Here is a 47,140-nt window from a genome sequence, read left to right on the forward strand (position 1 = left end):
CGTCGGATACGCGGCGCCTCGTCGGTCGTTGCACAATCGTAACCTTGGCCGGTGGGCGCGGCTCTGGGAGGACGCCGCGAATCCCGGCCAGGGCGAATGGTTAGACTAGGGGAAGCTCTCCGCGCGGCGGCATCCAGGCCAACTCCCCCAGGACGGAAACGTAGCAAGGGTAACCAGGCTCTGCCGGGTGCGCGGAGAGTCTTACTTTTATCCGGCACCTCGCCTGCGCCGCTCCCGGGCTCGCGCCTAGGCTGAACACGTGGCGCAGAGCATCTTCATCACCTCGGCAGAAGGTCACTCCGGAAAGTCCACCATCGCCCTGGGCGTGCTCGATGCACTGAGTCATGCCACACCGCGCGTTGGTGTGTTCCGAGCCATCGCTCGGTCGACTGTCGAACCCGACTACGTGCTCGAGATGCTTCTCGCCCACGACGGTGTCGACCTTCCCTACGAGGACTGCATCGGGGTGACATACGACGAGGTGCGCGCGGACCCCGACGCCGCCCTCGGCAAGATCGTGGAGCGCTACAAGGCAGTCGAGGCGCAGTGTGACGCTGTCGTGATCGTGGGGAGCGACTATACGGATGTCGGATCCCCCGCGGAACTCGGCTACAACGCCCGCATCGCGGCGAACCTCGGCGCGCCGGTTCTGCTCGTCATGAGTGGTCGGACCGGCGAAGCGGAAAAGCTCGGGTCGTCGCCCGCGCGCACTCCTGAGGAGATCGGGCAGATCACCGCCCTCGCGTTGGCGGAGCTCGCGCATGGCCGGGCAGGGCTGCTCGCGGTGGTCGTCAACCGTGCCGAACCGGATCGCATCGACGATGTCGTCGGGACGGTGCGCGAGCTCGTCGATCACGCGCGCGAGCCCGAGCACGTGGCATCCGACGGTGTCGTGCCGGTGTGGGCGATCCCCGAGGACACGTTCCTCGTGGCCCCCACGATGCGCGAAGTCATGGCGGCGATCGATGGAACCCTGATCAAGGGTGACGCGGAACTTCTCTCACGCGAGGTCCTCGGTGTCGTGATCGCGGGGATGTCGATGGTCAATGTGCTTCCGCGGCTGAGCGAAAGCTCCATCGTCATGATCCCGGCCGACCGCACCGAAGTACTGCTGGCGACGCTGCTTGCTCACTCCTCGGGCACGTTCCCCTCGATCTCAGGCATCCTGCTCAACGGACCCTTCCCCCTGCCGGAGCAGATCGACAGGCTGATGGATGGCGTCGCCTCGAACCTCCCGGTCATCGCAACCGACGAGGGCACATTCGAGACCGCCGTCAAGGTCATCAACACGCGCGGGCGTTTCGCGGCGGCATCCCAGCGGCGCTATGACACGGCACTGTCGATGTTCGAGCAGCACGTCGACACCGCGGTTCTGAGCAGATCGCTGGGTCTTGCCCGCTCGACAGTGGTCACCCCGCTCATGTTCGAGTACCAGCTGGTGGAGCGGTCCCGCTCGGATCGGCGCCGGATCGTTCTGCCCGAGGGAAGCGACGATCGTGTCATCCGTGCCGCGGCCACAGTTCTTGCGCGCGGCATCGCGGACCTCGTGATCCTTGGCGATGAGGGTGAGATCCGGACGCGGGCTGCGGAGCTCGGCGTCGACCTGTCTGCGGCGCAAATCATCAGCCCCTTCGACCCCGCCTACGTCGAGCAGTTCGCGCAGGAGTACGCGCGCTTGCGGGCCCACAAGGGGATCTCGCTCGATCAGGCAGCCGACACCGTAACCGACGTGTCCTACTTCGGGACGCTGATGGTCCACCTCGGCCTGGCCGATGGCATGGTCTCGGGGGCCGCGCACACGACGGCCCACACGATCCGTCCGGCGTTCGAGATCATCAAGACCAAGCCGGGTGTGTCTGTCGTCTCGAGCGTTTTCCTGATGGCTCTGGCCGACCGGGTGCTTGTCTACGGCGACTGCGCCGTGATTCCCGACCCCACAGCCGAGCAACTCGCTGACATCGCAATCTCGTCTGCAGCGACAGCCTCCCAATTCGGGATCGACCCCCGCGTCGCGATGCTGTCGTACTCGACAGGGGAGTCGGGGTCGGGGGCGGATGTCGAGAAGGTGCGCGCAGCAACCGCCTTCGTTCGCGACCGGGCACCAGAGCTGCTCGTCGAGGGTCCCATCCAGTACGACGCAGCGGCCGACGCGGCAGTTGCCGCAGCGAAGATGCCCGGATCCCAGGTCGCCGGTCGAGCCACGGTGTTCGTCTTCCCCGACCTCAACACGGGGAACAACACCTATAAGGCAGTTCAGCGCTCAGCAGGTGCCGTCGCGATCGGACCCGTGCTGCAGGGCCTGAACAAGCCCATCAACGATCTGTCGCGCGGCGCCCTCGTCGACGACATCGTCAACACCATCGCGATCACCGCGATTCAGGCTCAAGCGGATGCCGACACCCCGGCTCCGGCATCCACTGAGAAGGAAGGGACCACCGCATGAGCGTCGTCCTCGTCGTCAACAGCGGTTCGTCGTCATTCAAGTACCAGCTGATCGACATGGACAACGAAGCGGTGCTCGCCTCGGGCCTCGTGGAGCGGATCGGCCAAGACAACGGTCACTCGCGCCACACCGTTACTGCGGCGGACTTTGCCGCTGACGAGCCAGCGCCGACCTTCGTGAGCGCGACCTCCGAGCGCGATCTGCCGATTCCCGACCACACCGCAGGCTTCCAGGTGATGCTCGATGCCTTCGCGGCGCAGGGTCCGTCCCTGGACGCGAACCCGCCGGTGGCGGTCGGGCACCGCGTCGTGCACGGTGGGGCGCGCTTCTTCGAGCCGACGCTGGTCACCCCGCTCGTGCTCATCAATATCGAAGACCTCTCGGTCCTCGCGCCCCTCCACAACCCGGGGGCGGTCCAGGGCATCCGTGCTGCGCAGGAAGCTTTCGACGCGATTCCCCACGTCGCCGTCTTCGACACCGCGTTCCACCAAACGCTTGCCCCCGCCGCCTACACGTATGCGATCGACCGCGAACTTGCCGAGCAGCATCGCCTGCGCCGGTACGGGTTCCACGGCACCTCGCACAAGTTCGTGAGCGAAGCAGCAGCGGCCTTCCTCGGCCGTCCGCTCGGAGACCTCAAGCAGATCGTGTTCCATCTCGGGAACGGGGCTTCGGTCACCGCGATCGATGGCGGTCGGTCGGTGGACACCTCCATGGGGCTCACGCCGTTGGAGGGCCTGGTCATGGGCACCCGCTCGGGCGACGTTGACCCGGCCATCGTCTTCCAGCTCGCGCGGCGCGCAGGTTTGTCCATCGACGACCTCGACGACCTGCTCAACAAGCGTTCGGGGCTGCTCGGGCTTGCGGGAGCCTCCGACATGCGCGACATCGAACAGCGTTATGAGGATGGTGATGAGGCTGCGACACTCGCCTTCGATGTCTACATCCATCGCCTCCGCACCTACGCCGGTGCGTATCTCGCGCAGCTCGGCGGTGTGGATGTCATCTCCTTCACCGCCGGCGTCGGTGAAAACTCGCCCATCATTCGTGCGGCAGCCCTCGAAACCCTCGGCTTTGCGGGAGTGGAGATCGACCCGGAGCGCAACGAGCGGCGGGAGCGCGGCATCCGTCGTATCTCGACCGACGCCTCGGCGGTGAGCGTCCTGGTCGTACCGACCAATGAAGAACTCGAGATCGCTCGGCAAACTCTCGGCGTCGCGCAGGGCTGAGCGCCCGCAAACCAGCATTGCGGCAGGGTCGAACTACTACGCTTGCACCACGGCGTCAGCCGTACCCGACCTGTTGCCATGGCTCGCGCCAACGCTTTCGACATCGCCACCCGCCGGGAGGATTCCTGTGGCCGACGCTCTTCCCGATCTCACCGCCTACGACGCGGTGCTCTTCGATCTGGACGGGGTACTGACACCGACCGCCGAGGTGCACATGCACGCGTGGCAGTCGATGTTCCAGGAGCTCTTCGCGGCGTGGAACATCACGCCCGAGTACACCGAGCGCGACTACTTCGAGCACCTCGACGGCAAGAAGCGCTACGACGGAGTCGCGAGTCTCCTGTGGAGCCGTGATGTCGAAGTGCCCTGGGGCGACCCGAGCGATTCCCCTGAGCTCGACACCGTCTGCGGCATCGGCAACCGCAAGAACGCCGTCTTCGAGAGCGTGCTGCGAAGCGAAGGAATCGCGCCGTATCCGGGCTCGCTCGCGCTACTGGAGGTGCTGCGGGATGCCGGTACCCGGATCGCGGTGGTCTCGAGTTCCAAGAACGCCCGGGAAGTGCTCACGGCCGCCGGGATCATCGATCGCTTCGAGGTGATCATGGACGGCGTCATCGCCGAACGGGACGGGCTGGCCTCCAAGCCAGCCCCCGACGTGTTCGTCGAGGCAGCTGCCATGCTCGGCGTCGAGCCGGCATCCAGCGCGGCTGTCGAAGACGCCCTGTCAGGTGTCCGCTCTGCGGCTGCTGGCGGATTCGCGCTCGTGGTCGGCGTTGACCGTGGCGTCGGAGCCGAGATTCTGCGCGACGCTGGCGCACACGTGGTGGTCTCCGACCTGGCCGAGTTTCTCGACGGCAACGGTGCCGGCATCCCGACTGCTGCTCTCGCACCCGAACCGGAGGAGTCCGCGTGATCGATCGTGATCGCTATCCCATCGACCCATGGCGGCTCATCGAGACGAGCTATTCGCATGACGAGGTCGGGGTATCCGAGACGCTGTTCGCTGTCGGCAACGGCTACCTGGGCTTGCGCGGCAACAGTCCGGAGGGTCGCTTCGCACACGAGCACGGCACCTTCATCAACGGCTTCCACGAAGTGTTCCCGATCCGGCACGCCGAGCAGGCGTACGGGTTCGCCGAGGTCGGCCAGACGATCATCAACGCCCCCGATGCCAAGATCATGCGGGTCTACGTCGATGACGAGCCGCTGTCGCTCGACATCGCCGATGTGCGCGAGTACGAGCGCGTCCTCGACATGCGTGACGGCGTCATGCGTCGCCGGATTCTCTGGGTCACGCCCTCGGGCAAAGAGGTTCTGATCGAAGACGAACGGCTGGTGTCGTTCGAGGAGAAGCACCTCGCGATCCTGCGCCAGACCGTCACGGTCCTCAACGCTGATGCCCCCGTCACGATCAGCTGTCAGATCATCAACCGGCAAGACGGCGAGGATGTCTACGGCGGCACTCCCGTCGCGCCCAAGAAGGCGGGCTTCGATCCTCGCCGGGCCGAGCGAATCCACCAGCGCGTGCTCCAACCAGAGGAGTACTGGCAGGACGGGGCGCGATCGGCCCTCGCTTACAAGGCCACCGAATCGGAGATGACGATCGCGGTCGTCGCCGACCACATCATCACCACCGACAACGAGTACGACCCGCGGCGCCTGATCGAACCTGACATCGCCAAGAACGTCTTCCGGGTACGGGCGAAGGCCGGCGTGCCGGTCACCGTCACCAAGCTCGTGAGCTACCACACCTCGCGCGGTGTCCCCGCCCGGGAACTTGTCGATCGGTGTCGGAGGACCCTCGATCGCGCCGAGGCCGAGGGCGTCGACGCCTTCTTCAGGGGCCAGCGCGAATGGCTGGATGCGTTCTGGGAACGCTCGGACGTACGGATCGGTGGCCACGACGACCTGCAGCAGGCGACACGCTGGTGCCTCTTCCAGCTCGCCCAGGCTGCAGCACGGGCCGACGGGCTCGGCGTGCCCGCGAAGGGTGTCTCGGGGTCGGGATACTCGGGCCACTACTTTTGGGACACCGAGATCTATGTCCTGCCGTTCCTGGCGTACACGACGCCGCAATGGGCGCGCAACGCGTTGCGGATGCGGTACCTGATGCTTCCCGCCGCGCGCAGGCGCGCGCGCCAGCTCAACGAGGCCGGCGTGCTGTTTCCCTGGCGCACGATCAACGGTGAAGAGGCCTCGGCCTACTACGCCGCTGGCACCGCGCAGTACCACATCAACGCCGACGTGAGTTTTGCCCTCGCGAAGTACGTGCGGGCAACCGGTGACACCGAGTTCCTCTACCGCGAGGGCGTCGACATCGCCGTCGAGACAGCTCGGATGTGGGCGAGTCTCGGCTTCTGGCGCGAGACGGAACTCGACTCCGAGCGCTCCTTCCACATCCACGGTGTGACGGGGCCCGACGAGTACACGACAGTCGTCAACGACAACCTCTTCACAAACGTGATGGCCCGCTTCAACCTGCGGTTCGCTGCCCACACGCTGCGTGACATGGCCCTGGACGCTCCGGAGGAATACCGCCTCATGGTGGATCGCCTGGGCCTGGGCGAGCACGAGATCGAGGCGTGGGAAGCTGCGGCCGAGGCGATGAACATTCCGTTCAGCGATGCCTTCGGCATCCACCCGCAAGATGCGGTCTTCCTCGAGAAAGAAGTCTGGGACCTCGAGAACACCTCGCCCGACCAGCGGCCTCTGCTGCTGCACTTCCACCCGCTCGTGATCTACCGGTACCAGGTGCTGAAGCAGGCGGATGTCGTGCTGGCCCTGTACTTGCAGGGCAATCACTTCACCGCTGAAGAGAAGCTCGCCGACTTCGAGTACTACGACCCGCTGACCACGGGGGATTCGACGCTGTCGGCGGTCGTTCAGGCGATCCTCGCGGCGGAGGTCGGCTACCAGGACCTCGCCCTGAAGTACTTCCTCGAGTCGATCTACGTCGATCTCGGCGACCTGCACCACAACGCGGCGGACGGCGTCCACGTCGCGTCGGCGGGCGGCGTCTGGACCGCGCTGGTGAGTGGATTCGGCGGTATGCGCGACCACTTCGGCGAGCTGAGCTTCGACCCCCGGCTTCCTGCCGACTGGCCCGAGCTCTCGTTCACTCTGCACTGGCAGGCCACGCGGCTTCAGGTCACGATCGCCCGAGACCGCATGTGGATCGCTGCGGGGCCGGGGGAGGCCGTGGAGTTCTCGGTGCGGGGCGCACGATACGTCGTCGAGCCCGAGCAGGAGTTGATGATTCCGCTTGCCGACCAGGGCCCGGTGATTCCCGGGCGGCCCTCGATTCGCCAGTTCGCGGATGTCACCCGCGACGACGGGTCGCTGCTGTCGGCATCCGTGCCGGTCGTCACGACCTCGATCCCGATCGTGGGGTCGCCGGAGACGTTCGAGAGCGTGCCGGAGCAGCTGCCGCAGGCCGCTGACCCGATGTCGTGACCACGCCCTAGGCTGGATGAATGACCACTGCCCTGTACCGCCGGTATCGCCCCGAGGCGTTCGGCGAGATGATCGGGCAGAGTCAGGTCACTGAGCCGCTCATGACCGCGCTGCGGGGCGACCGCGTCGGGCACGCCTACCTGTTCTCTGGGCCTCGCGGGTGCGGCAAGACGACCTCTGCGCGCATCCTCGCGCGGTGCCTGAACTGTGCCCAGGGGCCGACCGACACACCCTGTGGCACGTGCGACAGTTGCATCGAGCTCGGCCGCGGTGGTGGGGGATCGCTGGATGTCGTCGAGATCGACGCCGCCAGCCACAACGGTGTCGATGATGCTCGTGATCTGCGTGAGCGTGCCGTCTTCGCACCCGCACGCGACCGGTTCAAGATCTTCATCCTCGACGAGGCGCACATGGTGACGCCGCAGGGATTCAATGCCCTGCTCAAGCTTGTCGAAGAGCCTCCCGACCACGTGAAGTTCATCTTCGCGACGACCGAGCCCGAAAAGGTCATCGGCACGATCCGGTCGCGCACGCACCATTACCCGTTCCGGCTCGTTCCGCCGGCGGCGATGCTCGAGTATGTGGGCACACTCTGCGAGAGCGAGGGCGTCGTCGTCGATCCCGGTGTGCTCCCCCTGGTCGTGCGTGCTGGCGGTGGGTCGCCGCGAGACACGCTCTCCCTGCTCGACCAGCTCATCGCGGGCTCGGAAGGCGCAGTCACCTACGAGCGCGCGGTTGCTCTCCTCGGCTACACGCACGCCGAGCTTCTCGACGAGATCGTCGACGCGCTCGCGGCATCCGACGCTGCTGGGGTCTTTGCGGCTGTGGATCGTGTCGTGCAGACCGGCCAAGACCCACGCCGGTTCGTCGACGACCTGCTCGAGCGCCTGCGTGACCTCATCGTCGTCGCCGCGACCGGAGACGGTGCTGCAGCAGTGCTGCGCGGTGCCTCACCCGAAGACCTGCAGCGGATGTCGGCGCAGGCCGACCGGTTCGGCGCTCAACGGCTCTCGCGCACCGCCGATGTCGTGGTCGCCGCGCTCGACGAGATGACCGGCGCCACCTCGCCGCGGCTGCAGCTCGAGCTCATGTGCGCGCGCGTTCTGGCGCTGGCAACCGCAGGATCGGTTGCTCCAGCGCCGGCCGCTGCCGCGGCGCCCTCGGCAGCAGCCCCCGCTCCGGCCACGCCCGCTCCGGCACCGGCTGCTGCAGCGCCCGCTCCCGCTCCGCCGGCTGCGGTGCCTACTCCGGCCCCTGAAGCGAGCGCTCCGGAAGCCAGCGCCCCCGCCGCGCCGCCCGCGCCACCGACCGAGCCGGTGACGCTCGACGTTGTGCGGGAGCGGTGGGAAGCCGTGCTCGGCGCGCTGGAGGGCATCAGTCGATCGTCGTGGTTGCTGGTGTCGGTCGCGAGTGTTGCCGACTTCTCCGGCGACGTGCTCACCCTCACGTTCGCCAACGCCTCCGACGTTGCCAAGTTCAAGCATCTTCTTGCCGGCGCAGGACCCAGCGAGGATCTTCGGACTGCGATCAAGCAGGTACTTGGCATCCGGGTGAAGTACCTCGCCAAGCATGACCCCGCAGCCGGTTCCGCGGATTCGGCCGGCCCGTCAGATGAGGGACCCTCCGGTGGGTCGGGCCCTGCCGGGCCGACGCCTGCGCCCAAACCTCGCGGGGGAGCGACAGCCGCAGCCGCGGCTCCCGCCGTGACGGACTGGGCGGTTGCTCCGATCCCCTCCTCCGCTGAGGCACCGACCGCCGTCCTTGCCCCGTCTCTCGCCGTCGACGACGAGCCTGAGGATGCGCCGGTCGGTGTCGCTACGTACGTTCCCGCTCCCCGCGAGGGCGACGTGATGGCAGCCGACGAACCACTCCCCGGCGACGATGACGTCAGCGACGTTGTCGATCTGGATGTCGCTCTCGACCAGGCGCCGGTGATCGCACAGCGGATCGCGCGCGCGCCCGACGGGGCACAGCGCTACGGAGAGGCTGTCGTTCGCCAGTTGCTGGATGCGCGCTTCATCCGCGAAGAGCCGCACGCGTCGCCGACGAGGTTCGGCTGAACATGTACGACGGCATCGTCCAAGACCTGATCGACGAGTTCGGTCGGCTTCCCGGTATCGGTCCGAAGTCGGCCCAGCGGATCGCTTTCCACATCCTGCAGACTCCGTCATTTGACGTGTCGCGCCTGTCGCAACTGCTCGCCGAGGTGCGCGAGAAGGTTCGGTTCTGTGAGATCTGCGGCAACGTGTCCGAGCAGGATCGCTGTAGCATCTGCCGCGACCCGCGCCGTAACCAGACACTGATCTGCGTGGTCGAGGATGCCAAGGATGTCGCGGCCATTGAGCGTACACGCGAGTTCCGTGGGCTGTACCACGTCCTCGGCGGCGCGATCAGCCCGATCGCGGGTGTCGGCCCCGATGACCTGCGCATTACGCCGCTCATGCAGCGCCTGGCCGACGGCACCGTTCAGGAAGTCATCCTTGCCACGAACCCCAACCTCGAAGGTGAGGCCACCGCGACCTATCTGTCGCGCCTGCTGACCTCCCTGCAGATCACGGTGACCAGGCTTGCCTCGGGACTGCCGGTGGGTGGCGACCTCGAATACGCCGACGAGGTCACCCTTGGGCGTGCATTCGAGGGCCGCCGCTCGGTCTAGCCTTGCAGCCCCGCCGCCCATGACCTGGTCGGCATGCGCGGCTCCGTAGAATGGGACGCTGGGTTCGGCATCCGAGCCTGTCATCCCGGGAGTTGCATGTGGCGCTGATCGTCCAGAAGTACGGCGGGTCGTCGGTCGCCGACGCCGAGAGCATCAAGCGCGTCGCCAAACGGATCGTCGATACACGTCGTGCCGGTCACGACGTGGTCGTCGCGGTGAGCGCGATGGGAGACACGACCGACGAGCTTCTCGACCTCGCGGGTCAGGTTGCACCGATTCCTGCGCCCCGGGAACTCGACATGTTGCTCTCCAGTGGTGAGCGGATCTCGATGGCGTTGCTGGCAATGGCGATCTCATCGATGGGTTTCGAGGCGCGCTCGTTCACCGGCAGCCAGGCGGGGATGATCACGGATGCCACGCACGGCGCCGCCCGCATTGTCGATGTCACCCCCATTCGACTCCGCGAGGCTCTTGATGAGGGCGCAATCGTGATTGTCGCCGGCTTCCAGGGCTTCAACCGGGACACCCGTGACATCACGACCCTCGGCCGCGGTGGCTCCGACACGACGGCTGTGGCGCTCGCCGCGGCCCTCGAAGCCGACGTGTGCGAGATCTACAGCGACGTGGACGGGATCTTCACCGCCGACCCGCGCGTGGTGCCGATGGCACGCAAGCTCGATGTCGTCTCCAGCGAAGAGATGCTGGAGCTTGCCGCCAATGGCGCGAAGGTGCTCTACATTCGCGCCGTCGAATATGCTCGCCGTCACGGCGTCCTCATCCATGCCCGCTCGACGTTCAGCTCGAGCGAGGGCACCTATGTTCTGGGTCCGGGTCAGTCCCGTCCCGATGCTCCGGAGGGAGTCACCATGGAAGAACCCATCGTCGCAGGGGTCGCCACCGACCTCGGTCAGGCGAAGATCACGGTCATCGGGGTGCCGGATGTTCCGGGCAAGGCCGCCGAGATCTTCAAGATCGTCGCCAAGTCGGGCGCGAACGTCGACATGATCGTGCAGAACGTGTCGGCCGCAACCACCGGCCGCACCGATATCTCCTTCACGCTCCCCAAGCAGGATGCCGCACCTGCCCTGAAGGCGCTGGCCGCCGACCAGAGCGAGGTCGGGTTCGAAAGTCTCGTGCACGACGACCAGGTCGGCAAGCTCTCGGTGGTCGGCGCCGGGATGCGCACGCACTCGGGTGTGTCGGCAACGCTCTTCGAGGCACTGAGCGTCGCAGGCATCAACATCGAGATGATCTCGACCTCCGAGATCCGGATCTCGGTCGTGCTCCGCGGTTCTGACATCGCAGAGGCGGCTCGCGTCGTGCACACCGCCTACGGGCTGGATGCCGACAGTGCTGCGACCGTCTACGCCGGCACCGGCCGCTAAACTCTCTGAAACCCCGCAGTCGCATGATCCGCGACTCGCACCCCAGCAGCTCCCCTGTCACAGACGGCGATCCACGTCCGCTTTACGCATCATTCTGTGACAGCGGAACGGACCGAGGAACGACCATGACCCGCATCTCCGATTCAGGACTCTCCGTCGCCGTCGTCGGCGCCACCGGCCAGGTCGGTACCGTGATGCGCGAGATTCTCGCGGAGCGTTCGTTCCCGATCGGTGAGCTGCGGCTGTTCGCCACCGCTCGCTCCGCCGGCAGCGCTGTGGAGTTCGGCGGGCACACCGTCATCATCGAGGATGTCGCCACCGCTGACCCCAGCGGTATCGACATCGCCCTGTTCTCGGCTGGGGCAACCGGCAGCCGCGCCCACGCGCCGCGCTTCGCTGCCGCTGGCGCCACCGTGATCGATAACTCCAGCGCCTGGCGGATGGACCCCGAGGTTCCCCTGGTCGTCAGCGAGGTCAACCCGCACGCGATCGACCAGGCAGTCAAGGGCATCATCGCCAACCCCAACTGCACGACGATGGCCGCGATGCCGGTGCTGAAGGTGCTGGATGCCGAGGCGGGGCTCGAACGCCTCATCGTCTCGACCTATCAGGCGGTCAGCGGCTCGGGTCTTGCCGGCGCGCAGGAACTGCTCGGCCAGGTCGAGGGTGTGCTGGCCCAGGGCGACACGCTGCGACTTGTCCACGACGGGTCGGCGGTCGATTTCCCGCAGCCGGAGAAGTACGTTGCTCCGATCGCGTTCGATGTCATCCCGTTCGCCGGCAACCTCGTCGACGATGGCCTCAACGAGACCGACGAAGAGAAGAAGCTCCGCAACGAGAGCCGCAAGATCCTCGAGCTGCCGGACCTCCGGGTAGCGGGCACCTGCGTTCGCGTTCCCGTTTTCACGGGTCATTCGCTGAGCATCAACGCCGAGTTCGCGCGTGAGATCACGCCCGAGCGCGCGCGGGAGATCCTCGCGGATGCTCCGGGCGTCCGCCTCGACGAGGTGCCGACTCCGCTGCAGGCCGCGGGCAAGGACCCGAGCTTTGTGGGACGCATCCGCGCCGACCAATCAGCCCCCGACGGCAAGGGCCTCGTGCTGTTCATCAGCAACGACAACCTGCGCAAGGGTGCGGCGCTGAACGCCGTCCAGATCGCCGAGCTGGTCGCCGCGCGCCTGGTCGCACAGGTCTGATCCCGATCTCTCGACGTCGAGACATCGTCCCAGCCGCCCGTAGACTTGACCGGTGACCGAACCCGTCGACGTCCTGCTGATCGGTGGCGGTGTGATGAGCGCCACCCTGGGCACCTTCATCTCCGAACTCCAACCCGACTGGACCATCGAGGTCTATGAGCGCTTGGGCGATGTCGCCCTGGAGAGCTCGAACGCGTGGAACAACGCCGGCACGGGGCATGCAGCCCTGTGCGAGCTCAACTACATGCCCGCGGCCTCCGACGGCAGCGTGGACCCGGCCAAGGCGATCTCGATCAACGAGCAGTTCCAGCTCAGTCGCCAGTTCTGGGCGTCGCTGGTCGAGCGCGGCATCCTCGATGAGCCCTCGACCTTCATCAACTCGACGCCGCACATGACGTTCGTGCGCGGCGAGAAGGATGTCGCGTATCTGAAACGCCGCTACGAGGCACTGAAGACGCAGCCGCTGTTCGCCGGGATCGAGTACAGCGAAGACTCCCGCGTGATCAACCAGTGGGCACCGCTGCTCATGCAGAAGCGTCTCGCGAGCGATGAGCCCTTCGCGGCGACCCGGGTTCCCGCCGGTACGGACGTCGATTTCGGTGCCCTCACGCGGCAGCTGTTCGACAACCTGCAGCACCGTGGCGGCCGTGTCGTCACGGACCGGCAGGTCACAGGGCTGAAGAAGCTGAAGGACGGCACCTGGGAGGTGTCGTGGCGCAACCAGGTCGGTCGGACGCCCGGCAAGACGCGAGCGCGTTTCGTGTTCGTCGGTGCGGGTGGGTGGGCGATCAAGCTCCTGCAGAAGTCCGGCATCCCCGAGATCAAGGGCTATGGGGTCTTCCCGATCGGCGGGCAGTGGCTCAAGACCAGCAACCCGGCCCTCGTTACCCAGCACCGCGCGAAGGTCTACTCGCAGGCATCCGTCGGTGCGCCGCCCATGTCGGTGCCGCACCTGGACACCCGCGTGGTCGACGGCGAAACGTCGCTGCTGTTCGGGCCGTTCGCGACGTTCAGCCCCAAGTTCCTCAAGCGCGGCTCGATGTTCGACATCGTCGCTCAGGTGCGCCCCGGCAACCTGTGGCCGATGCTCAAGGTCGCAATCGACAACCCCAGCCTCATCCGCTACCTCATCGGCGAGCTGCTGAAGAACAAGAAGCGCAAGGTCGACAGCCTTCGCACGTTCATGCCGACGGCGAAGGATGAGGACTGGATGCTCCTCAACGCCGGTCAGCGCGCCCAGGTGATGAAGAAAGACCCGAAGAAGGGTGGGGTGCTGCAGTTCGGTACCGAGGTCGTGAGCTCGGCTGACGGAACGATCGCAGGCCTCCTGGGTGCGTCGCCGGGAGCTTCCACGGCAGTGTCGATCATGTTGAGCATCCTGAAGTCCAGCTTCCCCGACCGCATTGGCGACTGGGAGGGTACGCTTCGCGAACTCATCCCGAGCTACGGTACGCACCTGAACGGCAGCCCGGATGCCGCGCAGCAGAGCCTCGCTGAGACCGCGAGTGTTCTCGCGCTGAAGGCGTGACGCTCGCCCTGTCGCCGAGCTGAGATCCGATCGTGGCAAAGCTGTACTTCCGGTACGGAGCGATGAACTCCGGAAAGTCCACCGCCCTGCTACAGGCGGCGTACAACTACGAGGAGCGCGGCCAGCACGTGCTGCTGGCCAAGCCCGCGATCGACACGAAGGAAGCCGATCACATCTCGAGCCGGCTCGGTGTCACCCGTCTCGTGGACTTCCTCATCCCGCCGGTCGCCGATCTGCGTGCGCTCTTCGCACATCATCGTGAACAGCTCGTGCGCCGCGAGAACGAAGCGCTCGTTCCCGAAGCTGAAGAGCAGCGCACGGATGTCGCGTGTCTCCTCATCGACGAGGCGCAGTTCCTGACTCCCGAGCAGGTCGACGATCTGCTGCGGATCGTGGTGCTCGATGGCGTTCCGGTGCTCGCGTACGGCATCCGCACTGATTTTCGCACCCACGCGTTCCCGGGATCCCGGCGTTTGCTCGAACTTGCCCACTCGCTCGAGGAACTCAAGACCATCTGCCGCTGCGGACGTAAGGCGATCTTCAACGCGCGCCTGGTGGGCGGCAGGTTCGTCTTCGACGGCGATCAGGTCGCCATCGACGAGCTCTCGACCGACCGCGTCACGTACGAGTCGATGTGTGCCGAGTGCTACCTGCGTGAGTCTGGCGGGCGCATCGACGGTCGCTGAGTCCCTCGGCCCGCGAGGGCCTCAGGCGTTGGCCTCAGCAGGCCGCTGACGCGGCGGCAGCGGTACCAGCATCGAGGTCGCCCGCTGGTACTGCGCGTATGCCGGGTACTTGGATGCCGAGATCGACTCCGTGAACACGGTGGAGCCGATGAACAGCACGGTCAGCAGCGCGGCGCCGATGACCGTCCAGTTGATCACACCGCCCCAGACTCCCGCGCCAGCGGCGACCGCGGCAGTGGCGCCGAGCGCATAGAACGCCCACCACTGCGCCTGCTCGAAGAAGAAGTTCGGATGCCGGCTGTAGCGCCAGAGTCCGGTCGTGAGGAATCCGGGCTCCAGGGTCCCTCCCGCGGCCTGCTTGGCCTTGTGGAAGTCCCACTGCTGCTGGTCGGCAACGAACTCGCCCACCAGGAACAGGGCGAACAGCACAGCGAAGGCTGCATCCCAGCCGGTGAACGGCGTGGGGTTCTGCCACGCGATGAGGGCCGGGAGCGAGATCAGTACGAGGAGGGCGTTCTGGTAGAGCACGATGAAGAACACGTTGAAGAGCTGGAACTGCGCGGGAGTCATCCGGGCCCGCAGGATCGCCCACCGGTAGTCCTCCATCCCGGTGTATCCGCCCTTGCGCGCGAAGTTGAACGTCAAGCGCGCACCCCAGGCCGTGACGAGAACCGCCATCACCACAAGCCGCGTCGCCTCTTCGCCTGCCACGAGCGCGGCAATCGCAAACACCCACACGTAGACCGCCGGCACAACCGACCACAGCCGGTCGACCCACGACGTGTCTTTCGTGATGATCGACGCGACCCAGCAGAACAGTGACACAGCGGCAGCGATGCCGATGACGATGAGGAGGGGATCCATGCCCCCACGCTAGCGTCGGCTCCGGGGTTTTGCGTGGTCATCCCGCGTGCGCGTTTGGCGGTGGTCAGACCACTGGGTAGCCTGAGGCAGACGAAGGAGTGCCTGTGACGGATGCCCCGGCCAAGGCCTGGCGGATCGTGCTGGATCGGATCGAGAGCGATCTGATGAGCGGAGAACTCGGTCCCGGCGACCGCCTGCCCCCCGAACGCGAGTTGGCGACGACCCTGGGTGTCGGCAGGTCGAGTGTTCGCGAGGCGCTACGGGTGCTGGAGGTCATGGGCCTGATACGCACGGGCACGGGCTCCGGCCCGACTGCCGGTGCGATCATCATCGGCACGCCGTCGGGCGGCATGGCGGCCCTCCTGCGGCTGCAGCTGGCAGCGCAGAGCTTCGCGGTCGAGGATGTCGTGCAGACCCGTATCGCTCTCGAGTCGGCCGTCGTCGCTGATCTGGCTGCCGCAGAGTCCCCCGATCTCGTCGATGTTCAGCGGGTGCTGGGGGCGATGGATGACCCGTCGCTGAGCCCGGCGGAGTTCGTTGTCCTCGATGCGCAGCTACACCTGGCGTTGGCGGAAGCTGCTGGAAACGGCGTCACGGTGGCCATGATGGGCGGCCTACGCGACGCCATCGAGGGCTACGTGGCGCGCGGCATCCGTCGAATCGCCGACTGGGATGACGCAGCAGCACGCCTCCGTCACGAGCATCACCAGATCGTCGAGCTCATCGGCGAGGGTCAGGCTGACGCTGCGCGTGCGGCTGTGACCGACCACATCCGTGGTTATTACGCGACGGTCACCGCTCCGACGGAGTAGGCAACGTCGGGATGAACGCCTCGAGGAACTCGGCGGTGTCCTCCCACCCCTCAACGGCCTGGCAGGTGACACCGATCGCGAGGACCGGGTAGTCGTTGCCGTCCGGGTCGAGACGGTCGCCGACGAAGAGCATGTCATCGAGGGGGATGCCGGTCTGTTCGGCGAGCTGGCGCATCCCGTACGCCTTGTCGATCCCGCGCGCGGTGATGTCCACCGAGGTCGATCCGCCGGAGCGCACCTCGAGGTCGGGTACCCGAGCGGCAACGGCCTCGCGGAGCCGGTTCTTCTTCTCTCCCGTGGGATCCCAGGCCATCTTGGCGTCGACGGGAGCCTGCTGCCCTAGGGCTGAGAACGTGATCTGTGAGCCGCGATCTTCGAGGATGTCTCCCCAGGTCTCCGACTCCCACAGGCCGAGGCGCTTGGCCTCTTCTTCGACGGCAGCGAGTGCCCGCTGCTTCTCATCGTCGGTGAGCGAGTGCGCGTAGATGGTCTCGATACCGTCAGTGTTCAGCCGGTAGTACTGCGTGCCGCATGTGGGGAGCAGGTGTAGCCGCGAGAGCGTGTCAGCCGACGTCTCGGGCAGGCGGTCAACGACCTGCATCGTGAACTGGGCGAGCTGTCCGCCCGAGATGATCGCGACCTCGACGCGCTCGGCAAGAGCGACGAGCAGGTCGCCCATCCGCGGGTCGATCGCGCTCTTCGAGGGAGCCAGCGTGTCATCCAGATCGAACGCAACCAGGCGGGGAGGGGTGGCCATCAGGATCCTTCCGGGAGGGGCGACGACACCGTCAGGTCTTGATTGTTGTGATCTTGCTCGATGGTCGGGGTGCGCCCCAGGGCCACTCCACGCGCCGCTTCGCGTCGCGCGGAGCCTCGGGCGCTGGGGGCCCGTTAGTCACCGCGATCATTGTCTTGCGGGAGCCGATCTGTGGTCGACTCCCGCAAGACAATGCGTCGGGGTGACAGGATTTGAACCTGCGGCCTCGTCGTCCCGAACGACGCGCGCTACCAAGCTGCGCCACACCCCGTGGCAACCGTTCGAGTCTACCCGATCAGCGCGCGCCGCCCGAACCGCTGTCGGCATCCACCGCGGTGAGAGTGATCAGCGAGACCTCCGGACGGCAGGCGAAGCGCACCGGCGCGTAGATCGAATGACCGACGCCGGCGCTGACGTTCAGCGGCACCGAGCGTCCCTCGCTCGTCCAGGTGCTCAGGCCCCGCGCCTGGTCGAGCGGGATGTCGCAGTTGGCCACCAGGGCGCCGAATCCCGGCATCCGTACCTGGCCGCCGTGGGTGTGTCCGGCGAAGATCATGTCTGCGCCGAGCCCCGTGAAGGAATCGAGCACGCGGCGGTAAGGCGCGTGGCTGACGCCGATCGTGAGTTCGGGTGACTGCGCCTTCAGGTCGTCCACGAGCGGTGGGAGGACCTCGAGACGGTCCCAGTGCCGGTGGGCATCGCTGACGCCGAAGGCTACGATGGCGTGCCCGTCCACGGCGAAGGATGCGGCGGCATTGTTCAGCTCGCGCCAGCCGAGCGTGCTCTGCAGGTAGTCGTCGAGCGCTCCGACATCGAGGCGGTCTGGCCTCGGTATCGACGTCGAGGGGCCCGAGAAATAACGCAGCGGGTTGCGGGGGAGCGGGGCGTCGTGATCGTTCGATCCGTGCACGTAGACGCCCGGGATGCCGCGCAGCGGGTCGAGCGCGGCGCGAACGCCGGTCAGCCCTTCCGCGTGGCCGAGGTTGTCGCCGGTGTTCACGACGAGGTCAGGGTGGAGCTCGTCGGCAAGCCCCGCGAGCCAGCGCTGCTTGCGGCGCTGCCACGGTGCCATGTGGATGTCGGAGAGGTGCAGGATCCGCAGGGGAGCGGAGCCTGCGGGCAGGATGTGCACCTCGTGTCGGCGCACCGTGTAAAGGTAGCGCTCAATACCCATTCCCCAGACTGCAGTGCCGACGCCGACCGCCCCCACGACCCCGAGGGTCGTGAGGGCGGTGCGTCCGAGCGGTGAGCTCACGGGGTTGGTGCCGGTGCCGGTGCCGTACAGGTCACGTTAAGGTTTACGGTCGATCCCCGCGCGACAACCTTGCCGGCCTCGGGGCTCGTGCCCGTCACGGTTGCCGTCGTGGCGGGGCTGTTGCACGTGCCGCCGGTGACGTTCAGACCCGCATCCTGGAGGGCCTTTCGGGCTGACTCGACCGAACCGCTGACAGCAGGGACGAAAACGCCCTGACCGTTGCTCGGACGAAGCGTGACGACGGTGCCGCCCGCGACCTTTCCTGCGCCGGGATCCTGCTGTGCGACGATTCCGGAACCCTCGGTCGAGTCGACGGGGTCTCCCACGACGACTTCGAATCCGGCATCCTCGAGCGTCTTGGTCGCTGCCTCGACGCTCTGGCCGACCACGTTCGGCAGGTCGTACAGGACGGTCTTCGTGAGGTTCGAGTCAGGTGCGGGGAACCCGTCTCCGCCATAGAGGGCGTCAGCGGCGCGCAGAATGGGCTTTGCCACGGAGTGTCGCGTATAGAGGTGATTCCACGGCCAGCGACTGACATCGGCGTCGCCGACGGAGTTGCCGACCCAGACGGCGGTCGTGACGTTCGTGCTCGAAGCGACCAGCCAGGTCTGCTTCGCTTCGTGCGTACCGGTCTTGCCGAGGATCGGCGTGCCGTCATAGGGGTTTGATGCCCTGCCTGAACCGTTGGTCATAACCCCTTGCAGTGCGTAGGCGGCTGTCGCGGCGATGTTCGGCTCCAGCACCTGGGTGCACGACGCGGCCGGCAGCGCTACCTCGTTGCCGTTGGCATCAGTGATCCGGTCGATCGCCTTCGGGGTGCAATACACGCCGTTGTTCGCAATCGTCGCGTACGCGGCGGCGACGTCGATCGGTGCGATGTTGTTCGAGCCGAGCACCTGGAACGGCACACGCACTTCCACCGGGCTCCCGTCCCCGCGCACGACACCCATCTTCGCGGCAGTCTTCTCGATACCGCAGAGATCGAGTTTCGAGGCCATCGCCAGGAATCCGGTGTTGAGCGAGTCGGCAGTGAACCGCATCGGGGTCCCGACGTAGCCGGAGCTCTTGGCGAAGTTGTTGATCAGCGTCGTGTTGTTGGTGATGTCGCCGAAGCAGCTGTTGCGGAAGGTCTTGAAGACCTGGACATTGCCGTTGAGGACCTCGTTCACCGAGTGACCCTCTTGCAGCCACTCCAAGAGCGTGAAGACCTTGAACGTCGATCCGCCCTCGAACCCGGTGGAACCGCCGTACTTGAGATTTCCCGCGTAGACCAGGGATGAATAGTTCGGATCGCCGGTGATCGTCTCGCTGAAGTTCGTGTTCTGCGTGATCTCCAGGATCCGGCCGGTCTTGGTCTCGATACTCGTCGTCGCAGCGCCGAGGCGCCCCGTCTCGGCGCTGGCGTAGCCGTCGATCGAGGTCTGCACGTTGTCGGTCATCGCCTGTTCAGCGGCTTGCTGAAGGCGCCGGTCGATCGTCAGGTAGACATTGAGTCCGCCCTGCTTCAGGAGCTTCGTGCGCTCTTCCTTCGTCGCACCGAAGGCCTCGTCGTTTTCCATGATTCCGCGGGCGTACTGGCAGAAGTAGGCAGCCTTTCCGGGAACGACTCCACAGCCGGTGCTTGCCGGAGTGATGTTCGGTGTGATCGGTTCGGCAACCGCGGCGTCGTGTTCCTCCTGCGTGATCTTGCCATCGGTAAGCATCCGGTCCAGGACGTAGGTTTGTCGCTTCTTCGTCAGCGAATAGCCGTCAGCCGCACTGTTGATCGGATTGCCGTCCTTGTCGGTCCAGGACCCATCCGGCCTGTCGAGGCGGTAGAGGTTCGGGGTCTGCACCATGCCGGCGAGCGCCGCGGCCTGGCCGAGCGTCAGGTCGGCGGGGTTCACGCCGAAGTAGTAGTGCGCAGCGGCACCGATACCGTAGTTCTGACCGCCGAAGTTCGCGATGTTGAGGTAGCCGAGCAGGATCTCGTCCTTGGAGTACTTCTGCTCGAGAGCGATCGCGTACCGCATCTCCTGCAGCTTTCGCTGGTAGCCCTCGACGCCGCTGGCGACGGTCGCGTCAGTGAAGCACGCGTCCTTGGCGGCATCCTTCTCTTCCTGCGTCATGTCGGCGTCGTCGCCGGTGCCGACCTCGGCCTCGCACTTCTGGATGAGGATGTTCTTCACGTACTGCTGGCTGATGGATGACCCACCGCCCTGCTCGCCGCCGGAGATGACGGCGCGAGCGGTTCCGACGAGATCGACACCGCCGTGCGAGTAGAAGTTCTTGTCTTCGCTCGAGAGGATCGCGTCATACATGACAGGCGCGACCTCATCGAAGGTCACCGGATCGCGGTTCTGGTCATAGAACTGCGTCATGACCTCGTACTCGCCCGTGTCGTAGTTCATCCAGTAGAAGGTCGTCGGCAGCATCAGCTCGTCGATCTCGAGCGCGCTGGGAAGATTGTCGAAAAGCGTGATCGCGCTGGATGCAGCGGCACCAGAAATGGCGATCGCCGGCGTCACGGTAGCGGCAACGAGGACTCCGGCGACGGTGCTGAGGCCGACCACACCGAGGAGGCCGCCGAGCACACCGCCAGCCGTTCTTTTCGTTTCAGGCATAGGCTTGATGCTAAGGGAGCTTCCTGTGCGAAGGCTCGACAGCTTCGCGCGCGCCCGCCAGGTCGAGGCCGCAGGGAGGCATCCGTTCCCTCGCCGTCACCGACCACCCGGGAGCCCCGATGATCACGTGGGAGTACATGACCACGCCGCTGCTGATCCACAACACCGCCGCGATCCTCAACAACTGGGGCAAGCAGGGGTGGGAACTCGTGCAGGTCGTGCCCGGTCCCGAGGGTGGCCTCGTCGGATACTTCAAGCGTCCTACCGGCGGGGGAGCAGCCAACGCCGGCCTCGATGCGGCAGCTGTTGCCGCCCAGCAGTTCGGAGAGTGACCCGATGAGCGTATCCACCCGCCTTGCAGAGCTCGGCATCGATCTTCCCGAGATCGCCCCGCCCGTAGCCGCGTACATCCCCGCGAAGGTCCACGGCGACCTCGTCTACACCGCCGGTCAGCTCCCCTTCGTTTCGGGTGCACTGCCGGCCACCGGCAAGGTCGGCGACGGCCACGGGCTCGTTCCGGCGTCGGATGCCGCATCCTACGCTCGGCAGTCAGCGCTCAACGCGATCGCTGCCGCCGCGGCTGCCGCGGGCGGCGTCGACAAGCTGACCGGCGTGCTCAAGGTGACCGGCTTCGTGGCATCCGTTCCCGAGTTCACCGGGCAGCCTGGGGTCATCAACGGCGCGAGCGAACTGCTCGGCGAGGTCTTCGGCGACGCCGGCCGCCACGCGCGCTCGGCAGTGGGCGTTCCGGTGCTGCCGCTCGACAGCCCCGTCGAGGTCGAGGTCATCTTCACTCTCGGCTGAGCGCCGCGCTCGAGCGCAGGAGTTCTCCGCAGGGTAGGACCTTTCGCGTCTGAAACGTCCTACCTAGCGGATTTCTCCTACCTCGCGGATGCCGAGACTCAGCCCGGATGCCGGACTCAGCGCACCTGCGCGGAGATCACCGACATCACCATCGTGTCGGCGAGCGTCGTCGTGTCACCGACCTCGCGGCCCTCGGCCACATCGCGCAGCAGGCGACGCATGATCTTGCCCGATCTCGTCTTGGGGAGCTCTCCGACGATGTAGATATCGCGCGGGCGGGCGATGGGGCCGATCTGTTCGCCGACCCAGCTGCGCAGCTGCGCGGCGAGTCCCTCGGGGGAGTGGGCCTCGAGGAAGCTCTCTTTGAGGATGACGAACGCGACGACGGCCTGACCGGTAGTCTCATCGGACGCCCCGACCACAGCTGCCTCGGCCGTGGCCTCGTGTGCGACCAGAGCGGATTCGATCTCGGCGGTCGAGAGCCGGTGACCCGAGACGTTCATGACGTCATCCACGCGGCCGAGCAGCCAGACGTCGCCGTCCTCGTCCAGGCGCGCACCGTCGCCGGCGAAGTAGTAACCCTGATCGCGGAACTTCTCCCAGTAGGTTTCGACGAACCGTTCCGGGTCGCCCCAGATGCCGCGCAACATGCTCGGCCACGGTTCGGTGAGCACGAGCAGCCCGCCGTTTCCGTTGCCGACGTGCTCGCCTGCCTCGTCGACGACATCCACGCCGATTCCCGGCAGCGGAACCTGCGCGCTTCCGGGCTTGGCCTCGGTGACCCCGGGGAGAGCCGAGATCATGATCGCGCCGGTCTCGGTCTGCCACCACGTGTCGACGATGGGCGCGGCATCCCCGCCGATGACCTCGCGGTACCACATCCACGCCTCGGGGTTGATGGGCTCACCCACCGAGCCGAGCAGACGGATGCTGGACAGATCGAACTTCTGCACCGCGGTGCGTCCGATCTTCATGAACGAACGGATCGCCGTGGGTGCGGTGTACAGGATCGTCACGCCGTACTTCTCGACGAGTTCCCACCAGCGCGCCGGATGCGGGCTTTCGGGTGTTCCCTCATACAGGACCTGCGTGGCCCCGTTGGCCAGCGGACCGTACGTGACGTAGCTGTGGCCGGTGATCCACCCGATGTCGGCGGTGCACCAGTACACGTCGGTCTCGGGGTGCAGGTCGTGGACGACGCGGTTCGTGAATGCAGCCTGGGTGAGGTAGCCGCCCGAGGTGTGCAGGATGCCCTTCGGCTTCCCGGTGGTGCCGGAGGTATAGAGGATGAAGAGGGGGTTCTCGGCCGGGAAGGGCATTGCCTCGTGGTCGGCGGATGCCGCAGGCACGGCGTCGTGCCACCAGATGTCCCTGCCCTCTGTCCATTCGACCGGATTCTCGCCGCGGCGAACGACCAGCACATGCTCGACGGTCTCTTGCTCCCCCGCTCCGCGGTCGCTGAGGGCGGCGTCGACGGCTGGCTTGAGCGCCGACACCTTGCCCTTGCGGTAGCCGCCGTCGGCGGTGATGACGACCTTGGCGCCGGCGTCGTCGATGCGCGCCCGCAGACTGTCGGCCGAGAAACCGCCGAAGACGACCGAGTGGACGGCGCCGATTCGCGCGACGGCAAGCATGGCTGCCACCGACTCGGGAATCATCGGCATGTAGATCGCTACCCGGTCGCCCGCGGTGACCCCGAGTCCCTCGAGGACGTTGGCGAGGCGCTTGACCTCGTCGGTCAACTCGGCGTAGGTGACGCGGCGCGTGTCGCCGGGCTCGCCCTCCCACAGCAGCGCTACCCGATCACCGTTGCCGGCTTCGACATGCCGGTCGAGGCAGTTGTAGGCGACGTTGAGCTTGCCATCGGCGAACCAGGTCGCGAACGGGGGATTCGACCAGTCGAGCACCTCAGTGAACGGCGTGTGCCAGTGCAGCTCGCGCGCCTGCTCTGCCCAGAACCCCTCGCGATCGTCAGCGGCGCGCTGGTACAGCTCGGCGCCACCGATCGCGTTCTCGGCGAACGCGGCGGACGGGGCAAATCGTCGGGTCTCGTTCAGCAGGTGGTCAATCTGACTGCTCATTCGGCTCGCTCCTTCGCGGGCTGGAGGGTGTTCTCGTGATTCGTCGTGTCTCGAGAGCTAGCGAAAGGCTAGTCAGCACCGCACGGGCACACTACCTCCGGAAGTGGGGATGTAGATTCCCCACAACGGATTGTGACGGTCCCTTTCGTTGCGTATGCTTGTGCGCGGCCGAACATCTGATTCTGGCATCGCGGCACCGACCACCCCCGATAACGGTGCCGCACGGCGGCATCCCTCTCCCCCGATGGGATGCCGCCCTCTTTTGTGTCGGGGCATTCTTGCCGCGCCGGCAGTGTTCCTCCCCAGCTCGCCTCGTCTACGCGTTTGCTCGCGCTCTCGCGCTGGCGTGCCGGGTGCCAGGAACCGGATGCCTACCGTCGAGGCATGCCTGACCTCTTCGTACCGCTTCCGCCGTCTGTCACCGGGCGCGCAGGAGGGGGCGCGCCAGGAGCGCGGACGGGCGGGTCTTTTCGCGGAGCCGAGTGGCTGCGGCATCCGTCGCTGAACCTGCTGCGTTCCCACCTGGAGGACCCCGAGACCACTGATGTCTTCGTGAACGGTGCGGCGGTGTTCGTCGACCGAGGTCAGGGGCCGCGTCGCGCGGCAGGTATCGAACTCACCGAGCCCGACGCACGTGATCTGGCGGTCTCTCTGATCGCGGCGGGTGGTCGGCACATCGACGAATCGCACCCCTGCGTCGACGTGAGGCTCGACGGCGGTGTGCGGGTGCACGCAGTCCTTCCTCCGGTCTCGGTCAGTGGCACGCTCGTATCCATCCGGGTCCCGCGCCTGCAATCGGTCACGCTGGCTGAGCTCGGTCGGCGGGGCATGTTCGATGCCGAGGTCGGCGACCGGCTACGCGAGATCGTGAGCGCCCGCCAGAACGTGCTGATCACGGGAGCCGCCGGGGCGGGAAAGACGACACTGCTGTCTGCTCTTCTGTCCGAGGCGGGGCGCCACGAACGCATCCTGACGATCGAGGATGTCGCAGAGCTGCGTCTCGAGCACCCTCACCATGTGCGTCTCGAGGCGCGACAACCCAACCTCGAGGGAGCCGGCGGGATCAGCCTCGCTCGCCTCGTGCGCGAAGCGCTCCGGATGAGGCCTGACCGACTCGTCGTGGGGGAGTGCCGCGGCGAAGAGATCCGCGAACTGCTGTCGGCGCTGAATACCGGTCACGACGGTGGTGCCGGCACCGTGCACGCCAACAGCCTCGCCGATGTGCCCGCGAGGCTCGAGGCCCTCGGAGCCCTCGCAGGCCTCACCGACAACGCGCTCGCCCGGCAGGTCACCAGTGCGATCGGGGTCGTCATCCCTGTCAGCCGTGATCGCGACGGCATCCGTCGCATTGGCGCTCTCGGTCGCCCCGCGCTCGGCCCAGACGGTCGCCTTCGTATAGAGGAGGTGTCATGACGACGCAGGTCGCCGAGACCGTGCTGCGCGTCGCCGTGCTGCTCGAGGCCGGGGTCCCCCCAGCCCGTGCCTGGGATCATCTGGCACGGCAGGGGGATCAGCAGGCGACACGGGTCCAGCACGCTGTCGCCGGCGGCGAACGGCTCGAGAGTGCGATCGCCGCCTTGGCTGGCGAACCCCCGCCACCGGCAGACCAACGCAGAATCCGTCTCGCGAAAGCTGACGCGATGGGGGAGTCGGTCGCGGCGCGGGAGCGGCGGATGTGGGCAGAGGTGGCGGCGGCATGGTCTATCGCGACGACCGTCGGCGCCCCGCTTGCTGCCACGCTGCGCTCCTTCGCCGACGTCCTGCGCGATGCCGCCGAGTCGGCCGATGAGATCCGGATCGCACTCGCCGAGCCCACATCCACGGCGAAGCTCCTGGGCTGGCTTCCCGCCGTCGGGATCGGGCTGGCGATAGCGCTCGGATTCGATCCGGTCGGGACTCTGCTGCGTGAGCCGGCGGGTTGGGCGTGCGCGGTCGTCGGTATCGCCCTGCTCGTTTCCGGCCGGCGCTGGACCTCGCGTCTCGCACTCGCGGCTCACCGAGATGCGGCGGTGCCGGGGATGGATGCCGACCTCACGGCGATCGCCCTCAGCGGTGGAGTCTCGGTTTCGCGAGCCCGAGACCTTGTTCACGCCGCTCGCGGTGAGCAGGGCACGGAATCCGAGGCCGTCCACGACACCCTCGTGCTGTCGGAGGCGGCAGGGGTTCCCGCCGTCGAGTTGCTGCGTTCAGCCGCGGCCCTGGATCGTCACCGTGCCCGCGTCGATGGGCGTTTGCGGGCAGCCCGGCTCTCGACCAAACTCCTCCTGCCGCTCGGCATCTGCACGCTCCCGGCGTTCCTATGCCTCGGGGTTGCGCCGATGTTCCTCAGCATCCTGCCGTCCGTGTCACTTCCACTTCCCTGACCGTGCCCATCCCCCGTGCCCACCGCCTCAACCGATTGGAGAACCCATGTCCCCGCTGCCCCGTTTGACCTCGCGTACTGCGCGCGAGCTGTTTCTGGACGAGACCGGCGCTGCCACTGCGGAGTACGCGATTGCCACGATGGCGGCGGTCGCCTTCGCCGGCCTGCTGGTCGTGATCATGCGCTCGGACGAGGTGCGCGGCATCCTCACCGACCTGGTGCGCCGCGCGCTCAGCGTCGAATGATCCGCGACGGGCTCGGCGGTGATCGCGGGTCGGTCGCCGCCGAGTTCGCGATCGCGATGACGGCTGTCGCGGTTGTCGTGCTTCTTGCCGTCGGAATGCTCGGGGCGGCCGGGCGACAGATCCTGCTGCAGGATGCCGTCGCCGACGCTGCCAGACTCGCCTCCCGCGGCGAGAGCGGCGCGCGCGTGAGTGCGCTCGTGCAGGATGCCGTCCCCGGCGCGACGGTCGAGATCAGCGACGAGGGAGACCTGGTGTGCGTGACCGCGGCACGCACGGTTTCCGGGATTCCCGTCAGCGCGCGCGGCTGCGCCCTCGCGGATGGCTGGTGATGGCGGGCACCGTTGCCTCGGCGGGCATCGCGGCGATCGGTGCTGCGGTGATCGTGGCCGCTGCGGGAATGGGCGCGGCATCCGTCGTCGCCCAACGCGTGGCCGGTGCTGCTGATGCGGCCGCGCTCGCGGCGGCGGATGCTGCATCCGGCGCGGTCCTCGGCGCGCCCTGCGACCGCGCAGCTGAGGTGGCCTCGGCGATGGGGGCACGAGCGCACGCGTGTGAACTCGCTGAGCTCATCGCGACGGTCTCGGTCTCGGTTCCCTTCGGTGCGTTCGAGGTCACCGCAACAGCCCGCGCCGGCCCGCCGCCGTAGGGCCCGACGGAGCCGCGCGCGGGCGCTGGCTTGCTGCTCTCAGCCTTCGCTGTGTCGCCGTGTGTGTATGGTGTGCATCGAAGAAAGGAAGCTTTCGTTGGCCACAGGCAAGAAGCTCGTCATCGTCGAGTCCCCGACGAAGATGAAGTCGATCCAGGGATACCTGGGTGACGGGTACGAGGTGCTCAGCTCGGTGGGACATATCCGCGACCTCGCGAGCAAGAAGGACATTCCTGCCGAGAAGAAGCAGGCCTACGGGAAGTATTCGATCGACGTCGACAACGACTTCGACCCCTATTACGTCATCAGTGATCGCAAGACCAAGACCGTCGCCGAGCTCAAGCGTGCCCTCAAGGATGCCGACGAGGTCCTGCTCGCAACCGATGAAGACCGCGAGGGCGAAGCCATCGCGTGGCACCTGCTCGAGGTACTCAAGCCCAAGGTTCCCGTCAAGCGCATGGTCTTCCACGAGATCACCAAGGACGCCATCCGCGCCGCCGTCGACAAGACCCGGGACCTCGATCTCGCCCTGGTCGATGCGCAGGAGACGCGGCGTGTGCTCGATCGCCTCTACGGGTGGGATGTCTCGCCGGTGCTGTGGCGCAAGGTCGGGTCTGGCCGCGAAGGGGCCGCGCTCTCTGCCGGCCGTGTGCAGTCCGCTGCCACCCGCATGGTCGTCGACCGCGAGCGCGAGCGCATGGCGTTCGTCGCCGCCGACTACTGGGATGTCGAGGCTCTCGCCGGCAAGAGCGGCTCCTCGTTCACGACGCGCCTCGCGCGCATCGACGGGGCGTCCCTTGCTCGCGGAACCGACTTTGATGACAAGGGCCAGCTGAAAAAGGCGGTCGTCGTCCTCGACGAAGCAGCCGCGCGAGCGCTCGCCGCTGCCGTCGAGACCGCGGCCGAGGCATCCGTCACCGCCCTTGACGCAAAGCCCGGTACGCGTAGCCCGAAGCCGCCGTTCACGACGTCCACGCTGCAGCAGGAGGCCGGCCGCAAGCTCTCGATGAGCGCCAAGCACGCCATGAGCGTCGCACAGCGCCTCTACGAGAAGGGTTACATCACCTATATGCGTACCGACTCGACCGCCCTGTCGACGCAGGCGGTCACCGCCGCGCGTGCGCAGGCGATCGAGCTCTACGGCGACAAGGCGGTGCCGCTGAACCCCCGGACATACCGGAACAACTCCAAGAACGCGCAGGAAGCGCACGAGGCAATCCGCCCGTCTGGCGAGTTCTTCCGGCGCCCGAGTGAGGTCGCCGGCCAGCTCGACCGTGACGAAGAGCGCATGTACGACCTCATCTGGAAGCGCACGATCGCCAGCCAGATGTCGGACGCCAAGTACGAGACCACCACGGTCACTCTCGCGCTCGAGGCCGACGGCAGGAAGGCCGAGTTCACGGCATCCGGCACCGTCTACACCTTCAAGGGTTTCCTCGAGGCCTACGAAGAGGGACGCGACGAAAAGCGGGCCGACGCCGACCGTGCCGACGACCAGTCGCTGCCGGCCCTTGCCGTCGGCGACGTGCTGAGTCTCACGGATGTCGAACCCAAGGGTCACTCCACGAGCCCCAAGCCCCGCTACACCGAGGCGAGCCTCGTGAAGGCGCTCGAAGAGAAGGGCATCGGACGCCCGTCGACCTTCGCGAGCATCATCGATGTCATCCTCGATCGCGGCTATGTCACCAAGCGCGGACAGGCCCTCGTCCCCAGTTGGGTCGCGTTCAGCGTCGTGCGCCTGCTCGAAGAGCACTTCTCCGAGCTCGTCGACTACGACTTCACCGCCGCGCTCGAAGACGACCTCGACGCCATCGCGCGGGGCGAGCAGAAGCGCATCGAGTGGCTCAAGGAGTTCTACTACGGTTCGGATGCCCACGTGGGGCTTCGCAACATCGTGGACAACCTCGGCGACATCGACGCGCGCGAGCTCAACGCGCGCCCGATCAGCGACAGCGTGACCCTGCGTGTCGGCAAGTACGGGCCGTACCTCGAGGTCGTCGATCCCGCGAACCCGGATGCCGACCCGCGGCGAATCAACGTGCCCGAGGATCTCGCGCCCGACGAGCTCACGCCCGAGAAGGCACAGGAACTGATCGACGCGCCGGTTGCTGGCAACCGGGTGCTCGGCGAGAACCCCGCCAACGGCAAGCTCGTCGTCGTCAAGGATGGTCGTTTCGGCCCCTACATCGAAGAAACCGAGCCCGAGGCCGCCGCAGTCGTCGATCCGGAGACCGGTGAGGTCCTCGAGACGGCACCGGCTGAGCCGGCGCCCGCTGCGAAGGGCAAGAAGTCCGCGAAGAGTGCCGCACCGAAGAACCGCACCGCGTCGCTGTTCCGATCCATGTCGGTGGACACGATCGACCTCGAGACGGCGCTGCGCCTGCTTGATCTGCCCCGTGTCGTGGGAGAGGATCCCGCCTCGGGCGAGCAGATCACGGCGCAGAATGGCCGGTTCGGTCCCTACCTCAAGAAGGGAACCGACTCGCGCTCGCTCGAGAGCGAAGCGCAGATCTTCGACATCACCCTCGAGCAGGCTCTGGAGCTGTACGCACAGCCGAAGTATGGTGCACGGCGTGCCTCGAGTGCCCTCAAGGAGTTCGACGCCGACCCGACCAGCGGCAAGCCGATCCGCCTGCGTGACGGCCGGTTCGGCCCGTACGTGACCGACGGTGAGACCAACGCGACGATCCCGCGCGGCGAACAGGTCGACGACGTGACGTTCGAACGCGCCGTGCAGTTGCTCGCCGACAAGCGGGCGAAGGGCCCGGCGCCCAAGCGCACGACCAAGCGCACGACGACCACCCGCAAGACGACGGCCAAGAAGTGACAGCACCGGGACTGTTCATCACCCTTGAGGGCGGTGACGGGTCGGGCAAGACGACGCAGGCGAGCCTCCTGCGCGACTGGTTGGAGTCCGAAGAGCGCATCGTGGTGCGCACGCGCGAACCGGGCGGGACAGAGGTCGGTGTCCTCATCCGAGACATCGTCCTGCACCACCGGGGCGAAGTGTCGCCGCGGGCCGAAGCGCTGCTCTACGCCGCCGACCGGGCGCACCACATTGCCACGGTTGTGCGCCCGGCTCTGGAGCGGGGCGAGGTCGTCATCCAGGACCGCTACCTCGACTCGTCGGTTGCCTACCAGGGGGCGGGTCGGGTGCTCGGTCGTGACGAGATCCGCGACCTGTCGCTCTGGGCGACCGAGGGCCTGCTGCCTGATCTGACAGTTCTGCTCGACCTCGATCCCGCGACGGCACGGGCGAGGCTGGATGCTGCTGACAAGCCCTTCGACCGGCTCGAGGCGGAGCGCGACGAGTTCCACGCCCGGGTGCGCGCCGAGTATCTTGTGCTGGCTGCCGCCGAGCCCGAGCGCTTCCTCGTGCTGGATGCATCACTGCCGGCAGATGAGATCGCCGAGGCAGTCCGTGCGAGAGTGACGGCTCTGCTCGCGCTGTAACGCGGGCCGTGGTGGCGGCTCACGGCACATCGTCGGATGCCGCGGCTACGCTGGTCTGCATGCAGGCAGCGCCCCCCGAACAGGTTGTGCCCTGGGGCGCCGTGTGGGGTCAGCCCGAGGCTGTCGCGCAGTTCCAGGCCGCGGCATCCGACCCCGACGCGCTCGCCCACGCCTGGCTCATCACCGGGCCGCCGGGCTCAGGCCGCTCGACGCTCGCTGCGGCGTTCGCGGCAGCACTCATTGCCGACCCCGGCGACGAGGCGACGATGCGTCAGGTGATCGCGCGGACGCACCCCGATGTGACGGTCCTCCGCACCGAGCAGGTGATCATCCGCATCGACCAAGCCCGCCAGCTCGTCGAGCGCGCGTACTTCGCCCCCTCGCTCGGCCGGTACCGGGTGATCATCGTCGAAGATGCCGACCGCATGGCCGAGCGCACCTCCAATGTTCTGCTCAAGGCGCTCGAAGAGCCCCCTGAGCGCACCGTGTGGGTGCTGTGTGCACCCAGCGACGCGGACCTTCTTCCCACCATCCGTTCCCGGGTGCGGGTGGTGCGCCTGCGCGAGCCCGATGTCGCCGATGTGGCTGCGCTCATCGCGCAGCGCACGGGAGCGGACCCGGTCACCGCCGAGCAGTCCGCCCGGCACGCGCAACGGCACATTGGGATGGCGCAGCGGCTCGCCACGGATGCCGAGGCTCGCGCGCGTCGCGATCTGACGCTGCGTGCCGCGCTCGGTGTTCGCAGCGTCGGCGATGCCGTCGATGTCGCAGGTCGCATCGTCCAGGCAGCCACCGACGACGCCAAAGCACTCACCGTCGAGCGAGACGAGGCGGAACGCGAGAGTCTGAAGCGCACCCTCGGGATCGCAGAAGGCGCCGCTGTTCCCCCCGCCGTCCGAGCGCAGATCAACGCTCTCGAAGAGGATCAGAAGCGCCGCGCGACCAGGAGCCTGCGTGACGGGATCGATCGTGTCCTCACGGATCTGCAGTCTCTGTACCGTGATGTGCTCATGATCCAGTTCGGCAGGGTCGATGCGGCCGGGGAGAGCATCCTGATCAACCGGGAGATGGATACCGACCTCCGCGGCCTCGCGGGGGCGTGGTCGCCGCAGCGGACGCTCGTCGTGCTCGACGAGATCGCCCGCACGCGCCGGAACCTCGAACAGAACGTCGCGCCGACCCTCGCGCTCGAGAGCCTGCTCATCACCGTCTCGTCGGGAAGGACACCATGACCGCACGCCTCACTCGACGCATCCTGACCGCGAGCGCCCTGGCGGTGGCGGCAACTGTCGCGCTCGCCGGGTGCTACCTCATTCCGATGCCGGATCAGAGCGCTGCCCCGCACCGTTCTCCGACGCCGATCACCGACGGGGTAGCCCCGGACCTGCTGCCCTTCTATCAGCAGACGCTCGACTGGACTGATTGCGGTGGCGACTTCGACTGCACCACCGTCACGGCCCCCCTCGACTGGAGCGATCCGGAGGCGGGCACGATCGATCTCTCCGTCATCCGTCACGCGGCAACCGACAGCGATCCGCTCGGGTCGCTCCTGACCAATCCTGGCGGGCCGGGAGCCAGCGGCGTAGATCTCGTGCGCGACTCCCTGGATTACGCCGTCGGACAGGCTCTGCAGGAAAACTACGACGTCATTGGTTTCGATCCTCGCGGAGTCGGTGAATCCACCGCCGTCACCTGTCTGGATGCCGCCGGCATGGACTCGTTCGTCTTCGACATCCCGCCCGGGCAGCGCCGCTCTGCGGAATGGGACGCGTTCGTCGTCGAGAAGCAGAAGACTTTCGCTGCCGCGTGCGAGCAGAACAGCGACGGCATCCTGCCGTTCATCACCACCGAGAACGCGGCGCAGGACATGGATCTGCTGCGCGCCGTTCTCGGCGACGAGAAGCTCAATTACCTCGGCTACTCGTACGGGACGTTCCTCGGCGCCACGTACGCGAAGCACTACCCGGATCGTGTCGGGCGTCTCGTGCTCGACGGCGCGATCGATCCCTCCTTGAGCGGGCTGGATGTCTCCACGCAACAGGCGATCGGCTTCGAGAACGCGCTTCGTGCCTATATGGCCTCGTGCGTTGGCCAAAGCGACTGCCCGTTCACCGGTTCGGTCGATGAGGCCATGGGCGACCTCGCAATCCTGCTGGCCAGTGTCGACCGCGACCCGATCCGCAACAGCGACGGCCGGATGCTGGGTGCCGACTCACTCGTAACGGCGATCGTCACCGCACTGTATGCGCAAGAGAGTTGGCCGTACCTGACGCAGGCGCTCACCGACGCGCTGCAGGGCGAGGCGAGCACCGCATTCTCGCTCGCCGACTTCTACTACAACCGGCAGGACGGCCAGTATCTCGACAACTCGACCGAGGCGTTCCTCACCTACAACTGCATGGACTACCCGGCTGACGAAACGGATGCCGAGCACGCTGCGTCTCAGGCGGCTATCGCCCAGCAGGCTCCGACCATCGCCCCGTACTGGGAGAGCGTGAACCTGTGCGATGTATGGCCCTATGCGCCGACCGGTGTTCGGGAGCCGATCACGGCGGCTGGAGCCGAGCCGATCGTGGTGATCGGTACGACCGGTGACCCCGCCACACCCTACGACTGGTCGGTTGCTCTGGCCGATCAACTCGAGTCGGGCGTGCTCATCACGCGCGTGGGCGAGGGGCACACCGGGTACAACAAGGGCAATGTCTGCGTGGATGATGCCGTCGAGGCCTACTTCATCGACGGCATCGTGCCGCCTGACGGCCTCGTCTGCCAGTAACGACCGGTGGTCACGAGCCAGGTGCGGACACGGTAAGATCGTTGATCGTGCATCGCGCGAGCGATCACGCCACCTTAGCTCAGACGGCAGAGCGATTCACTCGTAATGAATAGGTCAAGGGTTCGATTCCCTTAGGTGGCTCTGAACGAGAAGAGACCGTCCGCAGGGCGGCCTGTTCTCGTTCATCGCCCGAGGAGCGAACCCTTGGGTGGGCCCACGCCGCCGGGGACTCCGGGCGCCGCGTAGCGGCGGCTGGAGTGGCGGTGGGGACGATTCCCTTAGGTGGCTCTGAACGAGAAGAGGAGCCTCAGTGCCCCCCGCGCTTGCTATTGCTCTCGAGATCTACACCTGGATCGGGCTTGGCGCGGCTGTCGTGCTGGGGATCATGGCGTTGATCGCCTGGGTAGCCGATGGGTCATGGGTGCCGGTGCGTGCAGTTGTCACGGCCACGCCGGTCGGCCCGGTGGTGCGGTGGTTCGATGAGGGCGGCATCCTGGGCGAAGCCCCGCTCCCACCCGGCGCGAGCGTGCACGATGAAGAGGTCGAGCTGTGGGCGCGCCTCGGCCGGCACGATACCGTTCGCGTTTCTCGGACGTCGCCTTTCGTGCGTTCGCTTGCTCGCCTGACCGCAGGCTTCGCGGCGCTTGCGCTCATCGGCCTTGTCGTCTCGGTCGTGCTGCTGTTCCTCGAGGGCTGAGCCTGCCTCAGGCAAGCGCCAGCAGCACGCCGGCGCTCAGGGCCAGGGCAAGACCCAGCCATTGGACGGCCGCGACGCGCTCGCGAAGCACGACGGCGGCGAGCAGGATCGTCCCGGCCGGGTAGAGCGCAGTGAGTGCCGCCACGATCGAGAGATCCCCGAGGCGTAGGGCGGCCAAAAGCAGAACGTTCGCGATGACATCGAGCACGCCACACACGACGGCGAGTCCCCAACCTGCAGGACCGGATCGCGTCGGGGTCATCACGTTCATGCGCGCGTGCTCGAGATCGGCGTGGCCGGTGGGTGTGGCGCCGAGCTCGGTCCCGCCCGCTCGCAGGGCGGATGCTGCGCCTTGTCCGCGCCGCACGGCCGAGATGATCATCACCGTGACGACGATCGTCGTGATGAGCGAGTTCGTCGCTCGGTTGGCGATCATCGGCACCAGACCGCTGTCGTCGCCGGCCTGATCGAGAGCGATGAGGAAAGCCCCGATAGCGAGCCCTGACCCCACGGCCATCACGAGTCCGCGCCCGGACGGCCTCACTGCCCCTTGACCGGGAATGAACCCAACGAGCACAACGGCGACCAAGGCGACGCCGAGCCCCGCGTATCCCGTGATTGTGAGGTTCTCACCTCCGATCGTGAGACCCCAGATCATCGGTGCGATAGCCCCGGTGACTGCGGTCACGGGAGAGAGGATGCTCATGGGGCCGATCGCGAGGCACGCGTAGAGCAAGACGATGGCGATCACGCCGAAGACGCCGGAGAGGGCACCCCAGGCGGCATCCTCGATGTTCCAGCTCGCCCCGAGCACGGGTACCAGCGCGAACAGAACAACGAGCCCGCTCAGGGCGGCGGTCGCCGTCACCACGATCGAGCGCAGGCGCCTAGCCGCCAGCCCGCCGAAGAAGTCGGCGGCACCGTAAATGAACGCTCCCAGGAGCGCGACGGATGCCGATACCATCCGTCAACGATAGGGGTTGCGTCTGCACCCCATTAGCTAGATAAACTAGCGATATGGGTCCAGTGAAAGAGCGTCTGCGTCCGTCGCGGTGGTTGCGAATCGGCATCCCCGCACTTCTCGTCCTGATCTGGGTCGGGGTGGGCTCGGTCGGCGGACCCTACTTCGGAAAGGTCGACGAGGTCGCCAGCAACGACCAGTCGAGCTTCCTCCCGGAGAGCGCGGACGCAACGCGCGTGGCCGAGCGACTGCCGGATTTCTTGGGTGACGAAGCAATTCCTGCCGTCCTCGTCGTCACGGGCGACGGTGAGCTCACCGATGACCAGCTCGCCGAAGTGCAGACCCTTGTCGACGAGATCGCGGGCATCGACGGTGTGCTTGATGGGGTATCGCCAGCGGTGGTCTCGGATGACGGTGAAGCGGTTCAGGTCTTCATCCCGATCGACTCGTCGGGTGAAGTACGCGAGATCGTCGAAGAAATCCGCACTCTCGTCACCGACGAGCTGCAGGCTCCGCTCGAGGGGTGGGTCACCGGGCCGGCCGGATTCACCTCCGACCTCGTCAAGGGCTTCCTCGGGATTGACGGGCTGTTGCTGATCGTCGCGCTGGTGGCGGTGTTCGTCATCCTGGTGATCGTCTACCGATCGCCGCTGCTGCCGATCCTCGTGCTCATGACCTCGACCTTCGCGCTGACCGTCGCGCTCTTGGTCGTATGGTGGCTCGCCTACGCCGGCGTGTTCGTCCTCAACGGTCAGGTTCAGGGCATCCTGTTCATCCTCGTGATCGGTGCGGCAACCGACTACGCGCTGCTCTATGTCGCGAGGTTCCGAGAGGCGATCGGCGAGGGTGAGCCCCGATGGAACGCGACCCTGCGCGCCTGGAAGGGATCGTTCGAGCCGATCCTCGCGTCGGGCGGCACGGTCATAGCTGGTCTGCTCATCCTGCTGCTGTCCGACCTTGCGACCAACCGGGCTCTCGGGCCCATCGCTTCGATCGGTATCGCGTTCGCAATGCTCTCTGCCCTCACCTTTCTGCCCGCGCTGCTCGCTCTGTTCGGTCGCGCGGCGTTCTGGCCGTTCATCCCGAAGCACGGCCTCGCGGAGCTTCCCGATGACTTCACCAAGCCGGTCAAGGGATTCTGGCCACGCCAAGCGCGACTCATCGCACGCCGCTCGCGCCCGGTCTGGATCATCACGACGATCGCGCTGCTGGTGGCAGCACTCGGTGTCACCCAGTTCAAAGCGGATGGCGTGGCATCCAGCGACCTTGTCCTGGGATATTCCGAGGCTCGAGACGGGCAGGATGTTCTCGCCGAGCACTTCCCGGCAGGCTCCGGTAGCCCCGTGTACGTGATCGTTCCCGAGAGCGAGCTTGCCGCCGCGGTCACGATCCTCGACGACAGCGCCGGGATCGACTCGGTCTCCGTCGCCTCCGAGGACTCACCGAGCGGACAGGCCCCGGTGTCGGTCGAGAACGGGGAGCCGGTCTTCACGGCCTTCGGGCCGCCGGGTACTCCGGCCCCGAGTCCCACCGTCTCGGACGGCGACGTGCTTGTGATCGCGACGCTGACGGATGCCGCGGACTCGGTCGAGGCCGAGCAAACCGTGCGCGACCTTCGCGTCGCATTCACCGACGAGCTCGGCGACGGTGTCGCGCTGGTCGGCGGTGTCACAGCGACGGATGTCGACTCCAACGACACCTCGATCCGTGATCGCACTGTCATCATCCCGATCGTGCTGGTCGTCATCCTGCTGATCCTGATGCTGCTCCTGCGGGCCGTGGTCGCGCCGGTCCTGCTGATCCTCACGGTTGTCGTGTCGTTCGGCTCGGCTCTCGGTGTCAGTGCGCTCGTCTTCGACTACGTCCTCGGATTCCCGGGCGCAGACCCGGCCGTTCCGCTCTATGGGTTCGTGTTCCTCGTCGCCCTCGGCGTCGACTACAACATCTTCTTGATGTCCCGCGTGCGAGAGGAGTCACTCGTGCACGGGACGCGGCGCGGCATCCTGCGCGGCCTCGTGGCAACCGGCGGCGTCATCACATCCGCTGGGCTCGTGCTTGCCGCGACCTTCGCGGCGCTCGGGGTCATCCCGATCCTGTTCCTCGCACAACTCGCGTTTATTGTCGCGTTCGGTGTGCTGCTCGACACCTTCGTCGTGCGGTCCCTGCTCGTGCCCGCACTGGCGTATGACATCGGGCGGGCGATCTGGTGGCCGTCGAAGCTCTGGCGGCGCGGACCCGAAGTGGTGGGCACGGTTCGCGACCCGCGATCGGCTGAACCGGTGGAGGCGACCCTGCTCGAGGGCGACTCGCAGCCCCTCAGCCGTCGCGCACTGCGCGAGGCCCGGGATTCCGACGACGGGTGAACGAGCGTAGCCTTGAGGCATGGGTAGGGCACTGTTCATCGTCGATGTCCAGAACGACTTCACCGAAGGCGGGGCACTTGGTGTCGAAGGCGGGGACGCCGTAGCCGAACGGATCTCGCAGTACCTCGTGACACACGCCGAGGAGTACGACATCATCGTCGCCTCGCGCGACTGGCACCATCCCGATCACGACAATGGCGGGCATTTTCATCCTGAGCCAGACTTCGTCGACACCTGGCCGGTCCACTGCGTCAGCGGCACGGAGGGCGCCGAGTACGATCCGGCGTTCGACACGGCATCCGTCACCCACCATGTGAAGAAGGGGCAGGGCGAACCGGCGTACTCGCTGTTCGAGGGGACGACGGATGACGGCGCCAAGGTGTCGGATCTGCTGACCGAGCACGGCATCCTCGAGGTGGATGTCGCGGGGATCGCTACCGACTACTGCGTGCGGGCCTCGGCCCTGGATGCCATCGCGCACGGCAGGCGGGTGCGGGTGATCACGAACCTCATTGCGGGGGTTGCTGTCGAGTCGAGTGACGCCGCGCTCGCCGAGGTTGCGTACGCCGGAGCGGAACTGGTCGAGATCCCGACCTGATCACGAGACTCCGAGAACCGCCAGCAGGATGCCGCCGGTGCCCCCGACGATCACGACTAGCCAGGGTGGCAACTTCCACGCGACAAGCAGCACGAAGCACACGAGCGCGAGGCTGAACGACCCTGCGCCGACGATCCCCGTCGTGAAGAGCGGGTCGTAGAGAGCCGCGCCGAGGATGCCGACCACGGCCGCGTTCGCGCCGCGCATGAGTGACTGCATCCAGGTTCGGGTGCGCAGCGCGTTCCAGAATGGCAGCACGCCGATGAGCAGCAGGAAGCCGGGGAGGAAGATCGCGACCAGCGCGATAGCGGCGCCCAGCACGCCGCCCGGCCCGACGGTTGAGAGCGTGCCGAGGTAGGCCGAGAAGGTGAACAGCGGCCCGGGCATCGCCTGGACGGCGCCGTAGCCGGCGAGGAACTGTTCGGGGTTCACCCAACCCGTCTCGACAAGCCCCGCCTGCAGCAGCGGAAGGACGACGTGGCCGCCGCCGAACACGAGAGCTCCGGCGCGGTAGAACGTGTCGAACAGGCTCACTGCGCCGCTGCCGGTGAGAGCGGCCAGAATCGGCATCCCGAGCAGGATGCCGGCGAACGTCCCCAGGCTGGTGATTCCCGCTGTGCGCGATACCGGGAAACGCATGAGCTCGGTCTCACCGAGCGTGGTCGGCTCTGAGCGGCACAGGAGGAGGCCAGCCACCGCGCCGAGGACGATCGCGAGCACCTGCCCGATCGATCCCGCGAGCAGGAGTGCGACGACTGCCGCGACGACGGCTATCGAGGCCCGCCGCGCATCGGGGGTGAGGGTCTTCGCCATTCCCCATACCGCCTGCGCGACGATTGCCACCGCCACGATCTTCAGACCCGTTAGCAGGCCCGCGCCGATGACACCATCGAACAGGGCCGCGCCGAACGCGAAGGCGACCATGAGGATTGCCGAGGGCAGCGTGAACGCGATGAAGGCGGCGAGGGCACCGAGCGTTCCCGCGCGGTGAAGACCCATCGCGAAGCCGACCTGGCTCGACGCGGGCCCGGGAAGGAACTGGCACAGGGCAACCAGGTCGGCGTACGCCTTGTCGCTCATCCACCGGCGCCGCGCCACGAGGTCGTCGCGGAAGTATCCCAGGTGGGCGATGGGGCCGCCGAACGACGTCACGCCCAGACGCAAGAACGCCCAGAACACCTCGGCGACCGAGCCGCGGGGCGAAGCGGCGGCGGTGTCGGGGGCGCTCGCGGTCACGGCCGGATTCTACGGGGCGGTTCGGTCGCGCCGGTGAACGGCTGACACGTCGGGCTCGGCATCCGGATGCGGGATCACGATCTCTTCGGCGGCATCGGTGACGTGGGGAAAGAGGAGCATCGCCACGAGTACGGCTATCGCCGCGCCGACAAGCTGTGCGGCGATGAACGGAAGCACCGATGAGGCCCCGATGCCGGCAAACGTATCGCTGAAGAGGCGCCCGACGGTGACAGCAGGGTTCGCGAAGGACGTCGAGCTGGTGAACCAGTACGCCGCGCCGATATAAGCCCCGACCGCCGGGGCTGCCGCTGCACCGCGCCCGGTGCGGGCAAGTGCAACGACCAGCAGCACGAGCCCGAAGGTGGCGACGACCTCGGCGACCAGCGTTGCCGGGGTCGCTCGGGCGGTGCTCGACAGGCTCGTCGGCACGTCGAACATGACGTTGGCGAGGACCGCCCCGCCGATGGCGCCGGCGACCTGTGCGAGCGTGTAGATCCCGAGCGCCGGTGCTGAGAGTCCCACGCGGCGGCGTCGCCCGAGAACCCAGTCCACGAGTGACACGGCCGGATTGAAATGGGCGCCCGAGATCGTGCCGAACATCAGGATCAGAACCGACAGGCCGAGCGCCGTGGCGATGCTGTTGGCGAGCAGCTGGATGCCGACATCCGTCGTGAGCCGGGTCGCCATGATGCCCGAGCCGACAACGACCGTGACGAGCAGTCCGGTGCCGAGCAACTCGGCGAGGGCGCGCCGGAAGAGGGGAGCGGGAGTCACGCTGCGGGGGCGATTTCGGACACCAGGGTCTCGACGCGTGCCCGGATCTCGTCACGGATGCGACGCACTGTCTCGACATCCTGGCCGGCGGGGTCGTCGAGCTGCCAGTCCTCGTAGCGCTTGCCGGGGTAGATCGGGCAGGCATCGCCGCATCCCATCGTGATGACGACGTCGGACTCTTGCACGGACTGCACAGTGAGCACCTTTGGGCTGTTGTTCGCGATGTCGATGCCTTCCTCGGCCATGACCTGCACGGCGACGGGGTTGATCTGATCCTTCGGCTGGGATCCGGCGGATCGCACCTCGACGCGGTCGCCGGCGAGGGCCTGCAGGTATCCAGCGGCGATCTGCGAGCGCCCAGCGTTGTGGACGCACACGAACAGGACGACGGGAAGGGTTGTCGACATGGGGTTCACCTTTCTCAGGACGAGAAAAGCATAGATGCACGTCTATCTGTTTGGGAAGGCGCACCGGGGTCGGTTCAGCGAGTGTTCACCTTCTCGGCGGAGCGGAGCTCTGCGAGAAGTTCCCTGACCCGCCTGTCGATGTCATCACGGATGCCGCGCACCGCTGCGAGCGGCTTGCCGACGGGATCCTCCAGATCCCAATCGAGGTATCGCGTTCCGGGATAGATAGGGCAGGCGTCGCCGCATCCCATCGTGATGACGACATCCGCGGCACGAACTGCCTCGTCGGTCAGCGGCTTGGGGAACTCATCGCCGATTGAGACGCCGATCTCATCCAGCGCGGCGACGATCGTGGAGCGGACGTCGGCCGTGGGTGCTGAGCCGGCTGTGCGCACCGTGACGGCGTCGCCGGCGAGGTGGCGCAGGATGCCGGCGGCGAGCTGCGATCTGCCCGCGTTCTGCACGCACACGAACAGCACGCTCGGGGGTGTCGCTGTCGAGTCGGCCGCCGCCAAGGCTTCGAGCCTGCTGGCAGCGAATGAGAACGTGCGGGATGCCAGGAGCGGGGCATCCGTCGCCGAGAGGCGCGCGTGGCTGTCGGCGATGACCTCACGAATCTGGTCGGCGTCTACGCGCTCGCCGAATCGCGCCACCAGGTCGGTCGCGAGCCGGTCCAGGTCGACCGATGCCGTCTGCCGTGGCCGGCCCAGGATGGCATCGACGCGGTCGGCGGCATCCGGAGCCACTGAGTACCAGACCTGCCGACCCTGGGGTTCGCGGGTCACGATCCCGTCGGCCAGGAGCGTCTTCATGTGGTGACTGACGGTGGGTTGGCGCAGTCCGAGTTCGGTCGCGAGCCGCCCGACGAGCGCGCGGCCCTCGGGGGACGAGCGCATGAGACTCAGGATGCGGGCGCGGGTCGGGTCGCCCAGCGACGTGAGTGCGGCATCCGTTCCGGCATCCATTGATCGCAGTCTATTCGACGGGATGCTGGCCCGGCCCGTGGGAGCATTGCCGCATGGCATCCGTCGCCGCGCTCTATCGCTACCCGGTCAAGGGCTTCACGCCCGAAGTGCGCGAGCAGATCGTGGTGCAGGACGACGGGCGCGTCGAGGGTGATCGGGTGCTCGCCTTCCGGTTCGCGGACGCCGTCGAGCCCGAGGATGAGGGCGGGCTGCCGTACTGGCCGAAGAAGCGCGGGCTCGCACTCATGGACATGCCCTCGCTCGCGCGCCTTCGGCTGACCTACGACAGCGGCAGGGGCCATCTCACGATTAGCGATGGCGAGCACCCGCTCGTGGACGCCGCGCTCGACGACGCGGGACGCCAGCAGATTGAGGACGCCGTCACTGCGTGGCTGCGGCAGACTCCCGACGCGCGTCATCTGGAGCGCCCGGGAAGGCTTCCCTTGCGCCTCGTCGGTGACGGCGTCACCTCACGGTTTCAGGATCGGCCGCGTGGGTATGTGTCGGTTCATGCGGCGGCATCCGTCGCAGCACTCGACCGCACCACCGATGCCGTGGTCGATGATCGCCGATTCCGCTCCAACATCGTGGTCGAGGGCATTCCGCCGTGGAGTGAGCTCCAGTGGCAGGGGAGGGTGCGGATCGGCGACGTCGTCTTCGCGGTGCAGCGGCCCATCGTGCGATGCGCCGCGATCATGGCCAACCCTGACACCGGACGCCAGGATGTCCCGCTGCTGCGAGTCCTCACGCGGGAGTTCGGGCAGTCCGTTCCAACGCTGGGAGTGCTGTTGCTTCCCGAGGACGGCGGCGGAGTTCTCCGTGTCGGCGATCCAGTCGAATCGGCCTAGCCCATCCCGTCGTTCGCAGGCGGCGACGACTGTGCTGAACGCTCTCAGGTTGTCGCTGGGAGCTGCGGCTGCGGGTTGCGCCCGCGTTCTGGCGCGCCTCGCGCGATCAGGAATGCCGCGTTTGCCACGATGGATGCCGCGAGCATCGTGAGGGCGAGCGGCATCGCGGTGTCTTCCCCGCCGATTCCCACCAGCGGTGAGACGAGGCCGGCGAGGCTGAACTGCAGGAAGCCGAGCCAGGCGGATCCTGTGCCCGCGCGCGAGCGCACGACATCCAGCGCGAGCGCTGTGGCATTTCCGAGAACAAGACCCACGGAAGCAACTGCCGCGACGATGGGCAGCGCGAGCCAGATTGCCGGGACGTTCGCGAGCACCAGCACGAGCAGCGCGAGGATGGCCCCGAGGTTCCAGAGCAGACCCACCTGCAACAGGCGGGCAACGCTGACGCGGTGGGTGAGGCGGGTTCCGACGATACTCGAAGCGGTCAGGGCGATGGCATTGAGAGCGAAGGCCAGTCCATACTGCACCTCTGTGAAGCCCATCATCGACTGGTAGAGAAACGGCGACGCCGAGATATACGCCATGAGGGTTGCGAACCCGAAGGCGAAGGCTCCGGCGAAGCCGAGGTAGCGACGCGAGAGTAGCCGCGCGTCAGGTGCAGATGCGTGCGTGCGGTGCTGCTCGCGGACAGTGCGCGGGTGGGTCTCGCGGACGAAGAGCAGGACGAGCGGAACGGTGACAATGCCGACGCCCGTCACGATCCAGAGCAGTCCGCGCCACCCGAGCGGTTCGGCCAACAGGCTTCCGGCAAACGGCGCGACGATGGGGGCAATGCCGCCGACAAGCATCATGATCGCCATGGCGCGGGCGGCCTCGGCGCCGTGGGCGAGGTCCGAGATGATCGCTCGGCCAATGACCATCCCGGCAGAGCCCGCGAGGCCTTGCACAAGACGGGCGACGATGAGTGCAGTGATCGTGGGGGCAAGCGCTGCTGCGGCACTTGCTGCAATGTAGAGAGCAAGGCCGATAAGCAGTGGGCCGTACCGGCCCATGCGGTCGGAGAGCGGTCCGAAGACGAGCTGACCGATGCCGGCACCGAGCAGAAATGCCGTGAGTGATAACTGCACTCCCGCGGCAGTCGTGCCGAGGTCGGCGGTCATTGCCGGGAACGCAGAGAGGTACAGATCGGTGGCGAATGGTGCGGCAGTCGACAAGAGCGCGAGCGTGATGAGTAGCGGCACGCTCACCGCCGATCTGGGAGTCGTCTCGGGCATGCTGCCCCTCACTAGATAGCTATATAAAAATAGGTATGCAAGGATAGCAGAATGACGAGAGTCGATGCGCTTGCCGACCTTGCGGATGTCGTGCTGAGCGTGGCGCGAAAACTCCACGCCCTCACTCCTGAAGAGTCGGGCGCGATTGCCCTGACGCCACTGGAAGCTTTGGCGATGCAGCACATCGACCGGCATCCGGGTATCACGTCATCCGAGTTCGCCGCCGATCTGTCCCTGAAGAGCAGCAATGCCAGCGCGGCGCTGCGCGAGCTGGAGCGAAAGGGCTTGATCCGCAGGAACCCTGACCCGCACGATGGACGCACCGTGCGCATCACGGTCACGGCCGAGTCGCACGAACATCTCGCCCGCGTCCGCGCAGCGTGGGCGCGACTGCTCTCTGCGCTCCCCGTCGATGGCGCCGAACTTGCGCGACTGACCGCGACGTTGCAGACCGCCGAGGCGGCTCTGTCCGAACGCCAGCGCTCCCGATCGTGATGGTGGGGCTCGTGAACGCGTACTCGAATAAATCAGCGGATGCGGCGCGGCTCCGCACGTTGGCCGTCCTCACAGGGGAGCGGGCCGTGGTGGAGCGGGTGGTTCCGCGGCAGGCTCGGCGGCTCACGCCTGCCGAGATTGCCGAGTTCTGTGAAGCGTATCGCCGTGGTGGCAACGTTCGGGAATGGGCGCGGAAGCTAGACGTGCACCGCTCGGCGTTGCACGAGATCGTGCGAAAGCATGGTCTCGAGCGGCTATCCGGCATCGTGACGCCAGAGCAGCAGGTCCTGGCGGACGCCTACGCCCAGGGTGCGACGCTCGCGGAACTTGCCGCCCAACACCACATGGGGCCGCACCGGGTCGCTCGTCAGCTTCATGCGGCTGGCGTGGAGCTTCGGCCGCGTGGAAGACGGCCGTCCTAGGTGAGCTGGCCCATTGAGGTCCGCACTTCACATTGACTGGCGCTGTGCCTCCGGAGGCGGATTCCGAACTAGTCGAACTTCGGGCAGAGGCATGTCCTTCGCTCGCTTGTTCATTTCGACGAAGATGAGTTCGCGAAGGACTCGGCGAAGACCGGCGAAGGCAAGGGGAACCTTCCCTTGGTCCGAATGGGCGTTCTGGCCTGTGGCGGGTCCAAGCGCCGTACTCAGGTTGTGTGACCTCGACCCGGCATGCACGTATCGCGATCTCGCTGCATAGGTCGCGGCAAGGCGCCTTTTCAGGAGGCTGCGGTCTTGCGGAACCCAATTGCCGATCGGCTTTGTGTCCGCGAGCGTATAGCCAAGGAACCGGCTGTTCCCTTTCGGGTCCATCTTTAGGCCCGGGGTGAAGTGCTCCACCTTCGTTTCCCAGAACTTGTCCTTGAGGCCCTCCAGAACGTACGAAACGAAGCGCTGCTGGAGACGAAGGTGCTGGCCTTGAAGTATCTCGAGTCGGAGTTGCTCTGCTTGGACATCAGATAGTCCCAGCTCTGTGAATCGTGCGTCGAAGCGGGGCCCGTCTGCGTAGTCCGCCCACACTGGCTCGGCCTGTCCGAAGCGCGTCACGAGTGTCTCGATCCCTGCGACGACGAGTGTCGAGGCGGTGTTGACATCCGAGTCATGAAGAAGGACGGCGGCATAGTGAAGGTCAATCGCGGCGCCGATCGCGACAGCATCATCTGGTGACAGGCTGCGGAGGTATCGGGAGGTCAGTTCAACGCCCTTCCGAACGTCAACCTGTATCGGCCCCACCAATCCGGTGTCGTTGATCGCAGCGGGCATGAACTCGGTGAACTCACTGCCTTGCATCCGGAGCGTGATCTCGGTTGCCGCGACGTTGACCTTACGATCCGTGACAAAGGTGAGTAGAGCGCCCAGCTCGGACGCGACCGCTTGGCTCTCGACAGGACTTCCGTCTTGTCTAGCGTCCATCCATCGCAGCAGAGAGATCGGCGTGCGGTAAGTGCCCAAGGCATGGGCGAACGAGTCGGTGGGATCGAGACGAATAATCGAGTCGTCGACATCCAACAGCGACGGCGACGCGACGCGGTAGATGTGCTCGGACAGCGGTGGCCCATCAACACCATCGAGACGCGCAAGCAGTGCGAGGTAGTGAAGCATGCGTAGACGATACGCCCCTGTCAATGCGCGGTGCCCTGCCCCGCGATACCGCCCCAGGGGATCCGCGCTCCGCGAGCGTCCGAGCCGCACGCTACCGTCAACGCCATGGAGTGGATCGCCCCGGTTATCGCCGTCGTTGCCGCAGTGATTGCAGGCTGGCAGGCATTTGAAGCACGTAGAGCTCGTCTTGAAGCCCGTTCCTCGGCCGGGGAGGCGCAGAAGCATGAGGAGCGGGCCGCCGCAGCATCTGAACGGATAGCGTCGGCGATCGAGGAGCAGAACGCTCGTGAGCGAGCCGAGCGAGATCGCTACAAGAACCCTTGGACGATGGTGTCGGAGTATGTCTCGAGTGGGCGCCGCTGGAAGTTTGTTCTGGGCGGCGAGGAACGCGTGACCGGGGTCGTCGTGAAGATGGACGACAAGCACGCTCAGGAGCGACTGAGCGTGACGATGCCCGACACGGACGACATGCGGCCCGGCCAGTCATTTCGACTCGACTGGTTCCAGAGCATGGCCTCGCCGCTTCAGATCACGGCTGAGCTGCATTGGACCCGTCCGAACGGACAGCAGCACGACTGCGTTGTCACGCTCGACTGAGAGGCGGCTAGTAACGCTCCGGCGCGTCGTCCTCCACATCGATCCGATACCCGGCGTTCGGGATCTCCCAGTAGTCCGGGATCATGCGGATCAGCCATGAGAGATGTTCAGCCGTGTCCAGATCGTCCATCTGCTCGATCATCACCACAGTGTCAAAGATGGCCTGCCGGATGATCGGGTTCAGTTCCGCCATCTGCTCATCGGACAGGTTGGTAACGTGGAAGTCCTCCATAGCGTTGCGCACGTTCAAACCTGGTATTTGCGTTCCACGAGCCGACTGTAGCGCGCGATCGGATTCGGATCCTCCCGTCATCGAGCGCACGCTGCCCCGCAGACATTGGGCAAACTGAGCACGTGATGTCCGAAGCCACGCCCACACCAACCACGCGACCCTTCTGGCGCGAACATCCCGCGCTTCTAGTCAGCGGTCTCGTGTCGCTGCTTCTGATCCTGCGTTTGCTCGCTGTATCGGGCTGGAACACGACGACGGCACTCGGAATACTCTCTGCTACGAACACCACGAACATCGTGGTGGGCGGCCTCGTCGCGACGCTGCCGCTGATAATGGTCACCCTTGTTGGTGTTGGCGTTCCGTGGGTTGTCAAGTTCTTTCGGGGTAGGAACCGCACCGAGTTGGCAGCGTCCGCAAGCCTGGTCATTGTCGGGCTGACAATCTGTCTCGCGGTCATTCCGGCATACGCTGTGGTCCTATGGGCTGGGCTCAGCGGGATCATCGCACTGCTGGTCTGGATTCTTCGGCGGAAGCGTCCCGGTCGTCCCCTGATTCCATCCAGCGTCCAAGAAGGCGCGACCCACTTTGAGTATTGGATATTCGTTGCTGGCGTCCTGGTCCAGATGATCTTCTCTACCGCAAGCACGCCCTGGCTGCCATCGGAGGTACTCAAGGTCGGCGAAGAGGCACCCGTCAAGGCATACGTGCTTGGCGAGCGCGGCGATGACCTGATCTATCTCCTGAGTTCGCCGCGCATCATCCACCTGGAGTCCCGCGGGGTGGTGGTCTTTCGGGCCCGCGGCGTCGTGACCGCGACGGGGTGAGCCATCGTGCGATGGTCAGTGAGAACGACCAAGA

Annotated in this window: 43 protein-coding genes, 2 tRNA genes and 1 other RNA gene; 32 read left to right on the forward strand and 14 right to left on the reverse strand. The window is 66.6% G+C overall.

Going from position 1 to position 47,140, the window contains the following annotated elements; translation table 11 throughout:
* Positions 1-109: 109 nt before the first annotated feature.
* The 11 genes from ffs (at position 110) to BGO47_RS07780 (ending at position 14,576) form a co-directional block, all read left to right on the forward strand.
* An RNA gene (gene ffs, locus BGO47_RS07730) (signal recognition particle sRNA small type) lies at positions 110-209 on the forward strand.
* Positions 210-259: 50 nt separating this feature from the next.
* Entirely contained in the window at positions 260-2,443 is a 2,184-nt protein-coding gene (pta, locus tag BGO47_RS07735) for a phosphate acetyltransferase (protein ID WP_292710179.1), read from the forward strand.
* A complete protein-coding gene (locus tag BGO47_RS07740; protein ID WP_292710181.1) occupies positions 2,440-3,672 on the forward strand; it encodes an acetate kinase in 1,233 nt (410 codons plus the stop codon). The genes pta and BGO47_RS07740 overlap by 4 nt, the downstream gene beginning before the upstream one ends.
* A 127-nt stretch (positions 3,673-3,799) precedes the next feature.
* Positions 3,800-4,585, forward strand: a complete 786-nt coding sequence (locus BGO47_RS07745; RefSeq protein ID WP_292710182.1) for an HAD-IA family hydrolase — start codon at positions 3,800-3,802, stop codon at positions 4,583-4,585.
* Positions 4,582-7,125, forward strand: a complete 2,544-nt coding sequence (locus tag BGO47_RS07750) for a glycosyl hydrolase family 65 protein (RefSeq protein ID WP_292710184.1) — start codon at positions 4,582-4,584, stop codon at positions 7,123-7,125. Before BGO47_RS07745 ends, BGO47_RS07750 begins: the two co-directional genes overlap by 4 nt.
* Positions 7,126-7,145: 20 nt before the next feature.
* Entirely contained in the window at positions 7,146-9,185 is a 2,040-nt protein-coding gene (locus BGO47_RS07755) for a DNA polymerase III subunit gamma and tau (RefSeq protein WP_292710187.1), read from the forward strand.
* Positions 9,186-9,187: 2 nt separating this feature from the next.
* Positions 9,188-9,781 carry a recombination mediator RecR gene (gene recR, locus BGO47_RS07760; RefSeq protein ID WP_292710190.1) on the forward strand — a complete coding sequence of 198 codons (594 nt, stop codon included), beginning with the start codon at positions 9,188-9,190 and terminating at the stop codon, positions 9,779-9,781.
* Between the two features lie 98 nt (positions 9,782-9,879).
* Positions 9,880-11,166 (forward strand): aspartate kinase, encoded by a 1,287-nt coding sequence (locus BGO47_RS07765; RefSeq protein WP_292710192.1) that lies wholly within the window; start codon positions 9,880-9,882, stop codon positions 11,164-11,166.
* Positions 11,167-11,291: 125 nt separating this feature from the next.
* Positions 11,292-12,362, forward strand: a complete 1,071-nt coding sequence (locus BGO47_RS07770; RefSeq protein WP_292710195.1) for an aspartate-semialdehyde dehydrogenase — start codon at positions 11,292-11,294, stop codon at positions 12,360-12,362.
* Between the two features lie 52 nt (positions 12,363-12,414).
* Positions 12,415-13,890, forward strand: coding sequence for a malate dehydrogenase (quinone) (mqo, locus tag BGO47_RS07775; protein ID WP_292710197.1), 1,476 nt, complete (start codon positions 12,415-12,417; stop codon positions 13,888-13,890).
* Positions 13,891-13,922: 32 nt separating this feature from the next.
* On the forward strand, positions 13,923-14,576 hold the full coding sequence (locus BGO47_RS07780; protein ID WP_292710200.1) for a thymidine kinase: 654 nt from the start codon (positions 13,923-13,925) through the stop codon (positions 14,574-14,576).
* Between the two features lie 21 nt (positions 14,577-14,597).
* Here BGO47_RS07780 and BGO47_RS07785 read toward each other — a convergent pair whose 3' ends face one another.
* Positions 14,598-15,440 (reverse strand): DUF1295 domain-containing protein, encoded by an 843-nt coding sequence (locus tag BGO47_RS07785; RefSeq protein WP_292710203.1) that lies wholly within the window; start codon positions 15,438-15,440, stop codon positions 14,598-14,600.
* A gap of 104 nt (positions 15,441-15,544) precedes the next feature.
* Between BGO47_RS07785 and BGO47_RS07790 the strand changes: the two genes are divergently transcribed.
* On the forward strand, positions 15,545-16,252 hold the full coding sequence (locus BGO47_RS07790) for an FCD domain-containing protein (protein ID WP_292710206.1): 708 nt from the start codon (positions 15,545-15,547) through the stop codon (positions 16,250-16,252).
* Here the strand turns inward: BGO47_RS07790 and BGO47_RS07795 are convergent.
* From BGO47_RS07795 to BGO47_RS07810, 4 genes are all read right to left on the reverse strand, one after another.
* Entirely contained in the window at positions 16,233-17,009 is a 777-nt protein-coding gene (locus BGO47_RS07795) for an HAD-IIB family hydrolase (RefSeq protein ID WP_292710209.1), read from the reverse strand. The genes BGO47_RS07790 and BGO47_RS07795 overlap by 20 nt on opposite strands.
* Before the next feature lie 197 nt (positions 17,010-17,206).
* Positions 17,207-17,280, reverse strand: a tRNA-Pro gene (locus BGO47_RS07800).
* A gap of 24 nt (positions 17,281-17,304) precedes the next feature.
* Positions 17,305-18,264, reverse strand: a complete 960-nt coding sequence (locus BGO47_RS07805; protein WP_292710211.1) for a metallophosphoesterase — start codon at positions 18,262-18,264, stop codon at positions 17,305-17,307.
* A complete protein-coding gene (locus tag BGO47_RS07810; protein ID WP_292710214.1) occupies positions 18,261-20,867 on the reverse strand; it encodes a transglycosylase domain-containing protein in 2,607 nt (868 codons plus the stop codon). Before BGO47_RS07810 ends, BGO47_RS07805 begins: the two co-directional genes overlap by 4 nt.
* 119 nt (positions 20,868-20,986) lie before the next feature.
* Between BGO47_RS07810 and BGO47_RS07815 the strand changes: the two genes are divergently transcribed.
* Both BGO47_RS07815 and BGO47_RS07820 read left to right on the forward strand, forming a co-directional pair.
* On the forward strand, positions 20,987-21,199 hold the full coding sequence (locus BGO47_RS07815) for a DUF4177 domain-containing protein (protein WP_228178003.1): 213 nt from the start codon (positions 20,987-20,989) through the stop codon (positions 21,197-21,199).
* Between the two features lie 4 nt (positions 21,200-21,203).
* Positions 21,204-21,671 (forward strand): RidA family protein, encoded by a 468-nt coding sequence (locus tag BGO47_RS07820; protein WP_292710220.1) that lies wholly within the window; start codon positions 21,204-21,206, stop codon positions 21,669-21,671.
* Positions 21,672-21,787: 116 nt separating this feature from the next.
* Here the strand turns inward: BGO47_RS07820 and acs are convergent, their stop codons facing one another.
* Positions 21,788-23,752, reverse strand: a complete 1,965-nt coding sequence (gene acs / locus BGO47_RS07825; protein WP_292710223.1) for an acetate--CoA ligase — start codon at positions 23,750-23,752, stop codon at positions 21,788-21,790.
* Between the two features lie 384 nt (positions 23,753-24,136).
* Here acs and BGO47_RS07830 point away from each other — a divergent pair, with 384 nt between their 5' ends.
* From BGO47_RS07830 to BGO47_RS07880, 11 genes are all read left to right on the forward strand, one after another.
* A complete protein-coding gene (locus tag BGO47_RS07830; protein ID WP_292710225.1) occupies positions 24,137-25,165 on the forward strand; it encodes a TadA family conjugal transfer-associated ATPase in 1,029 nt (342 codons plus the stop codon).
* Positions 25,162-26,115, forward strand: a complete 954-nt coding sequence (locus BGO47_RS07835) for a type II secretion system F family protein (RefSeq protein ID WP_292710227.1) — start codon at positions 25,162-25,164, stop codon at positions 26,113-26,115. The genes BGO47_RS07830 and BGO47_RS07835 overlap by 4 nt, the downstream gene beginning before the upstream one ends.
* Before the next feature lie 46 nt (positions 26,116-26,161).
* On the forward strand, positions 26,162-26,359 hold the full coding sequence (locus tag BGO47_RS07840) for a DUF4244 domain-containing protein (protein ID WP_292710230.1): 198 nt from the start codon (positions 26,162-26,164) through the stop codon (positions 26,357-26,359).
* Positions 26,356-26,688, forward strand: coding sequence for a TadE family type IV pilus minor pilin (locus BGO47_RS07845; RefSeq protein ID WP_292710232.1), 333 nt, complete (start codon positions 26,356-26,358; stop codon positions 26,686-26,688). Before BGO47_RS07840 ends, BGO47_RS07845 begins: the two co-directional genes overlap by 4 nt.
* The gene (locus BGO47_RS07850) at positions 26,688-27,005 is read left to right on the forward strand and encodes a helicase (protein ID WP_292710235.1); all 318 of its coding nucleotides are present in this window, start codon (positions 26,688-26,690) and stop codon (positions 27,003-27,005) included. The genes BGO47_RS07845 and BGO47_RS07850 overlap by 1 nt, the downstream gene beginning before the upstream one ends.
* 97 nt (positions 27,006-27,102) lie before the next feature.
* Entirely contained in the window at positions 27,103-29,832 is a 2,730-nt protein-coding gene (gene topA / locus BGO47_RS07855; RefSeq protein ID WP_292710238.1) for a type I DNA topoisomerase, read from the forward strand.
* Entirely contained in the window at positions 29,829-30,458 is a 630-nt protein-coding gene (gene tmk / locus BGO47_RS07860; protein ID WP_292710241.1) for a dTMP kinase, read from the forward strand. Before topA ends, tmk begins: the two co-directional genes overlap by 4 nt.
* 59 nt (positions 30,459-30,517) lie before the next feature.
* Positions 30,518-31,690, forward strand: coding sequence for a DNA polymerase III subunit delta' (locus BGO47_RS07865; RefSeq protein ID WP_292710244.1), 1,173 nt, complete (start codon positions 30,518-30,520; stop codon positions 31,688-31,690).
* A complete protein-coding gene (locus tag BGO47_RS07870; RefSeq protein ID WP_292710247.1) occupies positions 31,687-33,234 on the forward strand; it encodes an alpha/beta hydrolase in 1,548 nt (515 codons plus the stop codon). Before BGO47_RS07865 ends, BGO47_RS07870 begins: the two co-directional genes overlap by 4 nt.
* Before the next feature lie 68 nt (positions 33,235-33,302).
* Positions 33,303-33,375 (forward strand) — tRNA-Thr (locus BGO47_RS07875).
* 169 nt (positions 33,376-33,544) lie between these two features.
* On the forward strand, positions 33,545-33,931 hold the full coding sequence (locus BGO47_RS07880; RefSeq protein ID WP_292710250.1) for a hypothetical protein: 387 nt from the start codon (positions 33,545-33,547) through the stop codon (positions 33,929-33,931).
* Between the two features lie 7 nt (positions 33,932-33,938).
* Here BGO47_RS07880 and BGO47_RS07885 read toward each other — a convergent pair whose 3' ends face one another.
* On the reverse strand, positions 33,939-34,895 hold the full coding sequence (locus BGO47_RS07885) for an EamA family transporter (RefSeq protein ID WP_292710253.1): 957 nt from the start codon (positions 34,893-34,895) through the stop codon (positions 33,939-33,941).
* Between the two features lie 53 nt (positions 34,896-34,948).
* Here BGO47_RS07885 and BGO47_RS07890 point away from each other — a divergent pair, with 53 nt between their 5' ends.
* Together BGO47_RS07890 and BGO47_RS07895 are read left to right on the forward strand one after the other, a co-directional pair.
* Positions 34,949-37,255, forward strand: coding sequence for an efflux RND transporter permease subunit (locus tag BGO47_RS07890; protein ID WP_292710257.1), 2,307 nt, complete (start codon positions 34,949-34,951; stop codon positions 37,253-37,255).
* Between the two features lie 19 nt (positions 37,256-37,274).
* The gene (locus BGO47_RS07895; protein WP_292710260.1) at positions 37,275-37,853 is read left to right on the forward strand and encodes an isochorismatase family protein; all 579 of its coding nucleotides are present in this window, start codon (positions 37,275-37,277) and stop codon (positions 37,851-37,853) included.
* Here BGO47_RS07895 and chrA read toward each other — a convergent pair whose 3' ends face one another.
* The 4 genes from chrA to BGO47_RS07915 form a co-directional block, all read right to left on the reverse strand.
* A complete protein-coding gene (chrA, locus tag BGO47_RS07900; protein WP_292710262.1) occupies positions 37,854-39,089 on the reverse strand; it encodes a chromate efflux transporter in 1,236 nt (411 codons plus the stop codon).
* Positions 39,090-39,098: 9 nt separating this feature from the next.
* The gene (locus tag BGO47_RS07905; protein WP_292710264.1) at positions 39,099-39,863 is read right to left on the reverse strand and encodes an MIP/aquaporin family protein; all 765 of its coding nucleotides are present in this window, start codon (positions 39,861-39,863) and stop codon (positions 39,099-39,101) included.
* Positions 39,860-40,270 carry an arsenate reductase ArsC gene (locus BGO47_RS07910; protein ID WP_292710267.1) on the reverse strand — a complete coding sequence of 137 codons (411 nt, stop codon included), beginning with the start codon at positions 40,268-40,270 and terminating at the stop codon, positions 39,860-39,862. Before BGO47_RS07910 ends, BGO47_RS07905 begins: the two co-directional genes overlap by 4 nt.
* A gap of 74 nt (positions 40,271-40,344) precedes the next feature.
* A complete protein-coding gene (locus BGO47_RS07915) occupies positions 40,345-41,235 on the reverse strand; it encodes a metalloregulator ArsR/SmtB family transcription factor (protein ID WP_292710270.1) in 891 nt (296 codons plus the stop codon).
* Between the two features lie 53 nt (positions 41,236-41,288).
* On the opposite strand from BGO47_RS07915, the gene BGO47_RS07920 reads away from it, so the two are divergent.
* Entirely contained in the window at positions 41,289-42,083 is a 795-nt protein-coding gene (locus BGO47_RS07920) for an MOSC domain-containing protein (RefSeq protein WP_292710273.1), read from the forward strand.
* Between the two features lie 44 nt (positions 42,084-42,127).
* Here BGO47_RS07920 and BGO47_RS07925 read toward each other — a convergent pair whose 3' ends face one another.
* The gene (locus BGO47_RS07925) at positions 42,128-43,357 is read right to left on the reverse strand and encodes a multidrug effflux MFS transporter (RefSeq protein WP_292710275.1); all 1,230 of its coding nucleotides are present in this window, start codon (positions 43,355-43,357) and stop codon (positions 42,128-42,130) included.
* 51 nt (positions 43,358-43,408) lie between these two features.
* Here BGO47_RS07925 and BGO47_RS07930 point away from each other — a divergent pair, with 51 nt between their 5' ends.
* Together BGO47_RS07930 and BGO47_RS07935 are read left to right on the forward strand one after the other, a co-directional pair.
* Entirely contained in the window at positions 43,409-43,852 is a 444-nt protein-coding gene (locus tag BGO47_RS07930) for a MarR family transcriptional regulator (protein ID WP_292710278.1), read from the forward strand.
* A gap of 11 nt (positions 43,853-43,863) precedes the next feature.
* Positions 43,864-44,274, forward strand: a complete 411-nt coding sequence (locus BGO47_RS07935; RefSeq protein ID WP_292710281.1) for a hypothetical protein — start codon at positions 43,864-43,866, stop codon at positions 44,272-44,274.
* Positions 44,275-44,301: 27 nt separating this feature from the next.
* Here the strand turns inward: BGO47_RS07935 and BGO47_RS07940 are convergent, their stop codons facing one another.
* Positions 44,302-45,360: a hypothetical protein gene (locus BGO47_RS07940; RefSeq protein WP_292710284.1), complete on the reverse strand. Its 1,059-nt coding sequence runs from the start codon at positions 45,358-45,360 to the stop codon at positions 44,302-44,304.
* Positions 45,361-45,558: 198 nt separating this feature from the next.
* Between BGO47_RS07940 and BGO47_RS07945 the strand changes: the two genes are divergently transcribed.
* On the forward strand, positions 45,559-46,050 hold the full coding sequence (locus tag BGO47_RS07945) for a hypothetical protein (RefSeq protein WP_292710287.1): 492 nt from the start codon (positions 45,559-45,561) through the stop codon (positions 46,048-46,050).
* Between the two features lie 7 nt (positions 46,051-46,057).
* Here the strand turns inward: BGO47_RS07945 and BGO47_RS07950 are convergent, their stop codons facing one another.
* Positions 46,058-46,363, reverse strand: a complete 306-nt coding sequence (locus BGO47_RS07950; RefSeq protein ID WP_292710290.1) for a hypothetical protein — start codon at positions 46,361-46,363, stop codon at positions 46,058-46,060.
* 41 nt (positions 46,364-46,404) lie between these two features.
* On the opposite strand from BGO47_RS07950, the gene BGO47_RS07955 reads away from it, so the two are divergent.
* Positions 46,405-47,106 carry a hypothetical protein gene (locus tag BGO47_RS07955; protein ID WP_292710293.1) on the forward strand — a complete coding sequence of 234 codons (702 nt, stop codon included), beginning with the start codon at positions 46,405-46,407 and terminating at the stop codon, positions 47,104-47,106.
* Positions 47,107-47,140 lie beyond the last annotated feature (34 nt).

It is taken from the genome of Microbacterium sp. 67-17, from assembly GCF_001898325.1.
Taxonomy (GTDB): Bacteria; Actinomycetota; Actinomycetes; order Actinomycetales; family Microbacteriaceae; genus Microbacterium; species Microbacterium schleiferi.

Coding starts and splice junctions, on each gene's coding strand:
- BGO47_RS07920 (WP_292710273.1), top strand. CDS start 41,289: ATGGCATCCGTCGCCGCGCTCTATCGCTACCCGGTCAAGGGCTTCACG.
- BGO47_RS07810 (WP_292710214.1), bottom strand. CDS start 20,867: ATGCCTGAAACGAAAAGAACGGCTGGCGGTGTGCTCGGCGGCCTCCTC.
- recR (WP_292710190.1), top strand. CDS start 9,188: ATGTACGACGGCATCGTCCAAGACCTGATCGACGAGTTCGGTCGGCTT.
- BGO47_RS07925 (WP_292710275.1), bottom strand. CDS start 43,357: ATGCCCGAGACGACTCCCAGATCGGCGGTGAGCGTGCCGCTACTCATC.
- BGO47_RS07840 (WP_292710230.1), top strand. CDS start 26,162: ATGTCCCCGCTGCCCCGTTTGACCTCGCGTACTGCGCGCGAGCTGTTT.
- BGO47_RS07895 (WP_292710260.1), top strand. CDS start 37,275: ATGGGTAGGGCACTGTTCATCGTCGATGTCCAGAACGACTTCACCGAA.
- BGO47_RS07850 (WP_292710235.1), top strand. CDS start 26,688: ATGGCGGGCACCGTTGCCTCGGCGGGCATCGCGGCGATCGGTGCTGCG.
- BGO47_RS07820 (WP_292710220.1), top strand. CDS start 21,204: ATGAGCGTATCCACCCGCCTTGCAGAGCTCGGCATCGATCTTCCCGAG.
- BGO47_RS07795 (WP_292710209.1), bottom strand. CDS start 17,009: ATGGCCACCCCTCCCCGCCTGGTTGCGTTCGATCTGGATGACACGCTG.
- BGO47_RS07785 (WP_292710203.1), bottom strand. CDS start 15,440: ATGGATCCCCTCCTCATCGTCATCGGCATCGCTGCCGCTGTGTCACTG.
- BGO47_RS07830 (WP_292710225.1), top strand. CDS start 24,137: ATGCCTGACCTCTTCGTACCGCTTCCGCCGTCTGTCACCGGGCGCGCA.
- BGO47_RS07755 (WP_292710187.1), top strand. CDS start 7,146: ATGACCACTGCCCTGTACCGCCGGTATCGCCCCGAGGCGTTCGGCGAG.
- BGO47_RS07865 (WP_292710244.1), top strand. CDS start 30,518: ATGCAGGCAGCGCCCCCCGAACAGGTTGTGCCCTGGGGCGCCGTGTGG.
- BGO47_RS07890 (WP_292710257.1), top strand. CDS start 34,949: ATGGGTCCAGTGAAAGAGCGTCTGCGTCCGTCGCGGTGGTTGCGAATC.
- acs (WP_292710223.1), bottom strand. CDS start 23,752: ATGAGCAGTCAGATTGACCACCTGCTGAACGAGACCCGACGATTTGCC.
- BGO47_RS07910 (WP_292710267.1), bottom strand. CDS start 40,270: ATGTCGACAACCCTTCCCGTCGTCCTGTTCGTGTGCGTCCACAACGCT.
- BGO47_RS07885 (WP_292710253.1), bottom strand. CDS start 34,895: ATGGTATCGGCATCCGTCGCGCTCCTGGGAGCGTTCATTTACGGTGCC.
- BGO47_RS07950 (WP_292710290.1), bottom strand. CDS start 46,363: ATGACGGGAGGATCCGAATCCGATCGCGCGCTACAGTCGGCTCGTGGA.
- BGO47_RS07945 (WP_292710287.1), top strand. CDS start 45,559: ATGGAGTGGATCGCCCCGGTTATCGCCGTCGTTGCCGCAGTGATTGCA.
- BGO47_RS07740 (WP_292710181.1), top strand. CDS start 2,440: ATGAGCGTCGTCCTCGTCGTCAACAGCGGTTCGTCGTCATTCAAGTAC.
- BGO47_RS07870 (WP_292710247.1), top strand. CDS start 31,687: ATGACCGCACGCCTCACTCGACGCATCCTGACCGCGAGCGCCCTGGCG.
- BGO47_RS07930 (WP_292710278.1), top strand. CDS start 43,409: ATGACGAGAGTCGATGCGCTTGCCGACCTTGCGGATGTCGTGCTGAGC.
- BGO47_RS07815 (WP_228178003.1), top strand. CDS start 20,987: ATGATCACGTGGGAGTACATGACCACGCCGCTGCTGATCCACAACACC.
- BGO47_RS07845 (WP_292710232.1), top strand. CDS start 26,356: ATGATCCGCGACGGGCTCGGCGGTGATCGCGGGTCGGTCGCCGCCGAG.
- BGO47_RS07835 (WP_292710227.1), top strand. CDS start 25,162: ATGACGACGCAGGTCGCCGAGACCGTGCTGCGCGTCGCCGTGCTGCTC.
- BGO47_RS07770 (WP_292710195.1), top strand. CDS start 11,292: ATGACCCGCATCTCCGATTCAGGACTCTCCGTCGCCGTCGTCGGCGCC.
- BGO47_RS07915 (WP_292710270.1), bottom strand. CDS start 41,235: ATGGATGCCGGAACGGATGCCGCACTCACGTCGCTGGGCGACCCGACC.